This window comes from Sphingobacterium sp. lm-10 (assembly GCF_023554555.1).
Taxonomy (GTDB): Bacteria; Bacteroidota; Bacteroidia; order Sphingobacteriales; family Sphingobacteriaceae; genus Sphingobacterium.
This window is the reverse complement of sequence record NZ_JAMJWC010000001.1, coordinates 1,384,117-1,441,787: the sequence shown is the minus strand read 5'-3', so window position 1 is coordinate 1,441,787 and position 57,671 is coordinate 1,384,117. Positions and strand designations below refer to the sequence as shown.

Annotated in this window: 52 protein-coding genes, 1 tRNA gene and 1 pseudogene (1 of these 54 running past the window's edge); 35 read left to right on the top strand and 19 right to left on the bottom strand. The window is 40.1% G+C overall.

Annotated features, from left to right (window positions below; translation table 11 throughout):
* The 7 genes from M8998_RS05690 to M8998_RS05660 all read left to right on the top strand — a co-directional run.
* A protein-coding gene (locus M8998_RS05690) for a PP2C family serine/threonine-protein phosphatase (protein WP_249991219.1) crosses the window boundary here: on the top strand, positions 1 to 1,477 show its 3' portion. 8 nt of this gene lie to the left of the window's left edge; only the last 1,477 of its 1,485 coding nucleotides appear in the window; its start codon lies beyond the left edge, outside the window; its stop codon occupies positions 1,475 to 1,477.
* 3 nt (positions 1,478 to 1,480) lie between these two features.
* Positions 1,481 to 2,992, top strand: a complete 1,512-nt coding sequence (locus tag M8998_RS05685; protein ID WP_249991217.1) for a helix-hairpin-helix domain-containing protein — start codon at positions 1,481 to 1,483, stop codon at positions 2,990 to 2,992.
* Between the two features lie 11 nt (positions 2,993 to 3,003).
* Positions 3,004 to 4,041 (top strand): TerC family protein, encoded by a 1,038-nt coding sequence (locus M8998_RS05680; protein ID WP_249991215.1) that lies wholly within the window; start codon positions 3,004 to 3,006, stop codon positions 4,039 to 4,041.
* A gap of 49 nt (positions 4,042 to 4,090) precedes the next feature.
* Positions 4,091 to 4,603 carry a DUF4236 domain-containing protein gene (locus tag M8998_RS05675; RefSeq protein ID WP_249991213.1) on the top strand — a complete coding sequence of 171 codons (513 nt, stop codon included), beginning with the start codon at positions 4,091 to 4,093 and terminating at the stop codon, positions 4,601 to 4,603.
* 216 nt (positions 4,604 to 4,819) lie between these two features.
* Entirely contained in the window at positions 4,820 to 5,125 is a 306-nt protein-coding gene (locus M8998_RS05670; RefSeq protein WP_249991204.1) for a hypothetical protein, read from the top strand.
* Between the two features lie 21 nt (positions 5,126 to 5,146).
* A complete protein-coding gene (locus M8998_RS05665) occupies positions 5,147 to 5,644 on the top strand; it encodes a hypothetical protein (RefSeq protein ID WP_249991202.1) in 498 nt (165 codons plus the stop codon).
* 315 nt (positions 5,645 to 5,959) lie between these two features.
* Positions 5,960 to 8,338: an ABC transporter permease gene (locus M8998_RS05660; protein WP_249991200.1), complete on the top strand. Its 2,379-nt coding sequence runs from the start codon at positions 5,960 to 5,962 to the stop codon at positions 8,336 to 8,338.
* Between the two features lie 356 nt (positions 8,339 to 8,694).
* Here M8998_RS05660 and M8998_RS05655 read toward each other — a convergent pair whose 3' ends face one another.
* Positions 8,695 to 11,772: a caspase family protein gene (locus tag M8998_RS05655; RefSeq protein WP_249991198.1), complete on the bottom strand. Its 3,078-nt coding sequence runs from the start codon at positions 11,770 to 11,772 to the stop codon at positions 8,695 to 8,697.
* 10 nt (positions 11,773 to 11,782) lie between these two features.
* Positions 11,783 to 13,816: an ATP-binding protein gene (locus tag M8998_RS05650; RefSeq protein ID WP_249991196.1), complete on the bottom strand. Its 2,034-nt coding sequence runs from the start codon at positions 13,814 to 13,816 to the stop codon at positions 11,783 to 11,785.
* Positions 13,817 to 14,059: 243 nt separating this feature from the next.
* Between M8998_RS05650 and M8998_RS05645 the strand changes: the two genes are divergently transcribed.
* The 4 genes from M8998_RS05645 to M8998_RS05630 all read left to right on the top strand — a co-directional run bounded on the left by M8998_RS05645 (position 14,060) and on the right by M8998_RS05630 (position 19,200).
* A complete protein-coding gene (locus tag M8998_RS05645; protein WP_249991194.1) occupies positions 14,060 to 14,908 on the top strand; it encodes an RteC domain-containing protein in 849 nt (282 codons plus the stop codon).
* 264 nt (positions 14,909 to 15,172) lie between these two features.
* The gene (locus tag M8998_RS05640) at positions 15,173 to 15,481 is read left to right on the top strand and encodes a helix-turn-helix domain-containing protein (RefSeq protein WP_013632691.1); all 309 of its coding nucleotides are present in this window, start codon (positions 15,173 to 15,175) and stop codon (positions 15,479 to 15,481) included.
* A gap of 87 nt (positions 15,482 to 15,568) precedes the next feature.
* Positions 15,569 to 17,011 (top strand): DUF3945 domain-containing protein, encoded by a 1,443-nt coding sequence (locus tag M8998_RS05635; protein WP_249991192.1) that lies wholly within the window; start codon positions 15,569 to 15,571, stop codon positions 17,009 to 17,011.
* Positions 17,012 to 17,115: 104 nt separating this feature from the next.
* Complete coding sequence (locus M8998_RS05630; RefSeq protein ID WP_249991190.1) at positions 17,116 to 19,200, top strand: type IA DNA topoisomerase; 2,085 nt, start codon at positions 17,116 to 17,118, stop codon at positions 19,198 to 19,200.
* Positions 19,201 to 19,361: 161 nt separating this feature from the next.
* On the opposite strand, the gene M8998_RS05625 is transcribed toward M8998_RS05630, so the two are convergent.
* The 6 genes from M8998_RS05625 to mobA form a co-directional block, all read right to left on the bottom strand.
* On the bottom strand, positions 19,362 to 20,189 hold the full coding sequence (locus M8998_RS05625) for an RteC domain-containing protein (protein WP_249991189.1): 828 nt from the start codon (positions 20,187 to 20,189) through the stop codon (positions 19,362 to 19,364).
* A gap of 179 nt (positions 20,190 to 20,368) precedes the next feature.
* The gene (locus M8998_RS05620; protein ID WP_249991187.1) at positions 20,369 to 21,292 is read right to left on the bottom strand and encodes a PLP-dependent cysteine synthase family protein; all 924 of its coding nucleotides are present in this window, start codon (positions 21,290 to 21,292) and stop codon (positions 20,369 to 20,371) included.
* Between the two features lie 32 nt (positions 21,293 to 21,324).
* Positions 21,325 to 22,287: a bifunctional helix-turn-helix transcriptional regulator/GNAT family N-acetyltransferase gene (locus M8998_RS05615; protein WP_249991185.1), complete on the bottom strand. Its 963-nt coding sequence runs from the start codon at positions 22,285 to 22,287 to the stop codon at positions 21,325 to 21,327.
* A 111-nt stretch (positions 22,288 to 22,398) separates the two neighbouring features.
* Complete coding sequence (gene mobC, locus M8998_RS05610) at positions 22,399 to 24,399, bottom strand: conjugal transfer protein MobC (RefSeq protein ID WP_249991183.1); 2,001 nt, start codon at positions 24,397 to 24,399, stop codon at positions 22,399 to 22,401.
* A 153-nt stretch (positions 24,400 to 24,552) separates the two neighbouring features.
* Positions 24,553 to 25,857 carry a conjugal transfer protein MobB gene (gene mobB, locus M8998_RS05605; protein WP_249991181.1) on the bottom strand — a complete coding sequence of 435 codons (1,305 nt, stop codon included), beginning with the start codon at positions 25,855 to 25,857 and terminating at the stop codon, positions 24,553 to 24,555.
* A 1-nt stretch (position 25,858) separates the two neighbouring features.
* Positions 25,859 to 26,296: a conjugal transfer protein MobA gene (gene mobA / locus M8998_RS05600; protein WP_249991179.1), complete on the bottom strand. Its 438-nt coding sequence runs from the start codon at positions 26,294 to 26,296 to the stop codon at positions 25,859 to 25,861.
* A gap of 325 nt (positions 26,297 to 26,621) precedes the next feature.
* On the opposite strand from mobA, the gene M8998_RS05595 reads away from it, so the two are divergent.
* The 5 genes from M8998_RS05595 to M8998_RS05575 all read left to right on the top strand — a co-directional run bounded on the left by M8998_RS05595 (position 26,622) and on the right by M8998_RS05575 (position 29,144).
* The gene (locus M8998_RS05595) at positions 26,622 to 26,864 is read left to right on the top strand and encodes a hypothetical protein (protein WP_249991177.1); all 243 of its coding nucleotides are present in this window, start codon (positions 26,622 to 26,624) and stop codon (positions 26,862 to 26,864) included.
* A 156-nt stretch (positions 26,865 to 27,020) separates the two neighbouring features.
* Positions 27,021 to 27,788, top strand: coding sequence for a ParA family protein (locus tag M8998_RS05590; RefSeq protein WP_249991175.1), 768 nt, complete (start codon positions 27,021 to 27,023; stop codon positions 27,786 to 27,788).
* 5 nt (positions 27,789 to 27,793) lie between these two features.
* The gene (locus tag M8998_RS05585) at positions 27,794 to 28,216 is read left to right on the top strand and encodes a DUF3408 domain-containing protein (RefSeq protein ID WP_284040087.1); all 423 of its coding nucleotides are present in this window, start codon (positions 27,794 to 27,796) and stop codon (positions 28,214 to 28,216) included.
* Positions 28,217 to 28,227: 11 nt separating this feature from the next.
* On the top strand, positions 28,228 to 28,503 hold the full coding sequence (locus tag M8998_RS05580) for a DUF3408 domain-containing protein (RefSeq protein WP_249991171.1): 276 nt from the start codon (positions 28,228 to 28,230) through the stop codon (positions 28,501 to 28,503).
* Between the two features lie 2 nt (positions 28,504 to 28,505).
* Positions 28,506 to 29,144 (top strand): conjugal transfer protein TraD, encoded by a 639-nt coding sequence (locus M8998_RS05575; protein WP_249991169.1) that lies wholly within the window; start codon positions 28,506 to 28,508, stop codon positions 29,142 to 29,144.
* A 24-nt stretch (positions 29,145 to 29,168) separates the two neighbouring features.
* Here the strand turns inward: M8998_RS05575 and M8998_RS05570 are convergent, their stop codons facing one another.
* Entirely contained in the window at positions 29,169 to 31,820 is a 2,652-nt protein-coding gene (locus tag M8998_RS05570) for a TrlF family AAA-like ATPase (RefSeq protein WP_249991167.1), read from the bottom strand.
* 45 nt (positions 31,821 to 31,865) lie between these two features.
* On the bottom strand, positions 31,866 to 32,156 hold the full coding sequence (locus tag M8998_RS05565) for a helix-turn-helix domain-containing protein (protein ID WP_249991165.1): 291 nt from the start codon (positions 32,154 to 32,156) through the stop codon (positions 31,866 to 31,868).
* A gap of 206 nt (positions 32,157 to 32,362) precedes the next feature.
* Here M8998_RS05565 and M8998_RS05560 point away from each other — a divergent pair, with 206 nt between their 5' ends.
* From M8998_RS05560 to M8998_RS05490, 14 genes and pseudogenes are all read left to right on the top strand, one after another.
* On the top strand, positions 32,363 to 32,668 hold the full coding sequence (locus tag M8998_RS05560) for a DUF4134 domain-containing protein (protein ID WP_249991162.1): 306 nt from the start codon (positions 32,363 to 32,365) through the stop codon (positions 32,666 to 32,668).
* Positions 32,669 to 32,679: 11 nt separating this feature from the next.
* Positions 32,680 to 33,012, top strand: a complete 333-nt coding sequence (locus tag M8998_RS05555; protein ID WP_249991160.1) for a DUF4133 domain-containing protein — start codon at positions 32,680 to 32,682, stop codon at positions 33,010 to 33,012.
* Positions 33,009 to 35,566 (top strand): annotated as a pseudogene (locus M8998_RS05550) (TraG family conjugative transposon ATPase). Before M8998_RS05555 ends, M8998_RS05550 begins: the two are co-directional and overlap by 4 nt.
* Positions 35,567 to 35,588: 22 nt before the next feature.
* Entirely contained in the window at positions 35,589 to 36,221 is a 633-nt protein-coding gene (locus M8998_RS05545; RefSeq protein ID WP_249991158.1) for a DUF4141 domain-containing protein, read from the top strand.
* 3 nt (positions 36,222 to 36,224) lie between these two features.
* Positions 36,225 to 37,220 (top strand): conjugative transposon protein TraJ, encoded by a 996-nt coding sequence (gene traJ, locus M8998_RS05540; RefSeq protein ID WP_249991155.1) that lies wholly within the window; start codon positions 36,225 to 36,227, stop codon positions 37,218 to 37,220.
* Positions 37,221 to 37,233: 13 nt separating this feature from the next.
* The gene (gene traK, locus M8998_RS05535; protein WP_249991153.1) at positions 37,234 to 37,857 is read left to right on the top strand and encodes a conjugative transposon protein TraK; all 624 of its coding nucleotides are present in this window, start codon (positions 37,234 to 37,236) and stop codon (positions 37,855 to 37,857) included.
* A 10-nt stretch (positions 37,858 to 37,867) separates the two neighbouring features.
* Positions 37,868 to 38,287 carry a hypothetical protein gene (locus M8998_RS05530; RefSeq protein ID WP_249991151.1) on the top strand — a complete coding sequence of 140 codons (420 nt, stop codon included), beginning with the start codon at positions 37,868 to 37,870 and terminating at the stop codon, positions 38,285 to 38,287.
* Between the two features lie 13 nt (positions 38,288 to 38,300).
* Entirely contained in the window at positions 38,301 to 38,600 is a 300-nt protein-coding gene (locus tag M8998_RS05525; RefSeq protein ID WP_249991149.1) for a nitrogen regulatory IIA protein, read from the top strand.
* Between the two features lie 58 nt (positions 38,601 to 38,658).
* Entirely contained in the window at positions 38,659 to 39,984 is a 1,326-nt protein-coding gene (traM, locus tag M8998_RS05520) for a conjugative transposon protein TraM (RefSeq protein ID WP_249991147.1), read from the top strand.
* A gap of 102 nt (positions 39,985 to 40,086) precedes the next feature.
* Positions 40,087 to 40,989, top strand: coding sequence for a conjugative transposon protein TraN (gene traN / locus M8998_RS05515; protein WP_249991145.1), 903 nt, complete (start codon positions 40,087 to 40,089; stop codon positions 40,987 to 40,989).
* A gap of 17 nt (positions 40,990 to 41,006) precedes the next feature.
* The gene (locus M8998_RS05510) at positions 41,007 to 41,564 is read left to right on the top strand and encodes a conjugal transfer protein TraO (RefSeq protein WP_249991143.1); all 558 of its coding nucleotides are present in this window, start codon (positions 41,007 to 41,009) and stop codon (positions 41,562 to 41,564) included.
* Positions 41,565 to 41,618: 54 nt separating this feature from the next.
* On the top strand, positions 41,619 to 42,023 hold the full coding sequence (locus tag M8998_RS05505; RefSeq protein WP_502957362.1) for a DUF3872 domain-containing protein: 405 nt from the start codon (positions 41,619 to 41,621) through the stop codon (positions 42,021 to 42,023).
* A 437-nt stretch (positions 42,024 to 42,460) separates the two neighbouring features.
* Positions 42,461 to 43,597 (top strand): hypothetical protein, encoded by a 1,137-nt coding sequence (locus M8998_RS05495; RefSeq protein WP_249991139.1) that lies wholly within the window; start codon positions 42,461 to 42,463, stop codon positions 43,595 to 43,597.
* 344 nt (positions 43,598 to 43,941) lie between these two features.
* A complete protein-coding gene (locus M8998_RS05490) occupies positions 43,942 to 44,325 on the top strand; it encodes a DNA-binding response regulator (RefSeq protein ID WP_249991137.1) in 384 nt (127 codons plus the stop codon).
* Between the two features lie 79 nt (positions 44,326 to 44,404).
* On the opposite strand, the gene M8998_RS05485 is transcribed toward M8998_RS05490, so the two are convergent.
* From M8998_RS05485 to M8998_RS05460, 6 genes are all read right to left on the bottom strand, one after another.
* On the bottom strand, positions 44,405 to 44,974 hold the full coding sequence (locus M8998_RS05485) for a hypothetical protein (protein WP_249991135.1): 570 nt from the start codon (positions 44,972 to 44,974) through the stop codon (positions 44,405 to 44,407).
* 19 nt (positions 44,975 to 44,993) lie between these two features.
* A complete protein-coding gene (locus M8998_RS05480; RefSeq protein ID WP_249991134.1) occupies positions 44,994 to 46,205 on the bottom strand; it encodes a hypothetical protein in 1,212 nt (403 codons plus the stop codon).
* Positions 46,206 to 46,265: 60 nt separating this feature from the next.
* The gene (locus M8998_RS05475; RefSeq protein WP_249991132.1) at positions 46,266 to 47,204 is read right to left on the bottom strand and encodes a hypothetical protein; all 939 of its coding nucleotides are present in this window, start codon (positions 47,202 to 47,204) and stop codon (positions 46,266 to 46,268) included.
* A gap of 263 nt (positions 47,205 to 47,467) precedes the next feature.
* On the bottom strand, positions 47,468 to 48,460 hold the full coding sequence (locus tag M8998_RS05470) for a hypothetical protein (protein ID WP_249991130.1): 993 nt from the start codon (positions 48,458 to 48,460) through the stop codon (positions 47,468 to 47,470).
* A 26-nt stretch (positions 48,461 to 48,486) separates the two neighbouring features.
* Positions 48,487 to 49,434 carry a hypothetical protein gene (locus M8998_RS05465; RefSeq protein WP_249991128.1) on the bottom strand — a complete coding sequence of 316 codons (948 nt, stop codon included), beginning with the start codon at positions 49,432 to 49,434 and terminating at the stop codon, positions 48,487 to 48,489.
* A gap of 344 nt (positions 49,435 to 49,778) precedes the next feature.
* Positions 49,779 to 50,312: an antirestriction protein ArdA gene (locus M8998_RS05460; protein WP_249991126.1), complete on the bottom strand. Its 534-nt coding sequence runs from the start codon at positions 50,310 to 50,312 to the stop codon at positions 49,779 to 49,781.
* A 488-nt stretch (positions 50,313 to 50,800) separates the two neighbouring features.
* Between M8998_RS05460 and M8998_RS05455 the strand changes: the two genes are divergently transcribed.
* Positions 50,801 to 50,962: a hypothetical protein gene (locus tag M8998_RS05455; protein WP_170292239.1), complete on the top strand. Its 162-nt coding sequence runs from the start codon at positions 50,801 to 50,803 to the stop codon at positions 50,960 to 50,962.
* 26 nt (positions 50,963 to 50,988) lie between these two features.
* On the top strand, positions 50,989 to 52,572 hold the full coding sequence (locus M8998_RS05450) for a recombinase family protein (RefSeq protein WP_249992427.1): 1,584 nt from the start codon (positions 50,989 to 50,991) through the stop codon (positions 52,570 to 52,572).
* Here the strand turns inward: M8998_RS05450 and M8998_RS05445 are convergent.
* Positions 52,526 to 52,598 (bottom strand) — tRNA-Lys (locus tag M8998_RS05445). The genes M8998_RS05450 and M8998_RS05445 overlap by 47 nt on opposite strands.
* Positions 52,599 to 52,776: 178 nt before the next feature.
* Positions 52,777 to 53,634 carry a peptide chain release factor N(5)-glutamine methyltransferase gene (prmC, locus tag M8998_RS05440; RefSeq protein ID WP_249991124.1) on the bottom strand — a complete coding sequence of 286 codons (858 nt, stop codon included), beginning with the start codon at positions 53,632 to 53,634 and terminating at the stop codon, positions 52,777 to 52,779.
* A 63-nt stretch (positions 53,635 to 53,697) separates the two neighbouring features.
* On the opposite strand from prmC, the gene ribD reads away from it, so the two are divergent.
* Positions 53,698 to 54,750 carry a bifunctional diaminohydroxyphosphoribosylaminopyrimidine deaminase/5-amino-6-(5-phosphoribosylamino)uracil reductase RibD gene (gene ribD, locus M8998_RS05435; protein WP_284040078.1) on the top strand — a complete coding sequence of 351 codons (1,053 nt, stop codon included), beginning with the start codon at positions 53,698 to 53,700 and terminating at the stop codon, positions 54,748 to 54,750.
* Between the two features lie 36 nt (positions 54,751 to 54,786).
* On the top strand, positions 54,787 to 56,070 hold the full coding sequence (locus tag M8998_RS05430; RefSeq protein ID WP_349665648.1) for a DUF2851 family protein: 1,284 nt from the start codon (positions 54,787 to 54,789) through the stop codon (positions 56,068 to 56,070).
* A 1-nt stretch (position 56,071) separates the two neighbouring features.
* Here the strand turns inward: M8998_RS05430 and M8998_RS05425 are convergent, their stop codons facing one another.
* Entirely contained in the window at positions 56,072 to 56,722 is a 651-nt protein-coding gene (locus M8998_RS05425; RefSeq protein WP_249991118.1) for an ankyrin repeat domain-containing protein, read from the bottom strand.
* A gap of 339 nt (positions 56,723 to 57,061) precedes the next feature.
* Between M8998_RS05425 and M8998_RS05420 the strand changes: the two genes are divergently transcribed.
* Positions 57,062 to 57,616, top strand: a complete 555-nt coding sequence (locus M8998_RS05420) for a UbiX family flavin prenyltransferase (protein ID WP_249991116.1) — start codon at positions 57,062 to 57,064, stop codon at positions 57,614 to 57,616.
* Positions 57,617 to 57,671 lie beyond the last annotated feature (55 nt).

Here is a 57,671-nt window from a genome sequence, read left to right as displayed (position 1 = left end):
ATTTTTAAAGCAAGTATTGGACGAATTCCAAGTGGAGCAAAATAAGATTGTCAACAATACCATCGCCAAATTGATGCAAAACGCAAAGATACATCAACTGGCAAAGGCGATTAGCGCATCAAAACAAGAAGTAATATCCTTATTCGAAATGTATAAAGAAAAAGAAGAGTTTAAAGATAGCAGACTTACGATAACTAATGCGAATGCAAAGAAGCCTTACGAATATCAATTTGATTTCCCAGAATTTCCCTATATTCATATTAAAGAAATTAGAAATCTAGATAGGGTTAGTTTAGCATTTGATCCCGAGCAAAAGCGGATACATGGAATTCCCCAGTTGGCACTAACGGTGGATTTGCAGCTTATTTTTGTACATAAACTAGAAGAAAACCCAACGGATGATGTGAAGGTCATTTCCTTTGTCGTCAATGCGGATCCAAAAGATCTTTGGATTCATAAGCCTAGTAACCAAAACGACCTTTACTCCAAGCCAGATAGCGACAAATATGTAGGGAAGTTTCTTGATAAGCATATCGTCGTAGCGTCTCAAAGGGGGCGTTCACATGCACACGAAGGTGCTTTTCGCGACGATGATTTTTTCGTTTCAAAATTGCCTATGGATTGGGCCATTATTGCCATGGCAGATGGAGCCGGGTCGGCTAAATTTGCGCGTCAGGGTTCCAAGTTAGCTACCCAAGATGTTGTTCAAGGTTTTCAGAACAATGATATACTCCATGAACTAGATGATTTGTGTTTAAACTATTATGGGAATCCTTTTATAAAAGAGAGCCAGAATACCTTGACTATAGACCAATCTATTGTAGAAATAGATTATGCAGGGAATAACCTAGCCAATACAGATGATTCCATAACAAAATCTACAGAGGAAGAACATTTGCTCACAGTAAAGTCGTCTATTATCAATATACTCTATAAACCTGTTCGCAACGTGCATGCACGGTTATCGGAATTTGCCAAAAAGGAATCTATTCAATTGAAAGACCTTCACACCACCTTGATATTTGCATTAGTCAAAAAGTTTGAGTTTGGTTATGTAGTGTTGAGCTTTGGCGTTGGTGACTGCCCGATCAATATTGTTTTAGATGATCTCGACGAAGTCCACTTACTTAATATATTAGATATCGGTGAGTTTGGTGGTGGTACTCGATTCATCACCATGCCAGAAATATTTACTCAACCGGAGATGCCAGGACGTTTCTCACTAAATAAGTTTGACAATTTTTCAAAATTGGTACTCATGACCGATGGTATTTATGATGCTAAATTTATCACCGAAAACAAACTGAGAGACAAGCAGGCGTGGAAAGCCTTCCTGCAAGATTTAGATGGTGAGAATGAAGATGGCACTAAAGTAGATTTCGCAGATGATGAGCATGTCGACGATCAATTATTAAGTTGGTTGGACTTCTGGAGTAAAGGAAATCACGACGATAGAACGCTAGCAATAATCTATTAACCCATGAAAACGGTACACGTAAGGTCTATTATAGATTCATCTAGAAGCTATAAATACATTGATGATGGAAATCCTAAACGGGGAGGGGTAAAAGATGTCTATTTTGCTCCCGATAGACAATACGTGGTCGCGTTCTTCCGTACCCCATTGGACTTTAATCAGCGTGATCGGATAAAGCGAATTGTCACGTTATACCTAGATAATATCAAAAATGGTAATGCAGGTGATTATTTCTTGGAAGACATTTATCGTTGGCCGTACGATGCGGTAGAACGAGATGGAAAGACAGGAGTGGTCGTGCCAATTTATGACGATAAATTTTTCTTTGGTAAAGGGTACAAAGCTAATAACACCATTAAAGGTGGAGAAAAAGTAGGAAAATGGTTCACAGCTCCCTCTTTTCGAAACCAGCAATATCCACTTTCTCTAGATCAATCGGAACTGGGAGATTGGTTGAGCTATTTCCAAATAGCCATAAATATCTGCCGCGGTGTCAAGAAAATGCATCAAATGGGGCTTGCTCATTCGGACTTGTCATACAACAATGTACTGATTGATCCGGTGACGAAGTCTGCGAATATTATTGATTTGGATGGATTAGTTGTTCCGGGTTTATATCCTCCAGAAGTGATTGGTACAGCCGATTTCATTGCCCCGGAAGTGTTAAAGACCAAACACCTAAAATTAAATGACGCCGATCGGGTATTGCCCAATCAAAAGACAGATTTGCACGCATTGGCTGTCTTAATATATATGTACTTGCTGCGTCGTCATCCTTTACGTGGTAGTAAAATTTGGGATCTTGACGCGGAGAAGGACGAACTTTTGGCTATGGGAGAGAAGGCTCTTTTTGTCGAACATCCCACAGATTATATGAATATTGTCAAAGCAGGTCAGTTAAGAAAATGGGATTCTTTTTGGGGAAACCCTACGCAGATCCCTTATACTAAAACGGGACCCTATCTTGCTGAACTGTTTAAAAGAGCATTTATAGACGGTCTGCACAATCCTATGCTTCGCCCTATAGCCAATGAATGGGAAACCGCGTTGCTGAAAACGGTAGACCTTATACAACCTTGTAGTAATCCAACATGCGCTGAGAAATGGTACGTCTTTGATAACTCGGCTAAGGCTGTTTGTCCATTTTGTGGTACAGCACATCAAGGTACGCTGCCTGTAATAGACCTTTACTACAAATTTAAAGACAAAGTTTGGAAACCGGAGGGCCATAGACTCATGGTATACCACAATCAATATCTCTTCTATTGGCATGTTACGCGTAAAATTATTCGCAATGAAACGCTTACGGATACTGATAAGAAACCGGTAGGATATTTTACTTTCTATCAAAATAAATGGATGCTCGTAAATCAAAATCTTTCAGGCCTGCGGGATATCACGGAACAAAAGGATATACCTACTAATTCGATGGTAGAGCTTACGGATGGCAAGAAAATTCTACTATCCGATGAAGAAGGCGGCAGGTTACTATACATTACAATTACTAATCAATAATCAATCAAAAAATGGAAAAAAGTATTTTAGAATTACACCCTGGCCTAATTTGGGGATTTGGTATAACGGTAATCGTTATGCTAATGTTAGACTTAGGAGTTTTTAACAAGAAAAGCCACGTGGTTACCTCCAAAGAGGCCACCATTTGGACCGTAGTTTGGATTTCCCTAGCGATGATTTTTTCGGCTGTAGTTTATTATGTGTTCAGCCAGGATGCGGGGGGACGTGCTGTCGCACTGGAAAAATTTACCCAGTTTCAGGCAGCCTATTGGATCGAAAAAGCATTATCCGTGGACAATCTATTCGTCTTTATTTTGGTTTTTTCGTATTTCAAAGTGCCTCGTGAGCTGCACCACAAAGTCTTGTTTTGGGGTATTATGGGTGCATTAGTATTCCGTGCTGTTTTTATTTTTGCTGGTGTTGGCCTTATTCAAGTAACCTACTTGAATCCAATATTGACGTATTTTGGAACACCTAATTTACCTTGGGATATCAATATTGTGTTGACCGCGTTTGGTATCTTTCTAGTGTTTGCCGGGGTTAAATCTTGGGGAAGTGGAGATGATGATGAAGACGAAGATTTTAATAGAACAGCCGGCGCTCGGATGATCAAAAGATTTTGGAAGGTTGCGGATAACTACGATCAAGATAAATTCTTTACCGTCCAAAATGGGGTAAAATTGGCTACGCCGCTGTTGGTGGTCGTCGCGGTAATCGAGTTTACAGATGTGTTATTTGCGGTTGACTCTATTCCTGCCATTTTTGCTATTTCCAAAGACCCGTTTATACTGTATACCTCCAATATTTTTGCCATTCTTGGCCTTCGATCCCTTTACTTCCTACTATCTAACTTTATTCATATGTTTAGCAAGTTGCCTTACGGGCTTTCTATAATTTTAACCTTCATAGGCATCAAAATGATTATCTCTCCATGGTATCATATCTCCTCTCCAGTTTCATTAAGTATAGTGGGAGGTATATTGATCTTATCCGTTTTGGTGTCCATTTTATTTCCTGAAAGTAACACTGAGGGAAAGGTATCTGCATAACAACATTACACCTGAAATCATTCATTCAAAAGTATTAACAGAGAAATATATGGCATGGAATTTTAGAAGGCGGATAAAGATTATCCCGGGTGTCCACCTTAATTTTAGTAAGAGCGGAATTTCGACTTCCATAGGCGTAAGAGGAGCAAGTGTCACCGTCGGTAAGTCGGGCACTGATTTAAATACCAGTATACTTGGGCTTAGTATCTACCAGCGTCAGCGACTTACAGGAAGAAGCCAACCTAATCCCGCTGTTTCTGCAAGTCCATTTCCTAATGCCCATCAAATAGACGACATCTACAGTACTGAGATACCTGCAATAACAAGCAAAGGCATGCGGGGTATAAAAGAGTTAATCCTATTGGCTAGAGAGCAACGAAGGTCATTTTCGAAAAATCTGTCCAGAATTAAGTTAGCAATAACTGATACTAGAGTAAAGAAGCTCATCAGTTATCTGTTCATTTATGGATTAGCAAACGAAAATATAATTGCACGACTGAATTTAGATTTAAAATCTCAGCGAGAAGCAGTAAGGCAAACAAAGGAGTTGATTGAAGCATAATATGTAGACCTAGATATTCATTTCGATGTTGAAGTGCTGGGGAAATACGATAAGCTTGTCAGTGCATTTAGCTATAAACATCAATTCCAACACGAGGTATTTTTAAAATCAAATCAGCTTTGTAGTCACATAATCTAAAAAGCATGGTCATAGAGAGTTAAATAGTTTATATTGCAATAATATCCCTCACTATGGGAGACTAACTATATTTTGATCATGAGAAAATTGAAGCCGCTAATGCTAATTGCCATTTTGGCCAATTTGTTTACCATTATTTTGTATCTGATGTTAGACAGAGTAGTATCTGACAGAAGTTTGGCATTTGTTTATATTCAGATACCCATTATTTGGATTTTAGCATTTATTGGTATGGTAGGTGTCTTGATTGTGTATAGAAAAACGATCTTCTCTACATCAATTTTTTGGACGATTATGTTGATGCTTTGCTGTACGCCGATTCCACTTTTTTCTATCGTAACGATTGCCCTTGAGTTTGGTGTGGATCTTTATGGAATACTTTAACTGAACTTAGATAGAGAAACTATGACTGTTAATAAGGAACCACTTTCTATCGCCGAAAAAGCAGCCCTCAAAAAGTTGTATTCAATGCGAATGATCGTAGGAGCTACACTTATTTTTCCGCTTCTTCTCGGATGTCTCATAATTGCCATAAATTCTTTATGGTCTTATGTGGCTGGAAATCAAGACGCAGGTGACTTCTTTGGTGTAGTCATCGTCATCGTATGTGCGTACTTGTTTTTTAAATTTGGTCTTCCATTTTATAAACAAACGTTGTCGAACATTCGAGCAACTCATAAAATCGTTATTGATACCTATATCGTCGATCTACAGATCGCTTTCACTCCGGGAGTGGGCCATAGTTATGTCGTATTTACGGAAGCCGACAGGCCTGTGCGATCGACAAGAACGTCGTTGGTTAACCCTGAATATGAATATAAAGACATGAAAGTAGGCGACAAAATCAGGATACATTGCATGGAGAATAATCAGACCGATATACTGCATATAGAACCTCGATAGCCGGGTTAGTTTTATAGGCTTAATTTCTTATAAGACAATTTTACCGTTTATCCTTTGGATGATCAGCAACATATTATAGCCTCGAAATGCTTGACAAGTAGCTCTTACCTTAAGTTTGGAAAGACTGTCCATTACCGTACAGAAAACGTTCAAAAACGGACATTTAATAAAAAAAATAACGATCATATGTTTTGATTATCAGTTTATTATAATTTTGGCAGATAGCTTGAAGGATTTTAAAGAGGGTGACAATAAGTGAGAATAATCTATTTTAACTTGCCAAGCCTCTTAACATAACATCAAAGAAAGTCAGCCATGCTTAAACATTATTTCACGATAGCCTTACGTAATCTAAAAAAAAACAAGGCATTTACTGCCATTAACATTGTCGGGTTAGCGATCGGCATGGCGGGTTGTTTGATGATAGCATTGTGGCTGCAGAATATGCTGAGAATGGATCGCTATCATAAAAAGGGCGATCGTGTGTATATTATTAGCAACAGAGATGATTATGAAGGTTCTAAATTCGCCTGGATAAATACGCCAAAAATTTTAGGGGAAGCGATGGGAGAGGAGTTTGCAGATCTGGATTCGTACTCCCGGTATGGCGATGATAATCATTTTCTAACTACGTATCAACATAAAAAGATTAAAACCAATACCTCTTTTGTTGATCCTGGTTTTTTTGACCTGTTTGACTTGCCACTGGTATCCGGAGAAAAGCGCGGTTTACTGAAAGATCCGATGTCTATCGTATTGACGGAGTCCAAGGCGAAGGCGCTCTTCGGTGAGGAAGAACCTATAGGTAAGATCATCCGAATTGACTCCGTAAATCAGGTACAAGTGCAGGCCGTTATCCAGGATATCCCTGCAAATTCCAGCTTTGATTTTGAAGCCTTGCTATCCTGGGATTATGCTAAAAAAATTGGATATTACGATGAGAATTGGGCGAATAACTCCATTACGACGTTTATTTTGCTGAAGGAAAATGTGCAATTAGCCGATTTCAATGATAAAATAAAAACCTTTGCCCGGGATCATACTAATATCAATAACACCTACAGTAAGAATACATCGGAGATTTTTGCCACACCTTACAGCGATCATTATTTGTATGATAATGGTAAAGGGGGTGCGTATACTAGCGGACGTATTGATCTTGTCCGACTTTTTGCCTGGATAGGAGTATTTATACTATTGGTAGCTTGTATCAATTTCATGAATTTGAGTACCGCGAAATCTGAATTACGCGCAAAGGAGGTAGGTGTCAGAAAAGTAGTGGGCGCAGGAAGGAAAAGCCTAATTGTCCAGTTCCTTTCGGAAAGTATGCTTGTTAGTTTTTTAGCTATGATTCTGGCAGTAATTATTATGATTATTGTCCTTCCTTATTTTAACCAACTGGTCTCAAAGGATCTTTCCATATCATTCTTAACGCCTGTGACCTGGCTGTTTCTCGTTGCTTTTGCCCTATTGACCGGGTTATTGGCAGGTATTTACCCGGCATTTTTCCTTTCCCGATTTACACCGATCAGTACGTTGAAAGGAAAGTTTAAGGGTACCGCGAAAGGAGTTAGTATCCGTTCTTTGCTCGTCGTGTTGCAATTTACTTTAGCCATTATATTGGTCATCTCTACGGTGGTTGTGGCGAAGCAAATCCAACACACGAAGGATCGCGATAGAGGATATCAGGAAAACGGGCTGGCTTATACGTATATAGAGGGTACGATAGATAGGCATTATGAGCAGATTCGTGATGAACTATTAGCAAGCAATGCGGTTTTGTCTGTATCCAAAAATATGTCTCCCATTACCGATCGATGGAGCTCCGGCCAGGGATTTACATCAGATGCTTCAACGGAAGCGGATAAAAGAATAAACTATGTCCGCTTCAGCTCAGATGCCGATGGGGTAAAGACCTTGGGTTTTGAACTGTTGGCAGGGCGAGATATTGATATCAATACATTTCCTACAGATAGCCTAGCGGTACTACTTAATGAGTCTGCTGTGCAAGCGCTCAAATTGGACGATCCGGTAGGCAGTACGATAATGGGCGATGGAGAAAAGCGTGTCGTAGTCGGCGTTATTAAAGACTTTGTGATCGGGTCACCATTTGGGAAACAGGAGCCAGCGGTTGTTTTGGGTCCTCATGCGTGGTTTAATATTATACACTATCGACTAAATCCAGCCAAGAATACCGCGGAAAGCCTGAAAGCGATTGAAGCTGTTTTTAAAAAGTACAATCCTGATTATCCGTTCTTATACCATTTCATTGATCAGGTTTTTAAAAGTAAATTTAAAGAAACCCAAGCCGTTGGCACCATCTCCATGTTATTCGCCGGTCTGACTATTTTTATTGCATGTTTAGGTTTATTAGCCCTTGTCGCCTATATGGCTGAAACTCGCGTAAAAGAAATCGCTGTGCGCAAAGTGTTGGGAGCATCAGTCACGCAAATTACCTTGCTGCTTTCACATGATTTTATTAAGCTGGTTATTTTGGCTATTGTGATCGCTTCACCCGTCGCCTGGTGGGCGATGAATAACTGGTTAAAAGATTATGCGTACCGAATTGAGATACAATGGTATTATTTTTTGATTGCAGGCTTCATGGCGATTGGTATTTCCCTAGTGACAATCAGTTTTCAGTCTATCAAAGCATCACTTGCCAAGCCAATAGATAGTCTAAGGAATGAATAGAATTAAGGTCTCATACCCGCTGGGATTGGCTCAGTCGCACGATTCCCGCACGGTAGCCTGATCCTTCTAGAATCGAATCCTTCCCAACGCTTCTGTTCGAATCGGGTGGAAACAAGAATAGCCACTCGTTTGAGTGGCTATTCTTGTGAACCCGTTGGTACAAAACTCGAACTCTTTTTTGGAAGATTTAAGGCGACTGAATCAATTGAAAGAAAGTCCTTACCAGTATGATATGGCGTGTAATCCCCCTAAACAGTCTAAGATTTATACTAAAGTAAGACAACTGAAAAGGTGATAGATGATAATTCACCTTTTCTATGAACCTGTTGATAAGAAAGTATTAATAGACCATCATCCTATTTCTTGGTATTTATCTCATTAATTAGTTTCAGCAAAATTGAGTCAACTGTCCCATCTTTAACGAACTTCATTACCGACTCCTTTGAACCCTCGCATAATTCAAACTTATTTTTGTTTAGTTCTTTTGTAACCATTAATATTTCTTGCTTTTTCAATATCGAGATAAATTTGTTATATTCAATGTTTATCTTGTTTATTCCGTTAAATCTGGGGGAAATAACTTTATGTTCCCATTGTCTGCCTAATCTACCGCCACTGTAAAACAGCTTAAAAAATGATTGTAAAAATGTTCGTAAAGTTTTTGCAGAATCTTCTTTAGTGCTTTCGCGTAAAGCGAAGGATGAATCAAATAATGAATCGAAGGAACAGTTTATAAAGCTATCTTTGGACAATGATAGAGTAGCTGAATGAAATTCTGTGTTCAGTATTGTACAATCGACAAACATAGTCTTTTCGTTAAAAGTACATTTTGAGAAATTACCAAAGTTGTCTATGTAAGACTTTTCTATTGTTAGATTAGAAAAGTCGAATCTTGGTGGTCTTTCTGGATTTACATTGATAATACTAACGTTGCGGATATGTCCTTTTGTACCACCGAATAAGGAGCTCAATAGTTCAGTATTTTTCTCTGTACTATTATTAAAATATTTATGATTGATATTCAGGCAAAGGTTAAAAATGTTAGCGATAGCTTTTCTTTTTGCCAATATTTCCAATACCATCGAATCTATCTGTAATAATATTTCATTAACTAATAATAATTCGTCGTCAGTCCATTTCTCTAAACGGTTTGCTAAATCATGATTAAAAGCGGAACCATACCAGCAACTATCTGTTATAATCTCAATAAATTTCTTTGTTATCTTGATTTCAATATTATTGTAAGTAATAAATTTGGACACATATATTGCCTTAAATTGGTCTACCAGAAAATCATACCTAAACAATAAAGTTTTTCCGACAGTTTTCAAAAATGGATGAGACTTAAATGCCTCAACCTGTGTATTATTGATTCTCTGTCCTAGACTTTTTTCTAATTCATTGTGTAAATCATCTATTTTTAATATTCCTCGATTATTAACAGAAAAATCTATAAAGAATTTTATTTGTTTATCAACCTCAATTTGATCTACCCTAATTTGCTCTCTAGTACAAACTCTGAAAATTATGTAATCTGATTTGACTTTGCTGTTTAGATATATAGAATCCAAATCAGTATCGATTACGTCTAGATGCTCGGCATCACTCTGTATCAATGTTCTAACAATGTCCAATACATAAGGATGATAAATATATGTCTCTTGATCAGAATCCGTAGGATATCTGAAATCATCGGCAATTTTGATAGCTTTTTCACTTTTTTTTGAATCACGATCGAACGACATATTAAAGAATTCAAGAGCTAAAGTCTTGTCAAATGGTTCTAACTCTATGGTTTTAAAATTCGTGTCTACCAATTCACTTTGGTTCCAAAAAAATGATCTACACGTAATTATCACCTTACCATTACATAATTCGGAACTGAACTCTTTAATTGAGTTTAGAAACTCTGTTATATTAAAATTAGGAATTTTAGAAATTACCTCATCTAAACCATCTATTATCAATAAAATATTACCTGCGTCAAGATTAATCCTAAAAAGCTCCTCTGACAACATATTTTGAGTGTTGCCATCTGTATCAAATTGGGCTTCGTAAAAATTGAAAATATTTAAAGTGTCAGCTTTTTTACTCTTGAGTAAGCTATCTTTAATCTGAACTGAATCAATAAACAATACTTGTAAGCCGGGATTGCTTTTTGTTAGGTCATCAGCTAAATATTGGGCAAGCGTTGTCTTTCCTATACCACCACTACCTTTGATTACAAAAATTGGTTCTTCGACGGAAATAAACCAATATTTAAATATTTCATTTATTCCAGACGCATTAAATTCGTATTTGAACGGAGGTAATACAAAGTTGGAAATGCTTAAGTATTTGGAATCTTCTTCATTTCCAAATTTAGGGTTACAATAATCTTTGATAAAATCATCAAGGTAAAATGTATTTACAGGTTTAAACTTATCCTGAATGTTTTTCTTTCGAATATCCCTATTCCGTTGTGTTCGATCTGGTGTAATAAAGATAATTAGGTTTTTATCTGCAAATATTTTTGAGTGTTTCGAACGAAGTAATTCGAACGTTTTGGTTTGATTTGTACCATCATATAGATACAAATAGTATGTAGTCTTTCTTGTTAAGTCGATTTCGTTATACAGAACGTAACCTACTCGGTTGGATCTATCTTCCATAGAATCCATATGCATAAACGAAGCATTCTGCTTGTAGAACCGTAATACTTTTAAAAAGTCATTATAACCTTTGAAAGTTCGTTTGTCAATTCCTTCAATTGGATAAAAAACGAATTCTCCACCTCTATGTCCAGAAACTGCTATAGGCCCGCCTTGAGGCGTTTGAAACCGATTCGTGTAATATTTACTTTTGACATACTCAATTAATTCAGAAACACGGAATTCCCTCTCGGTACTATTAAGATACTCTAGAATATATTCACAAAATAATGTGTTAGTCTCGTTATCAGCATCTTTCGCCTCGTTAAAGGCAGATGTTAGTGCCCATCTTGAGCTTTTTTCAAAGTATACTGCTGATTTTTTGAACTTTCCTTGGGTTAATAAACTATTCGAAAAACAGCTGTCGGAAATTAAAAAAATGTGTTTGCAATTTATTCGTTCTATGCATCCAACTATGTCCCTATTCGATATAAATTGAGTAAAATTAGTTGCTTCATATGGAACCCAATACCCCATGTCTTCTTCATCATCTAATTCCCCATGTCCTGAAAAATAGATTATTAGATTATCCTCCTCATCTAATTTGCTTGCATATTTTTTTAAAGCTGTTAAAATATTTAAACTTGTTGCTCGCTCATCGTAAACACTATATGTTTTGCTTTCTTCGAAGTTATATTTCTCTATTAGTACATCCTTAAGGTCTTCGCAATCCTTAACACAACTCAAGAGATGATCGTTTTTTAAATACTTATTGATCCCGATCAAAAATAAATGGTTTGCCATACATAATTTTTTAAATCGCCACCCTTTTTAATGACGAACTAACCTTGTTGAACTCAATATCTGCGAAATCTCTCTGCGCCTTCTCCTGTACATCAATGTCCTTGGTTTGAAGTAGATTTGCCATATATTGAAGTTTTCTCTTCACATTTTCAATTAAGTCGGACCATTTCATGATCCATATCTCAATATTCTTATTCTCGTTTCTGAAATAAAAATATGGATTATCCTCACCTTTTTGCCTGCCCTGAATATCGAACGTAGCATCAGAATTAATTTCAGAGCTTAGGAGAAGTATTTTGAAAGAAACATCACGACTAATTGAATTTAGCTTCTCAATTTCTCGTGCATACTTCATCACTTGAGCAATTTCCTTCGGACTAATTTTAACCTTAGGTGCTTTCAACTCAACTATTAAAACTTCTCGCCTTTTATGATCTAATATCCGTTGGTTGTACATGAACAAATCTGTAATAGATTTGACAGACCGCTCAGCGACTTCATTGATATTTTCATCTTTTTTCGACGCTTTATATCCAAGACAGTCATCCCGCAATTGAATTAGATTTTTCTCAAGGTTTTTATCTGAAAGTAATTTTGTGGTTTCACTATATTCTTCTCCAAATATCCACAACATACGTTCAAGAAATTTATGTAATTCTTTTCGTTCCTTTACATTTTTGGCTATATCACTATATACCAGCTTTTCCAAAAACTCCACTTCTTCAATCTTATTAGCAACTTTGTCCGAAAATTCTATTATATTTTCTAAATCAGTTTTTTCTAACAAGTCAGAGAATTTGGATATAAGCTTGTTATTTAGCTTTAATATGCTAGAAAGAATTTTGTTAAGCTCTCCATTTGATATTGTTCTGTCTATTAATGGATAAATGATCTCTCTAAGTTGATTATCGTCTTTTAACAAATGGTATCTATCTTCTACCAGATAAGCTAATTTGTCGAATAGTATCACTTTGGATTGTGAACTTGTCTTTTCTTTATATGGGTAATATGTATCTTTTTTTAGATTATCTGAAAAGTTATCAAACTCCTGATTTCTCTCCTTAAAAAAGATATTTAGTTTGTTTTTGATAAATTCCCTAACTTTTCTCCAATCAGGATCCAGATCATCTAGGTCAATATTGCGATAAATATCAGAAGACAGCGTAGAAGATGACACATAAATAAACCATCCTCCAACTTTAGGACTTAACCAAGTTGCGTCGTATTCTAAACTTCCTGCAATTGTATTCAATCCTGCATTCTGAACTGTTAGAAAGACTTTTATTTTTTCAATTTTTTTTATTGGCATAAAGTCAAAGAGTACCTTATGTTCCTTCCCTTTAATATCTGTAAATGTTGAAGCAATTTTAATTGGTTCACTAGTTACAAAATCAGTTGGGTTGATTGTTTGACCGTTTATGTGGAAGACAATCTCTTTATTAAAAATTTTCAGAGGATATCTTTCAAAAATTGCATCCGCTATATTTTGCCGTAAAAATTTATCAATTATCTTTTTCTTTGGTTCTTTGTCTGTAACATACGAAGGATAGAGGTTCGTAATACTCACCTTATAATATGTATTATGGTTCTTTCCTTTTAAAATTTCCTCATCAGTAGGTATATTGATCTCGGACACATTGATATTATTACCGAAACTATCAAAAGAGAGAGGTATTACGGCCTTAGAAAAAGTCTTACTTTCAGTGCAATATCCCACCGTTTCAATTTCAATTTCTTTTCCAATCTGAAAGCTTGCAAATCTACCTATTCCTTTTCCACCGTCCTTGTTAGTCGTTCCAATATCTAATAGTTTGGCTTCAAGTTCATTTACGTGAACACCTTTTCCATCGTCTTTTATTGATATCCTTTTTATGAAGGTTGTGCTTAGTTCTTCGTCAGCGGCATAATCTATCTCGATCCAAATATTTTTACTCTTAGCCTGGATAGAATTATTCATTAACTCGCTAAATGCTACAAATGTGCTGATGTAATTCGCAAACAACTCATTAACGAGTCTGGAATTGGTGGTTAATTTTCTTGCCATTATATAACAGTGTAATTACACGCTATATATTATAGCGTTTTTTTAACGAATTTAATAAAAAAAGTCTCAAAGGCATCCATGAAATGTAAACATATATTGCTCAAAAAAAAATCTTCAAACTATCTAATAGCTATATTTTAATAAAAATCTTCCATGAGTTCGTCCTGTCTCATGGAAAAAGTTCGGTACTAATGCTAAATTTTGTGCAGGAGTAGTGGATTCATTTAATAAACCTTTAGTATTATGAGACACCTATTACACAAAATAGTCTCCGACATACAAAAACAGGAGCAGAAATTGTCGGCTGAGGCATCGAGTTTTATGGCCGAAGCTTACGGGATGACAATCTATCTGAAAAAACTTCTCGGAGACATCAAAGAAGATATTATGAACGAGGGCTTCGCAACATTAGAGGACGAAATCCTTTTCTTTAAACAGATAAAACCAACTGTTCTTGGTAAGCTCATTTATTACAACAAAGTGTTTAGAATTGAAACATCCTGTCCTGCAAGCAATGGAAATATGTATGAAAGCTATTTTGCCATGCACCTACGAGACTTAAAAGAGGAATATACGGAACATGTCTGCAATTCCGATTTTTACCGCTATTACCGTTCCGGCAGAACTGATCGGGATGAACAATATTTCACACTTGGGAAAATCAACTGTTATGATGGGCTGAACAGCTTTGTATTTGAAATTGACACTAACTTTTCGACCTACTTTGATTTCAAAGTAGCTAAAATCATCGCCAATGAATTAATCTATAACTATCTGACGACAAAGTTAAGCCCCGAACAAAATCCCGATGTACTGCTACAGAATGAGGAAACCAAAGATGTTTTCTGGACACAATCAAAAAATGCCCTTATCGAATTGATTTATGCGCTCTATGCCTGTGATGCCATTGCACATGGGAAAATAGGCATCCGCAAAATCAGCATGGTATTCCAAATCCTGTTCCGTGTCTCACTGAACGACATCCATAACAGCTTCCACCGAATGAAAACCCGTGCAGGCTCACGGACGTTGTTTTTAGACCAACTCAAATACAGCTTAGAGGAATATATGGATAGGGAAGACAACCTATAATTTTGGTCTTCTCTTTCCATCAAAAAGGACAGCATCAATCGGTGCTGTCTTTTTTTTGCCCGTTTGCCTATATGTGTCTATGGGCAAATCGATTGGATGGGATGCCGACCGACTGACCAAAAGTGCGGAAAGACCCTAAAAAAACCATTTTACATGAATTGTATAAAAATGAAAAAAGTGCCTTTTTGATAGACACTTATCGGAAGACAGCCTGCGCCAATCGCTCCAACTTTGTGGTGTTAGAAATCATTAAAAGTATTTGTTATGAACATCGACAGAATGGAATTTATCGCATGGATGGAACGTATAATGGAGCGTTTCGATATTTTGAAAGAGTACGTTCTAAATATAAAGAAAGAACGGCACAGCATAGACGGCGAGGAATTACTAGACAACCAAGACCTGCTCCTCATGCTGAAAATCAGCCACCGCTCCCTGCAACGCTACCGCTCCACAGGCAAGCTACCGTATTACACCATTAGCGGGAAACTGTACTACAAACTATCGGATGTACATCAGTTCATAAGGGAAAGTTTCAAAGCCCCCATACGGCGTACAAAAGAAAACCGATGACAAACCCCACCACGAAAAGACGGGTACGGCATAGCCGTACCTGCTTCGCTTACTTTCGGGCAATGTAAACTTTAAAAGATCAATATCATGAGCGAACAGACAAATGAAAATCAACAGCAATATCCCGAACAGCTTTCGGATGTGCTGTTGGTGATGGACAAGGAAAAAAAGAAAATCCAAGCCGTCACGGGCGTTGACGAAAACGGCAATCTGAAAACCGTTGATGCCAATAAGAAAAACCAAAGCCAATTTATGCGAGTGGACAGAGCCGGAGATTTGTTTACAAATTTCTTCTCCAACTTTTGGCGACAGCTTAAAGACCCGACCCATTTATCGTTCTTCAAAGTACCTGCAAAGGAAGCGGTAGAAACCGCCAAAGAAATGCAGAAACAGGTCAATGCCCCCACCAAAGAGGGCGAGGCTGTCATTGCAAAGCATGAGGTCAAAGAGCCAAAAGAGCAACAACAGGAAACCAACAAGGATGTGGAAGCACCACAGGCGACGCCGGAAACACAGCAAGCACCAGAAAAAAGTGAATACCGCTATAAGGCGGAAGATGTGGACTGGAATTATTTAGCGCAATTTGGGATAAACAAAGAGAGGCTTGAAAAAGACGGGCAATTGGATTTACTGTTAAAGGGCTATAAGGCCAATAAGGTATATCCCACAAGTGTCAATTTCGGTGCGGTTATCATGCGCTCGGATGCAAGGCTCGGTTTCCAAGACGGTGAAGACGGGAAACCTGTACTTATGATGTATGGTGTACGCCATGAACCCAACCTTAAAGCCCCTTTCTTTGGTCACGAGTTTACCAAAGAGGACAGGGAAAACCTGCTCAAAACCGGAAACATGGGGCGTGTAGTGGAATTGACCAACCGCAAGACAGGCGAAAAGATACCCTCCATTATCAGTATCGACCACCTAACGAACGAGGTTATCGCATTCCGGCAGGACAGGATAAAAGTACCCGATGAGATTAAGGGCGTAAAATTGACCGAAGACCAAAAACGGGATTTGAAAGATGGGAAAGCCATTTATTTAGAGGGCTTGGATTTTAAGAACAGTACCAACAAAAATGCCCATGTGCAGTTCAACGCCGACAAAAAATATACGGAGTTTCTCTTTGGTGATAAAGCCCCCAAACAGGCACAGGAAAACGACCCGAAATACTACCGTGGCAAAACATTCTCGGACGAACAGTACAAGCAACTCACCGAGGGCAAAACACTTTACATTTCGGATTTCAAAGATGGGCGAGGAAACGCCTATAAAGGTTACGTTACGCTGAACAAAGAAACAGGGGACTATAATTTCAACTTTAAGAACCCCAATGCGCTGAAAAATAAGGCACAGCCTGCCGAAGCGCACAAAACACAGGTTGCCGTAAACTCCAACGGGAAAACCAGCGAAGCAACCAAGCATGTCAACGAGCCTCTGAAACCGGAGCAACAAACGCCGAAAAACAAAACTCAACAGCAACGGCAGAATGAACCCAACCGTCCGGCTAAATCCAGAGGGGTAAGAAGATAATACCATCAAAAAACATTTTTCTTTGGAAATCCCCTTTCACAGAATACGAAGGGGTTTCTCAAAGAGAAATGTTCACCACATAATCCATTAAAAGAGATAGTATCATGAAAGCAATCATTGCAGAAAAGCCAAGTGTGGCGAGAGAAATAGCCTCCCTGTTGGGAGCGACCGAAAAACGGGATGGCTACCTCACAGGGAACGACTATGAAATTACGTGGGCATTGGGGCATTTGGTCGGATTGGCTATGCCCGAAGATTACGGGGTGTCGGGCTTCCAAAGGGAAGCCCTGCCCATATTGCCCGACCCTTTTATACTTACGGTGCGCAAGGTAAAAAAGGACAAAAGCTATGTTCCCGATAACGGGGCATTAAAACAGTTAAAGATTATCGAACAGGTCATCGGTAGATGCGATAGTATTATCGTGGCCACCGATGCCGGACGTGAGGGCGAACTCATCTTTAGGTACATCTATGAATATCTAAAGTGCCGAAAACCCTTTGAACGTCTATGGATAAGCTCGCTCACGGAAAAGGCGATTAAACAGGGTTTTGACAACCTAAAAGCCGGAAGCGATTTTGACGGGCTATACAGAGCCGGACAAGGACGGAGCCAAGCCGATTGGCTTGTGGGCATCAATGCCTCGCAGGCGTTGAGCATTTCGGCAGGGCGTGGCGTTTACTCGCTTGGTAGAGTACAAACGCCAACGCTTGCCCTTATCTGCAAGCGGTATTTGGAAAACAAAGATTTTGCCGTCAAAAAATACTTTCAAATCCAGTTGGAACACCGTAAAGAATTTGTGGACTTTAAGAGCCTTTCCAAGACCAAATGGGATGACAGAAAACTCGCTGACGATACGCTGAAATCTATTCAGCGTATCGGAACAGCAACCGTTACGGCGGTGGAAACCAAAACGGTTTCGGAGCAACCGCCTTTGCTGTTCGACCTTACGGGATTGCAGAAAGAAGCGAACAAAAGGGCTTTCTATACTGCCGAGGAAACATTGAACATTGCCCAAAGCCTGTATGAAAAGAAGTTTATCACTTACCCCCGTACAGGGAGCAAGTACATCCCCGAAGATATATGGTCGGAAATCCCTGCACTGGTAAGGAATTTGGAAGCACGGGCTTCCTGCAAAAAAGCGGTCGGAAAAGTGAAATGGGTGCGTTTCAACAAACGCATCGTGAATGACGTAAAGGTCACAGACCACCACGGTCTGCTGATTACCGAAAAAATCCCGTCCGAATTAACAGCACACGAAAATGTTATCTATGATATGATTGCGCACCGCCTACTGGAAGCCCTATCGTCTGCCTGTACCAAAGAAATAACGGACATCGGATTGCAGGCTTTTCACTATGATTTTACATTGAAAGGCTGTAAAATCCTCGAAGCCGGTTGGCGTGGCATCAAGGAAAAATTTACAGACGAGGACAGCAAACCTGTACAGGAACTGCCGGAATTAAAGGTCGGCGATGAGCTGAAAATCATAGAGGCATCCGTACTGGAAAAGAAAACCAAACCGCCTGTGCTTTACACCGAGGCAGGTCTGTTGTCCGCAATGGAAAATGCCGGAAAGGAAATTGACAACGAGGACGAACGGAAAGCCTTAAAAGACATCGGCATCGGTACACCTGCCACAAGAGCCTCCATTATAGAAACGCTCTTTAAAAAGGATTATATTCGGCGTGAAAAGAAATCCCTAATCCCTACCCATAAGGGATTGCAGGTTTACGGGGCAGTACAGGGCAAAAAGATTGCCGATGTAGCCATGACCGCCGAATGGGAAATGGCATTGCAGAAAATCGAAAACAACGAGACGGATGTAAGTGCTTTTCACCGTGAAATGGAAGCCTATGCCACTTCCATTACACGGGAACTTTTGGACACTGGCATTGCCAATGAAAAACAACCCGAACTGACCTGCCCCAAATGCAAGAGCCGTCAGCTATTGATTTGGAACAAGGTTGTAAAATGCCCCGATGAGGCTTGCAACTGGCTTCAATTCCGTACCGTGTGCGGAGTGCCGTTGAGCCTTGCCGATATAGAAAGCCTTGTGACCAAAGGAAAGACCAACCTTCTCAAAGGCATGAAAAGCAATTCGGGCAATAAATTCAATACCTATATCGTCATGAACGATAAAGCCGAAACCTCCTTTGAGTTTGAAAACAGGAAACCAAAAAGGAAATAAATGTTTTGTTTTTTGGACGGCATACAGCGTGAGGGATAGAAGCGACATCCTTTTGCGGTCCTCGCAGATCCGCAAAAGATATAGCGGATAGCCCGACCCGTCTGCATTTTTTCTTTAGCCTGGGCATGGGGGTAAAATGCAGACGGTGGCACGCCCAAACCCTACTTTTCGTCCTGCTCATCCATTCTCCGTATAAGTTCTTCCCGAAGCGCATCGAGGAATTTTGTACGGTTCATCTTCCGGTTTCTCAACTCCAAATAGGTCTGATAAAAATTGCCCAAGTCAATGCCAAAGGCACTTTCAAAATATTGGGCTACTTCTCTTATGTCGTTGTTCCCGTTGTCAAACACGCCTTGATAGTGCAGGGCATAAATCAGTTCTATCAGTGCCACTTTGCTACCTGTCCATTTCAACTTTTTGGGGACTTTCGATTGAACTTTTTGGAATTTGTTATACAATTGGTCTTCGATGTAGACCTGTATCAAATCATTGGCTATTATCTTGGCGACCTTGTAATCATGTGAAGTGGAAAAGGACTGGTCAAACTGAAAATAATAGGTGTCCAACCATAGCTTTATATCGTGGTTGCCCCGTAAAAACATTTTCTCGTCAAGGAACGAATTATTGCTACGGTAGTACTTATAAAAATCGAGGTTGTTATCAAAGAACCTTTTTAGCTTTTTCAGTTCTTTGGTAAGGTATTTCCTAATAGACTTTGCACCATAAGGCTTTTTAGTTTCTATTTTGTAAATGGCATTGTAGTAAATGAGTTTCGCTACAATGGCAGGTTTCTGATATTTAAAAAAGCGAATTTCTTCATCAGTGGCTTTAAAACCTTTTTTTAAAACGTAATCCTTTACTTCGGACAAGCATTTTACAATAAGATTTATAACCGTTTCTATCCGTTCTATGGAACAATCTACTTCAATTTCCAATTCGTTAATTGCCGTTTCTAACCTCCGCAGTGTTTCATTGTAAAATTTTTCCATTCTGTTATTTGAAATCTTTACACCCCAGTTAATGGCAAAAAAAACTCAAATTGATGACTTTTGTATTGTATAGTCTCTCACTTATAATTTGAATAAACGCTCTTAGTTAGTGAACAAAATAGTAGTCTATCAATCAAGAGTATTTCCGACTGTTCTTTTTGAACAGTCGGAAATATAATTTATAGGTCTGAATATTTATATCCTGTATCGCAAAGTATTGTTACAATGTTTTTGATACTCGGATTTTGTTTTAAATATTTTAAAGTTCCTGCTACATTTGCCCCCGAAGAATAACCGACAAACAGACCTTGCTCACTACTTAATCTTTTAGTCATTTCTCTAACTTCATCATCAGACACCGTAATTATATCATCAGCTAAACCCTCTTTCCAATGGGGTGGAATAGAGCTATAACCAGTGCCTTGTATGATGTGCTTCGTTGATTTAACACTACCCGTTTTTATTATAGCACTATTTTCGGGTTCAACAGCCACACACTTAATATTTTTGTTTTTACTTTTCAAAAATGAGGAAGTTCCAACAAACGTTCCACCACTTCCAATAGTCGCTACAAAGGCATCCACTTCGGGCAAATCATTCCAAATCTCTTGCCCCGTAGTATTGTAATGAGCTAAAACATTTGATGGGTTGTTAAACTGGTCAACATAAAAAGCGTTGTTTTTTAGGGCGTATTCCTTAGCTATTTCTCCGGCATAAGCAATATCCTTTCCTGTTACCATGCCCGCTATTCCATCCACTTGCTTAGTCAAGAGTAACTCTGCACCCAATGCTTTCAAAATCTTTCGTCTTTCGGGGCTATTACCCTCCGACATCACTGCTACAAAGGGATTTCCAAATTGTTTACATACAACGGCAAGACCTGCCCCCATATTACCACTTGTCATTTCCACAACAAGCTGTCCTTTTTTCAGCTTACCGCTTGCATAAGCATCTGTTATGATTTGGTAGGCTACACGGTCTTTTATACTTCCACCGAGTTGGGTAAATTCTGCCTTTGCATAAATAACAACCCCTGTTTCTATTTTATCCAATGCTATCAGAGGAGTGTTATTGATAAATTCTAAAGTTCCATTTTTTATCATTTCAAATTGATTTATATTATACTTTTTATATATTATCTATATTGGGTTAAGTCCAATTCCATTTGTATGTTCACACGTTTATAAGGTGATGGGTGTCCCGATATTTTTTGAAACCCCAACTTGTAATACAAATTAATAGCGGGCTTCAAAATTGTGTTACTTTCGAGATATATTTTTGATGCCCCCATTTCCTTTGCTTTTTCAATAATTGCTTTTCCTAATAACATACCTATATTTTTCCCCTGCGCATTTGGAGAAACAGCCATCTTAGCCATCTCAAAATCATATTGCGGGTCATCCATTTTCAACAATGCACATACCCCGTGTGGCTCATTATTATATAAGGCAACCAATATTTTTCCTCCCTCGCCCAAAATGTGTTTTTCGGGATTGTCCAAAACCTTGTAATCAGCTTCCTCCATTTCAAAGTATTTGGAAATCCATTCTGCATTAAGCGATTTGAAGGCTGTTTTGTATTTCGGCGTATAATCAACAATTTGCACATTTTTACTTTCACGAAGTTTCTTCTGTTCCTGTACTCTCTTCAGTAAAGACTTTTGTTCCAATAAAAACTCCCACTCCGCAACAGCTTCCCAAAGGTTAAAAGTTGCTTGGTTAATGGCGTTCTCTACTGCACTGTCAACGTCAAGATAAAGTTCTTTCAGTTTTTCGGTAAGGGCAATACCTTTCTCGGTTAATCCTACAACGTTTTTCCGTTTGTCTTTTGATTTAAGATTATTTTTAACCAAGCCTGTCATAGCCATTTCCTTAATGATTTTGGTAACAGAGGGTTGAGAGTGTCCGATTTCTAAAGCTATTTCGGTAATTGTTTTTTCGCCATCTTCTGAAAGAACAAAAAACACAGGAAACCATTTAGGCACGAACTCCATATCGTATAGCCCGTAAATACCTGCTCCATCATCGGTGAACTTTGCTGTCAGAGAACGTAATCGGCTACCCAATGCCATTTTTCCTGTTCTTTCAAATACATTCATGTCTTTATATCTGATTACATAACTAATTATGCAAATTTAGGAAAGCTATTATTCCCCTCCAAAAAAAATGAGTTTTTTTCAATCGGCAAATTATTAATACGTATAAATACGCTAATCCTCTTGCACCAAATGCTGTAAATCGGGGTCATTTTTGATACGCTCCATTTCGCTTTCCACAATATGCACAATGTCCGCTTTGACCTGTCTATAATTGGCTTCAATGACCTGCTTCATATTGTCATTGCCGTATTCATCGGTAAAGGATAATATCTGCGGTATCCTTTTATAGGCTTTGGTTTCGGCAGAAACCTTTTCGTTATCCACGCCAATTTTAGCATGAAATATTTTCTGTTCGATGCGCTCATCAAAGTTGTCCGATACTGCTCCGACAAACATTCCCTGTGTCAAGGTAGATATTTTGGAAGCCGGAATAAGGCTGTCCAATTGGGTGGATATAGAAGTGGATTTGTCATTACGGTTGATGGTCATACTCTGCCTTTTCTGCAAGACCTTGCCGAAACGCTCGCTTAGGTTCTTGGCTGTTTCGCCCACTACCTGACCGGAGAAAATATTGCCTACCGTATTTTGAATGACCTTGCTCTCCTTATCTCCGTAATCTCTTATTAACTGTGAATAGTCTTGAAAGCCCAAGCACACCGCTACCTTATTGCTACGAGCTGTTGCGATAAGGTTATCCAAACCCCGAAAATATATCGTGGGCAACTCGTCTATGATAACGGAACTCTTTAACTTATCTTTCTTATTGATGAGTTTTACAATCCTCGAATTGTACAATCCCAAAGCGGACGAATAGATATTTTGACGGTCGGGATTATTGCCCACGCACAAGATTTTTGGGTCTTGGGGGTTGTTGATGTCCAGCGAAAAATCATCCCCCGTCATCACCCAATAAAGCTGTGGCGAAATCATCCGTGACAATGGAATTTTTGCCGATGCTATCTGCCCCTGCAACTGGTCTTGCGCTCCGCCCTGCCACGCATCCATGAAAGCTGAAAGATAGTTTTCGAGTTCGGGATATGAGGTCAGTATCGTAAACACGTCTGCATATTTTTTATTCAGCAATTCAATAGCGTGTGGGAACGTGCAATACTTTCCGTCTTCATAGATTTTCAGAAACCAAATAATTGAGGCAAGCAATATAATTGGGCTTTCCACGAAAAAATCCCCTTGCTTCAAAATCCACGACCTGTTGAGGTTAAGCATGGTGGTATAAGAGGCTTCGTAAGCATCGGATATATCCGTCATAAAGGCAGGACTTAGCGGATTGCATCGGTGGCTTCGGCGTGGGTCGTCAAAATTGATAACATAAAACTTGGGCTTTACTTTATACTTATCGGAGTGTTTCAGCAAATGGTTGTAGGCAATCGTGGACAGGTCGTCAAACTTGAAATCGTAGATATACATCGCAAAGCCCTTTTCGATATGTTGTTTGATGTAGTTGTTTACGATGGCGTAGGATTTTCCGGAGCCGGGAGTACCAAGTACAATCGAAGCTCGAAAAGGATTGACGATATTAACCCATCCATTGTTCCACTTGCCTTTGTAATAAAACCTTGTGGGAAGATTGACCGAATATTCATTTTCTATCAGACGGGTTTCCTGTTGGAAACTCTCGTTTTCATTATTGAAAACATCGTCCATCAGGTTGTTGCGGAGTAGTCGGCTCATCCATACCCCTGCCATGAGCAAGGCTATATAACCCAAACTTGTTGTAAGGATGTAAAGCGATGTGGCAATCCCTGCTGACAGCTTTAACAATGGCGTGTTCAGAAAGAACAGCACAAAGCCGATAACTAAGGCGGTGTAAATCTTAGCCCATGTTATCTTTTCATTCTTTACGCCTTTAGTACCAAGACAGCTTAACGCCAACAATAGCAATGCAAAAATCTTAGTGTAAAGCGTGTGGGCAAACAGCCCTGCGGTACGGTTGAAATTGGTCAGTATCTTACCGATAATTTCCAGTGTCCACCCACGTTCGGCAAAGAACCCGTAACAGAACCAATAAAAGTGCATCAGTACCAAAAGAATACTTACGGCACGCATAAAAGCCATGATTTTGGCTAATCCTCTCAAATCGTCTTCTCCCTGCATAACAAAAAAATTTAGTGATGCAGGGAATTTAGAGGCTATTTAAAAGCACTTATACAAAGGGAGGGCGGATGGCTTTTGGTGGCTTAGTTTGACAGTAACTTTAAAAACCACAAAGACCAAGATGTTAATCCTGGTCTTTGATGGTCAAAAAAGCTATTGTTGTCTTCCCCGTTTTCGGTGTTTCTTCTTTTTCCTCATGCGGTTGGCAAATTCCTGTTCCTCGTAGTCTTCGCCCTGTGCCTCCGGCAGTAGCCCACCCAATCCGTCTATCAATAAATCATCGGTCTGCTGTTCTTTATTAAGGAAGTTAAAAAGTGCGTGGGCTTCTTCTCTCTCTACGGCGGTGCTGTTACCTGCGGTTGGCGACTGGTTTTGTGCGGTTGCTTTTTCAGCTTCTTGGCGTTGCCCGACCGCTTGCTCATTCCACCAATCATTAAAAACATTCGCCGATAGGTTTTTGCCCAAAGCTGAACCGTTCCAAACGGTACGGCTTTCGTGGTCGATAAAAGTCATACCGTAGATACGCCCCTCATCGTTGCGCCGTACCACGGCATTGATGCCCTGCTCCAACAGTTGCTTTTTAAAATCGGCTTCATTAGTGGCGGTGTGCATCGCTACTTCAATGGTGCTTTTGAGTTCGGCTCTTGTGGGGTCGGCTTTCATTTTCTCCTTAGCCTTTGCGAATTGGTTTTGCAGTTCGTCCAGTCCTGCCTGCTTACCGAAAAGGGATGCTTTAAAAGGATTGCTCGCTTTTTCTCCCTGTTCGTTCAATGCAAAATAGACAAGCCCGTTTTTAGGCTGTCCGTGCAATTCCCCTTTGACTTCCTCGGCGGTGATATTGAAAAGTGAAAGCAAGGCATTGTATGCGCCGAGGCTTGCGTACCCGTAATACTTCGGCAGGTGTCGCACTACCGATGCGATTTGGTTCTTAGCGTCTCCGGCTCTGTAATCCACCGGACGGAATACCTGCTCGTTTCCGGTGCGCTGTTTTTCCGTTGCAGGTATAAGATTGTACGTTTGTTCCAAATCCCGACAGATTGCCATCGAACGTGGATGGTCGTAACTGTCCGGTAGCTTCTTTCCGTCCAAACCCACACAGACCGTTACGATGTGGATATGGGTGCGCTCAATATCGGTATGCTTAAAAACGATATAAGGTTGGTTGCCATACCCCATGCGCTCCATATATTCCTGCGCCATTTTTACGAACTGCCCATCGCTGACCCTATCCGCAGGATCAGGGTTCAGCGATATGTGGCGCACTGGCTTTTCCGTTTTGATATTTGCGGACAGATACGGCTCAAAACACTGGTGCAGGTAAGCGGTCGAATAGGTATTATCCAACGTTTCGGGTATTCTGTTCAACAACAAAACCTGCCCGTTTTCACTATCAATCTTCTTTTGGTTATAGGAAATAGCACCGTACAAATTCTCACCCTTGCCAATCTTTGCTATCATATTACTTGTGTTTTTGCAGGTGTTCTTTTTCAAATTCCTGTGTTAGCTCAATCACTTTCCGGCACAAGTCCGCCATTTCTGCCGTCTGCTTTTCCAGTTTAAAGAGGTAAGCCGATGCCTTTTTCTCCGAGAAATTGCGGTAAAGTATCTTCACGATTTGGTTGTAATTCACGCCAACCGCTCTGAACTGACTGTAAAAATTGGTTAGCCTCGTATGAAAATCGACTGCATCCATATCAATTTTTACGGTCTTGACTGGCTTCTGAAAGATGCAGGCTGTAATAAAATGTGCCATTACTTTCATTCCCGATTGCTCGAAAAATGTAAGGAATTTGGCATTTTCTTCGTCCGTAAGACGAAATACATAACGGTGGATGCTTCGGTTTGCTTTAGGCTTGCGCCCACCTTTGTTCTGTTCCTTTTTCTCTTTTCCATTCATTATAAAATCCATTTTAATATTCAACAAAACCCCGACTTCGGAGGGTGTTTTAAAGCTCCCTGCAAGGGCAAGTGGTTTTGAGGCACGAAACGGGTTTCGAGTGCCTCAAAACATAACTTGCTCTGTTCGGGTGAACAGAAAATCCGTCCGCCTATCGGCGGATGCGGATTGGGTAAAGCGGAAAAAAACGGCTTTGCGCCGTTCCGCCCATAACTTCCATTCTCCAATGATTTATCCATTCACCCTTTGCATTTAAGCCCTTACAAAGTAAGGGTAGCTTTTTCAAAGCATTGACCTATCCGCCACGACCAAACATTGCCAAAAAATGCCGTGGATTACCGCTTTAAATCAATGGAGCGGAATAACCTGCTTCTTTGCGCTATCAGTCACGCAAGCCTGTTTGCAGGCATCCGCTCCAGATGGCAGTTGTGAAAGACGGAGCGCAGGAATGCCGGAACACATGACGGCGTTCCGCTCGGCAGGCACGAATACCGGACGGCATGAAAACTATCCGGTAGCCATTCCAACAGACAGGACGACAGGTAAGCCATCGGTCTTGCCCGTGTGAAAGCCGGAATGACGGCACGGCTGATTGAACGAACGATGGCAAGCCCGACAGACGGGATTGTATCAAGACTGCCGGACAGTATGCAGGGATGACAGCCCTGTTCCATGCAGGACGGCAGGCAGTCCACGGAAATAGAAACTTAAAAATAGAATAGAAATGGAAGCAACAAACAGGACAAAATTTATTGCTTTTTCAAGCCAAAAAGGGGGCGTTGGGAAAAGCACGTTTACAACGGTTACGGCAAGCATACTCCATTACCAAATGGGTTATAATGTAGCCGTCTTTGACTGTGATTATCCACAGCACAGCATCTGTCAGATGAGGGAACGGGATTTGAAAGCGGTCATGCAGAACGAGGTGCTGAAAAAACTGGCACACCGCCAATTTTCCACCATCAACAAGAAAGCCTATCCGGTACTGCAAAGCAAGGCTGACAATGCCCTAACGGATGCGGAAGCATTCATACAGTCCTCGACCGTTCCCGTGGATGTGGTTTTCTTTGATTTGACCGGAACGGTGAACACTTCGGGCTTGCTGAACACACTGGCAGGAATGCACCACATCTTTTCGCCCATCACGGCAGACCGTGTAGTCATGGAAAGCACATTGAGCTTTACCGATGTGCTGACCAATGTCCTTATGAAACAAGGTCAGACCTCCATCGAAACCATACGGCTGTTTTGGAACATGGTCGATGGCAGGGAAAAATCGCAACTGTACGAAATCTACGGCAACGTCATTAACGAGGTCGGACTGCAAGCAATGGAAACACGCATTGCCGATAGCAAACGCTTCCGCAAGGAAAGCGAGACAACGGCAAAAACTGTCTTCCGCTCCACGCTATTGCCCCCCGACAAAAGATTGATGAAAGCCTCCGGCTTGGACTTGTTCATCAGTGAATTTCTAAGAACCGTCAAACTGTAACCGCTATGGAAAATGAAAATAAGAAAAAGCCGAATGCTCCGATTGACGAGGCGTATCTCATGTCCATCATGGCAGGCGAAACAAAGAAGCCCCAACAGGCAGTAGCACCGCAAGAGCCAAGCGCAGAGCCGACAAATGAAACGTCAACGGAAAAGCCCGTAGCCAAAGAGCGCACCCGACAAAAGAGGGCTTCTGATACGGGCTATGGCGAGCGTTTCCTCAACAGCCATACCATGACACGCCGTGGTGATAAGAGCATCTACATCCGGCAGGAATACCACGAACGGCTTTCCCGTATCGTGCAGGTTATCGGCGAGGATAAAATACCTCTGTACGCTTATTTGGACAATATTCTCGAACATCATTTTGAACAGTTCGAGAAAGCCATTACCGATGATTTCAACAATAAGTTTAAACCCATTTTTTAAAATATTCGATTATGAAAAAGCAACAGCAAAACCAACCTAAAAAGGTACTGCGCATAGCCCGATATAAGTCGGTTTTTTTAAGACCGACCGGAGTTGTCGCAAGGTGCGGAAAGTCAGTGTACATCTGCCCCGACTTCCACAAGAAATTATCCCGCATCGTCTGTATTATCGGAGAGGGAGAAATTACGCTTACCGATTACCTGCACAGTGTATTGAAACACCACTTTGAGGATTTCGGCGAGGAAATAAATACAATCCATGCCCGAAACCAAAAGCCAATATTATAGCTATGGAAACATTGATTGTAATATGCCTTATCATCGTCATTATCCTTTTGCTGAAAGATAAGGTGGTCATCCATAAGAACGTCCGCAGGGAAATAAAGCCGGAAAAGAAAAGCCCCGACCTGCCGGATATTATGGGGCTTCCCAAGCCTGTGGAACGCCACACCTTGCCACCGGATGCCACAAAGAGACAATCGGGCGAACGTGACGGGATAGCTGATAATTTTGGTACAGAAACCTATGGGATAGGTTTTGGATTGGAAAATCCGCAGATAGAGGGAGAGCCGGATGAAGTTTTCGGGAGTATGTCCGATTTTGAAAATGAGGAAGACGAATGGGATGAGTACGGGTTTGAGGACAGCGACAATGAGTTTGCCACAGGGGTTACCTTTGATGAACTGACGACCGTGGGGGCATGGTTGGAGCAAGATACACTTGAACCTGCCCAGCAACAGAAAGCGGTGGATATAGTTCAGCGATTACAGGGAACGGAATTGTTAAGTCTGCTCGAAAACTCAATGGATGGGGCTTCACGGAAGATTGCAGAGTTGTTGGACAAGAGCCTCTCCGCCGGAACGGATTTCAGTTCTCCCGATTTGCGGAAAAGTGATTTTGAGGATTTCGACATTGGGGAGTTTGTGTAAGCAAACTCCCCAATGTATTTCATATTACAAAGCAAATCCTGAGAGTAATTTTCTGTCTCGCTTCTTAAAAGCTTCTTCTCCTCCCTCCAATTTAAGTAAACTTTTTCTATGAGCAAGGTTCTCTATGGTAGTTGATATGATTTCTGTAAAGACTTTTTCCTTTGGTATTTCCAAAATATGGATAAGCTCAGCATCTCCATTTACTACAAAATTGGCATTGTGTGTAGCAAAAATTATCTGTCTTTCATTTTTCTTTTCTTTAATCAAATCAACTAAATATTCCGCAATCAATCTATTATCTAAATGTGCTTCTGGTTCATCAATTAGTAATGGTTTAACACCTGTCATAAGCAAAGTTACAACAACTGCGGTACATCTTTGACCGAAAGAACAAGATGTTAAAGGGGATTTACCATAGAAACCTATTATTTGTACATTTTCAGAAATGTTGTAGAGGTTCAGCCTTATTAATTGCTTATAAATTGCAAAGTTTGATTTCTTCTCAAATATTTCATAAAACACTCTGCCATAAAGCGAATTTCTATCAATCTGCTTTTTATTAAGTTGTTCTATAAACTGTTCATAAGTTAGGTTTAAAAGGTCTTCATTAGGTTCTATTTGGCTTAAACACCAGTAAATATTATCCCAAGATAAACTGGCTTTGTGATATGACTGAAAATGATTTTTAAAAGCTTGGTTTAATCTATCTCTATACTTTTCATTATGAAAGTCGTATTTAAAACTAATCTTTTCTACATTGTCGTTAGTAATATCCAAGTCGTTATTTATAGCTTCAAGACGTGTATTAATGATTTCCACACATTGTTGGACTATTTCTTTTATATCCGAAGTCTGCTCGTTATGTTTTTGTAATTGCTCTTTTTTTGAGAGTATCTTTTTATTGAGTTCTGCTATTTCATTTGTTACGGTTGCGATATTTGAAGTAGCTCTATCTACATCGGCAATACTGTCCGGTGTACTCCCTATTGAAGTAAAATAATCCACGATTTGTTGCTTTAATGATGCCAACTCTGCTTTTTTATCTTCCAAAACTTTATCTGTGTTTGGAAAAGCTTTTAGGGTTGTTTTATAGCCTATTCCTTGTTCATCACTAAAACGTGTTATTTCATCAATAGCATCAATGTGGTTTATTATATCAACCAATCTTTGTCCATATTCATCAGTATTATTGTTCATGTCTATTGACAAGCACAATTCTGTTAGTTGTGAAAAGAAATCATGATACAACTCTTTATTTTGGCTTATTTTTTCAATTTCGGCAGTTACTTCATTTACTTTTTGTGATAGTTCTTTATATTTCTCATTCTCTATTGAAGAAACAATTTTTTTATCGTTTTCTAAAGATGTTTTCCTTTGTTCTAAATCCGTTCTTAATGATACAATATCTGATATTATTTTAACGCTATCATCTATCAGTTGAAGTTTTGAACTAAGTATTTTTTCTTTTTCTAAATAGTCACTTACAACTGCTTTAATACGTTCGTTGAAAATTAAATCTGTGAGTTTGTTGCCTGATGAAAGTTCTTCCACTTTGCCCTGACTAATAAATTCTATTTCATTTGTCCCCGAAATCGTAACGTATTCTTCAGTGTTGTTTTTAAGAATGTCTTTTCCGTCAACTGATATTTTATTGTTTTCGAAAAATTCTGTTTTTTCGCCCAACCGTTCTGCTATAAGATTTATGATTGTGCTTTTCCCTGCACCACGACCGCCAATAATACAAGTGAAATAGGGACTAAAAAATATTTCTTCTTTTAGTTCGGTCAAACAAAATTCTTGCTCTGTATTTGTCTGTAAATTTTTAAGTACAGTAGTTTTGGGAAGATTAAATTTGATACTGTCAATTGTTCTATAAGGTTTCCTAATTGCATCGTTATTATCAATTCTATATTTTGGCTCAAATAAAATCTGTTTCAGCCCCTCGAATATAGGTTCACTTTTTATCCAAGTTGTTTTACCCCCAATATTGCCAATAGAATGTGCATCACTACACACTACATTTGGTTTCGGCTTAAACCCAAGATTAGCTCTATCGTTATCTGTACTCAAAAAGAATGCGGTATCTTCTTTTCGACCAAACATAATATGTGAAAGTTCGTCTAACTTTTTAGCCAATTCAACACTTCTTGGCTTACTACTTGGATGAAAACCACCATAACCATTGGGTACGCCAACAACTAAATAATCCGAGCTGTTGAAGTCTTTTTTTAATTGAGATATTAAAGTGTCAATAGAAATGGTCACTTTATCGAAACCAATTGAATTTATACTATCATAGTTACAATAAACAGATGTCGAAGATGCAATATTATTTAACTCAATTCTGGCTAAAGTTTCGTTTATAGCCTTAATGGAAATAGTTTCAGGATTGAATAGTACGTGTATATTTATGTACTCCCCACTACCGTTAATATCATTTGTTCTAAACTCAATGTTTGGAATGACATATACGTCACTTCCCAATTCTGCTACAATCTCGTTATATTCATTTTCGTGAATGATAAAATAGTTGGTTAAGCCAATTACTTTTAAATCTTTGTCTTTAATAGTCTTGCAAAATACGTCAACTCCACAATTATATTGACAATTCATATTTGTGTATGGACTATGTAAATGTAAATCCCACTTACCCCAAAAAGAACCTATATTACTCATAACTTTAATTTTTTGATACAGTATTTGTTGTTGGTAGTGCTGAAGTTATAACGGTTTTCTTTTTAAATCCTTCAGCACAATTTTTAATGCTTTTATACCATTTTCTTTGTCGTCTATAATCCCTCGTATTTTGTCAGAGAGCCACAAAACCAATAATTCATTTAATGGTACTTCCAAAAATTCAGCAAGCCTTTCCAAATGTTTTTTCGGCAATAGCTTTTCTTCATTCTCAACCTTACTAATAAAAGCATTATCCAGTTCTAAGTATGCCCCAATTTCTCTTATAAATAACCCTTTTTCTTCCCGTAATTCTTTTATGTATTTACCTAAAGTCATGATTGAATTTTTAAGACTTGTCTAAATAAATCAAATTTAAGAAATATTGGCTAATAAACAAGCAGGTGAATTATTAATAAACGCCACTCACTGCCAATTAATTCCACGGATTTCCACTTTCCCATAACGCTTCGATTTCTATAAGACTTTTGTTGCGAAAGCCCGCACGAGGTGGGAAAGTAGTAACAATTTAATTCAGTTAAATCATGGAAAAACAAAGCAAAAAAGTGTTGCTGACAGGCGTTGCGCTCCTGTCGGCATTCGGCGTGTTCGCACAGGGCAACGGCTCGGCAGGTATCACCGAAGCCACGCAGATGGTAACGAGTTACTTCGACCCTGCAACCCAATTAATCTATGCGATTGGGGCTGTGGTCGGGTTAATCGGAGGCGTAAAGGTGTACAACAAATTTAGTAGCGGAGACCCCGATACAAGCAAGACTGCGGCATCGTGGTTTGGGGCTTGTATCTTCCTAATCGTAGCGGCGACCATTCTCCGCTCATTCTTCCTTTAAGCTGGCGTATTATGAGCAATTACAATATCAATAAAGGTATCGGCAGAACGGTCGAGTTCAAAGGATTGAAAGCACAGTACCTGTTCATCTTCGCAGGTGGTCTGCTCGGCGTGCTTATCCTCGTGATGGTTATGTACATGGCAGGCGTAAACTCCTACGTGTGCCTGTTCATCGGGGCAGGCGGTGCATCGCTCATCATTTGGCAAACATTCGCATTGAACGGCAAATACGGCGAATACGGATTGATGAAAGTCGGGGCAAAGAAAAGGCATCCGAAATACATCATCTGTTGCAGAGCCGTACACCGCTATTTAAAATTCACTTCTAAATCCAGTCATTTATGAGAAATACAGGAAAAGCCACAACGTTGGAAAGCAAGTTTCCATTACTGGCGGTGGAACACAACTGCATCATTTCAAAGGATGCGGACATCACGGCTTGCTTTCGTGTACACCTGCCGGAACTGTTTACGGTAGCTTCGGCGGAATATGATGCCATACACTCGGCGTGGCACAAGGCTATCAAAACCCTGCCGGACTATACCATTGTCCATAAACAGGACTGGTACATCAAGGAAAGTTATGCGCCGGATATTGCACAGGACGGATTGAGTTTCCTTGCAAAGTCCTATCAGCAACATTTCAACGAACGTCCTTTTTTAAACCATTACTGCTATCTCTTTTTGACCAAGACGACCAAAGAGCGGATGCGAGCGCAAAGCAACTTTAGTTCGCTTTGCAAAGGCGTACTTATCCCGAAAGAAATAAGGGATAAAGAAACCGTCCGAAAGTTCATGGAAACGGTGGCACAGTTTGAGCGCATCGTCAATGATAGCGGTTTTGTGCAACTGGAACGCCTGACCGAAGATGACATCATCGGCACAGGCGACCAACAGGGATTGCTCGAACAGTACCTTACCCTGTCGAGGGAAGCCGGAACGCCCATGCAGGATATATCTTTGGGAAGCGAGGACGTGCGTATCGGCAACAAAAGGCTGTGCCTGCACACCCTGTCCGATACATACGATTTGCCCAACACGGTATCGGCAAATACGAGGTATGAAAAGCTGTCCACGGACAGGAGCGATTGCCTGCTGTCCTTTGCCTCTCCGGTCGGCTTGCTCCTTAGCTGTAACCATATCTATAACCAATACCTGTTTTTGGACAACAGCGATGAGAACCTGCGCAAGTTTGAAAAGTCCGCAAGGAATATGCACTCACTGGCGAGGTACAGCCGTGCCAATCAGATTAACAAAGAGTGGATTGAAAGGTATCTGAACGAAGCGCACAGCTTCGGGCTTTCCTCCATCCGTGCGCATTTCAATGTGATGGCATGGTCGGATGACCCGAACGAACTCAAACAGCTAAAGAACGACACGGGCAGTGCGCTCGCTTTGATGGAGTGCAAACCAAGGCATAACACCGTAGATGTTGCTACGCTGTATTGGGCAGGCATGGTAGGCAATGCAGGTGACTTTCCGGCAGAGGAAAGTTTCTACACGTTCATCGAACCTGCCCTGTGTTTCTTCACCGAGGAAACCAACTACCAAAATTCGCCATCGCCTTTCGGTATCAAGATGGCAGACCGATTGACAGGAAAGCCCATCCATTTGGATATATCAGATTTGCCTATGAAGCGAGGCATTATCACAAATCGCAATCGCTTCGTGTTAGGCCCATCTGGGGGTTGGCGGGCTATTCTTAATTGAGTAGCCCGCCAACCCTCCAAACTGGAAGTGGAAAATCATTCTTCACCAATCACATGGTGAGGCAGTATTATGAGCAAGGCTCTCATGTACTATTGGTCGATACGGGCAACTCTTATCAAGGGCTGTGCGAACTGATTAAGGGAAAGACAAAGGGAAAAGACGGTGTGTATTTTACCTACACCGAAGACAGCCCGATAGCATTCAATCCCTTTTATACGGATGACGGCGTATTCGACATCGAGAAAAGGGAAAGTATCAAAACGCTCATCCTTACGCTTTGGAAGCGTGACGATGAACCGCCGACCCGTTCAGAGGAAGTGGCATTGTCCAATGCCGTGAGCGGTTATATCGACCGTATCAAGCAAAGCGATGAATATCCCTCTTTCAATGGATTTTACGAGTATGTACGGGGTGACTATAAAAAGGTACTGGAAGACAAACAGGTAAGGGAAAAAGACTTTGACCTCGCAAATTTTCTGAACGTGCTTGAACCCTATTACAAAGGCGGAGAGTACGATTACCTGCTTAATTCAGACAAGCAACTCGACCTGCTTTCCAAACGCTTTATCGTGTTTGAAATTGATGCGATTAAAGACCACAAAATCCTCTTTCCCATAGTGACCATCATCATTATGGAAGTATTCATCAATAAGATGCGCAGGCTCAAAGGTGTGCGCAAAATGATACTGATTGAGGAAGCGTGGAAAGCCATCGCCAAAGAGGGCATGGCGGAGTACATCAAGTACCTGTTTAAGACCGTACGCAAATTTTTTGGTGAGGCTATCGTGGTCACGCAGGAAGTGGACGACATCATCCAGTCACCCGTGGTCAAGGAAAGTATCATCAACAATTCCGACTGTAAAATCCTGCTTGACCAACGCAAGTACATGAACAAATTCGATGCGATACAGGAAATGTTGGGGCTTACAGAAAAGGAAAAATCCCAAATCCTTTCCATCAATCAGAACAATGACCCGTCAAGGCTTTACAAAGAGGTATGGATTGGGCTTGGCGGTACGCATTCCGCCGTGTATGCCACAGAGGTTTCGCTCGAAGAATATTTGGCGTACACCACCGAGGAAACCGAAAAAATGGAAGTCATGCAACTGGCATCCGAACTGGACGGTAATGTGGAACTGGCGATAAAACGCATTGCCCAACAGAGACGTGAGAACGCAAATAATTATTAATCATTTAAAAAAATCAGAGACAATGAAAAAAGTAATGTTACTGGTATGTACGGCATTTATGCTTGCCGTTGCACCGTCCGCAAAAGCACAATGGATTGTTGTTGACCCGTCAAATCTGGCATCGGGTATCATCAACAGTGCAAATGAAATTGTGCAGACCTCGTCCACGGTATCTAATACCATCAAAAATTTCAACGAAGTAAAAAAAGTGTACGAACAGGGCAAGGAGTATTACGACAAACTGAAAGCCGTAAGCAACTTGGTGAAAGATGCCCGAAAAGTGCAACAGACCGTGTTGCTCGTAGGGGATGTGTCCGAAATGTACGTGCAGAATTTCGGTAAGATGATGAACGACCCCAATTTCAGTCCACAGGAACTGACGGCAATCGCCAACGGTTATTCTACGCTTCTGAACGAGAGTACCGAACTGCTCAAAGAACTGAAACAGATTGTTTCCTCGACCTCGCTTTCGCTGAACGATAAAGAGCGTATGGACATCATCGACAAGGTTTACAAAGAGGTCAAGGATTATCACAGCCTTGTCCGCTATTATACCAACAAAAACATTTCCGTGAGCATATTAAGGGCTAAAAAACAGAACAACACCAAAAGGGTGCTTGAACTGTACGGAACTGCTGAACAAAAATACTGGTAAGCTATGGAATGGAACAATCTTCACGAACTCCTGCGCTCGCTTTACGATGAGATGCTCCCACTGTCCGCCGATATGGCGACAGTGGCTAAGGGCATCGCCGGATTGGGCGCACTGTTCTACGTGGCACTGAAAGTTTGGCAGGCATTGAGCCGTGCAGAACCGATAGACGTGTTTCCGCTCCTGCGACCTTTCGCCATCGGGCTTTGCATTATGTTCTTCCCGACCATCGTATTGGGAACTATCAATGCGGTAATGTCTCCGGTGGTAAAAGGAACACACGCCATGCTCGAAAACCAAGTGCTTGACCTCAACCAGTTACAGCAACAAAAAGACCTGTTGGAGAGAGAGGCGATGCTCCGCAATCCCGAAACCGCTTACCTCGTAAGCGATGAGGAATTTGATAAGAAACTGGACGAATTGGGATGGTCGCCGTCCGATTTGGCTACCATGTCGGGAATGTACCTTGACAGACAAGCCTACAAGATTGAGAAAGCCATAAAGGAATGGTTTCGCAATCTATTGGAGATACTTTTCCAAGCATCGGCACTGGTGATAGATACCATACGGACATTCTTTCTTATCGTGCTGTGCATACTCGGGCCGATAGCCTTTGCGATAAGTGTATGGGATGGTTTTCAATCCACACTTACGCAATGGCTGACCCGATACATCAGTGTGTACCTGTGGTTGCCCATCGCCGATATGTTCAGCTCCATGCTCGCCAAGATACAATCCCTTATCATCGAACGGGATATTGAAATGCTTGCCGACCCCACTTATATACCCGATACATCCAATACCGTGTATATCATCTTCATGATAATTGGGATAGTCGGCTATTTCACCATACCAACGGTGGCAGGTTGGGTTATCCAAGCCGGAGGCGCAGGGAACTTCATGCGCAATGTCAATCAGACGGCATCGAAGACCGGAAACATCGCCGGAGCAGGAACGGGTGCGGTGGCAGGCAATATCGGTGGCAGGTTAATGAACAAATAAAAATCAAGAAGCAATGGAATTTAAGACACTAAGAAATATCGAAAACAGCTTTAGGCAAATACGGCTGTACGCCATTGTATTTGCCGTACTCTGCATCGCTGTGGTAGGTTATGCCGTTTGGCAGTCCTACCAGTTTGCCGAGGCACAACGCCAAAAAGTTTATGTACTGGACAACGGCAAATCATTGATGCTGGCACTGTCACAGGATGCAAGCATTAACAGACCTGTTGAGGCACGGGAACACGTTAAGCGTTTCCATGAACTGTTCTTTACGCTCGCACCCGATAAGAACGCCATCGAAAGCAACATGAAAAGGGCTTTTAACCTTGCCGACAAATCGGCTTTTGATTATTACAAAGACCTTTCGGAAAAAGGGTACTACAACCGTATCATTTCGGGCAATGTGCAACAGCGTATCGAAGTGGACAGCGTGGTCTGCAACTTCGATACCTATCCCTATGCCGTTAGGACGTACTCGAAACAATTTATTATCCGGTCAAGCAATGTCACAAGACGAAACCTTGTGACCTCCTGCTATCTCGTGAACTCCGTCCGTTCGGACAACAATCCGCAGGGCTTCAATATCGAAAAGTTTGCCGTGTTGGGAAACAGTGATGTAGAAATCATAGACCGCTAAAACCAAGGTTATGGAAGCAATATCAGATTTGAACACGTTCGCCAAAATCCTTATCGCCAAAGGGTATGACGGCTATTTCCATACGCAGGGTGCGTATGCCGGAAAACTGAAAGCAAGCATCAGCGAATATCTCGCAGGTTGCCCCAAAGGTGTAGCTAAACAGGAGTTGTTGCTGACCTGCTTTCTGCAATGGGCAGGCGAAGACCTGCCCAGGGTAGAATGCCTTATGAGGGTGAAGTACCTAAACGGCAAATTCTTCCTTAACAGCATGGAAGTTGCGAAAAAAGACTGTTACGGGCAAGTGCTGAAACAATCGGAACTGACCGACCTGTCGGTCGTGACCGCTCCCAAAGCAAAGGAAGCAATCGCTATGGTCAGCGATGCACCTGCACAAAAGGCTACTTCCCAAAACAGGCGTTTCAAGCACTAAACATGGTCAAGGCATGAAAAATCTAAGAACAGAAATCAATAATTGGTTTGACAGGCTCTATGGACAGTGGCGAGCGATGCCTGTTAAAAAACAGCACCGCTATACGCTACTGCTCTTTTTGGGCTATGCGCTATTGTCCGTTGCCGTACTGTTGAAAGTGTGCTACGATGTAGCACAATCCGATAATACCATGACGATAGAGCATATCGAAAACCCGATTAACAGGCAAAACAAATCCTCGGTTTCTCCGCAGGACAGTATTAACAAAATCTTAAAACGTAAAATGTATGAAACCTGCATGAGTTGCCCCTAAAAGGGAAATTACATCAACTCATGCAAGCTTCATCGCCTTTAAAAAACAAATTATAGAGATGAAAAACAGTGAAAACAAAAGGGTAAGTTTTTTGGTCGAAGATGACGACCCAAAAAACGGAATGGATGCACCGCAGGACGGTGCGCAGAACAAAGCCGAAAAGTTTAAAAAGCCCATCATTTTTGCCCTTATGGGCGTGGTGTTCTTCGGCTGTATGTATTTAATCTTCAAACCATCCTCCGATAGGAAAACGGTTGAGGATATTGGTCTGAACGATGCCGTACCGCAGGCGAGCGATGCAGGGCTTCAATCCGATAAGCAAAAGGCTTATGAACAGGAAATGCTCGAACAGAAAATGGAGGAAAAGCGTAATGCGCTCCTGTCACTGTCCGACTATTGGAGCGAAGACAGTACCGCCGATCCGGAAGCGGAGCTACCGGATGAGGATTACGAAGACGGCTACGCTTACGGCGGTGGTACACGTAGGAACAGCAACCCTGCTCTGAACAGTTACCGCAGTGCGCAAAATACGTTGACCTCGTTCTACGACAACAACGATTACGAAACGCAGGAACTCCGCAGGCAGGTTGAGGAACTGAAAGAACAACTGGCAGAAAAAGACGTACCGCCTGTAACGACCGTGGAAGACCAATTGGCTTTGATGGAAAAGTCATACGAGATGGCATCCCGTCACCTGCCCTCAACTCCGGCACAGACAGGTAATACGGACACAACAGCTTCGGCAAAGAGTGCCTCGCAAAAGGAACATTTTGTGGCGTTCACCCCTGTAAGGAAAAATGCGGTTTCCGCATTGTACCGTGAGCCGACCGACAATGCTTTTTTGGCAGACTGGAACGAAACCCGAAACCGTGGCTTTTATACGGCAGGCGTTTCGGAACAGGTCATACAACCAAAAAACAGCATTAGGGCGGTGGTGCAGGAAACACAGGTCGTGACGGGTGAAAGCGGTGTCCGTTTGCGTTTGTTGGAAACGGCGCAAACTCCCGTCCGTTCCATTCCGGCAGGAACGGTATTGACGGCTAACGCCAAGTTCCAAAGTGGCAGGTTGCAGTTAAAGGTAACATCCATCGAATTTGAGGGCAACATTATTCCGGTCGATATAACCGTGTATGATGTGAACGGACAGCAAGGGCTATATGTGCCGTACTCCCCCGAAATGAATGCGCTTACCGAGATTGCCTCCAACATGAGCCAAACGGGTGGAACAAGTATCATGATGACACGCTCGGCAGGGCAACAGATGGCAGGCGACCTTTCCCGTGGCGTGGTGCAAGGGGTATCGGGGTACTTCTCCAAGAAAGTGAGGACACCGAAAGTAACCGTCAAAGCCGGTCATCAGCTATTCCTCGTTTCAAAAAATTAATGTTTAACTAAAATCAGAAAGAAAATGAAATGTTCATGTTTCCAAAAAAACAAACACACATGAACATTCCATATCTCCATTAAAAAAATAAATAATAACGATATGAACGCAATAGTTAAAAGCCTCATGGCAATGGTCTGTTTAACGGTCTTTATCACAGGTGCAAATGCACAGCAGATTGCATCCAGTACAACAAAATTGAGCATGGGCAAGGTTGACCCTTACGAAATGCAGGTGACGTACAGCAAAACCTCGCACCTCATATTCCCGTCCGCTATCCGCTACGTGGATTTGGGCAGTGAATACCTTATTGCAGGCAAAGCCGAGGATGCGGAAAACGTACTGCGCATTAAGGCAAGCGTAAGGGATTTTGACGAGGAAACCAATTTTTCGGTCATCACGGACGATGGTCGGTTTTACAATTTCAATGTCTTTTACAGCCCTTATCCTGCAACGCTGAATTATGATTTACTGACCATGCAAAAAGCATCCGACAGGGAAAACGGCAACGATGTCCTGTTTGAGGAATTGGGGGGCAATTCGCCGTCACTGGCAGGCTTGCTCATGGAAACTATTTACAAAAAGAATAAAAGGATTGTGAAGCATATCGGGGCAAAAAGTTACGGCATACAATTCCTGCTAAAAGGTATCTACGTCCATAACGGAAAATTCTATTTCCATACGGAACTGCGCAACAAAAGCAATGTGCCGTTCAACATTGATTTTGTGAATTTCAAGGTCGTGGACAAGAAAGTCGCCAAGCGTACCGTGGTACAGGAAAAGGCAATGAACCCGTTGCGTATGTACAAAACGCTCGATGAAATAACGGGCAATACCACCGACCAAAACGTGTTCCTGCTTGACCAGTTTACCATCACGGATGACAAGGTTCTGATTATCGAAATCTTTGAAAAGAACGGGGGCAGACAACAGGTATTGCAGGTGGAAAACTCCGACCTCGTACACGCCAAGCTGATAAGCGATATGTACCTAAAGATTAATTAACCCAAAAAGAACGAACAATGATGAGATACATTTTTGCCGTGGTGCTTGCCATGCTAAGCATGACAGCGGTACAGGCACAGCGAATGCTCCCCAAACAAAAGGGATTGGAAGTAAACGCAGGTATGTTGTCCAAAGAGATAAGCGACAATTACTATCTGAATCTGATGTTGACCGTGAACGGAAAGAACGGCTATTACTGGATATGGGGTGCGGAGTACACCCATCAGTTTTCCGGTTACAGGGATGTACTGATACCGCTCGAAACCTACACGGGCGAGGTGGGTTACAGTCTTCAGCTAATGGGGGATGCAAGAAAGACCATTACGCTGAATGCAGGGCTTACAGCCGTGGCAGGTTACGAAACCATCAACCGGAGCGAAGCCATGTTGCCGGATGGCTCGACCATCCTCGATAAAGACAATTTTGTTTACGGCACTGGCGGACGGCTCACGCTCGAAACGTACCTGTCCGACCGTTTTGTCCTGCTCCTGCAAGGGCGGACAAAAGTATTATGGGGTACGGATTTGAAACAGTTCCGTCCATCGGCAGGGATTGGACTAAGGTTTAACTTTTAAAACTGATTTACGATGAAAATATTAATCAGAAAGTACGGGCTACATTTGCAGGCAATGTTCATGCTCTTGGCGATGTTGGTCTGCGCCGTGGTGCTGACCTCCTGTGAGAAAGACGAACTCGACATCAGGCAGAATTACCCTTTTGAGATACAGGTGATGCCTGTACCCAAAGAGGTAGCGAACAGACAGACCGTTGAAATACGGATTACCGTTCAGCGGTCGGGCAATTTCAGCAATGCGAAATACTTTATCCGCTATTTCCAGTTTGACGGACAGGGGGCATTGCGCTATTACAGCGAACCGCCGTATATGCCCAATGACCTGTACATATTGCCAAAGACACAATTTAGGCTGTATTACACCTCGCAATCCACCGTATCACAGTCATTTGATATTTGGATTTCAGACAATTTCGGGAACGAAAAGCAATTCAGCTTTCAGTTTAACAGTATGGATTGACACTATAAATCCTGTCCGATGTGGACAGGATTTTTTCATTTTTGAAGTCTCTTATTTCCATGTTTTTTAGTAAATTCAAACAGTAGAAACAAATAGCTTATCGTTATGACTTCATCATTGGTAATAGGTATAATATTTTTGGTTTTGGGCTTGGGTCTGCGTTATTGGATTAACCGTAGGAAGTTTACAGGCGAAGCCCTATGGGAGCTGAGGGCTTTTCAAGCTATGAAAAATCAGTTGCCATTAAGTTTATGGAACGTGTCGGCAAATGGATAGCCTATGCTTTGATTATTTTTGGAGTATTGTCGTTATGGGTATATTCACGAGAGAAAAAAGAAACGACATCGCCAACGACTGAAATACAAAGCCCTCGATAGGCTTAATATATAAAATTAGATATAGTAGAATTAAATAATCGCATAACCTTTACCGTCTTTATGGAAGCACCATTAACACTAAGAAGACCTGCAAATTGGCAGGATTTTGAAACGCTTTGCAAGAAATTGTGGGGAGAAATTTGGAACTGTCCTGAAACAAAAAAGAATGGTCGTAATGGTCAGGAACAACATGGGGTAGACGTATATGGTGTTCCGTTCGGTGAAGACAGATATTATGGAGTACAGTGTAAAGGTAAAGATGAATACACCCATAAGCAATTCACGAAAGCAGAAATCATTGATGAGATTGAAAAAGTACAAAAGTTTCAACCAGCTCTTAAAAAACTCTATTTCGCAACAACTGCTGTTAAAGATGCAGGAATAGAAGAATTTATCAGGACTAAAAATCTTGAGAATATAACAAAAGGTTTGTTCGAAATCCACATTTTTGCTTGGGAAGATATCGTTGACCTTATAGATGAAAACAGACAGACCCATGATTGGTATGTGAAAAGCCAAAACTTCAAAAGCAATAAAAATGTTAAGATAACTTTCCAAGATGGGTTGACGGAATTGGTACTAAATCCAAAGTATAAGAAGACTATAACGAATTACAAACAGAAAATTGTACCTGAGTTACCTTATGGTGACCCTTTAAGTTTTTTCCATCGACAACAGCAAAATTTATATGCTACACCGCTAATTCTTTCTACTCCATCATACGCTACACAGGTCAATTTGAGTTATTGTAAACTATATTTTCAAGTTCATAATATTGGTCTTGACCCCATAGAGGAATTTAAGGTATTTTTTGATTTTGAAGGTGAAGTGATAGACCTCAAGGAAAGTAATGAAACAAAAGGGTTGAGAGAACTTACTATCATCGGGCATTACGTTTCTGACGTTATCCTTTGGACTGACCCCATGTCTGGTAAAGTAGTGCCAAAACGAACAATTTTAGTTGGTGATGATAGCTTTTCTTCAAATGATTTCTTTATAAAACCTGCCCCAAAAGAGTGTGACATATTGGTAAATTGGAAATTAGTTTCTAAAGATTTCAAAGATGAAGGAACGCTAAGGCTTATCGTTAAGCCGGACTTTGATATTGCGTACAAAGACGTTCTTGTCGAAGACCCTTTAAAAACCAACACTACAGTTGATAGTGGCTTTCAGGAAGTAATCATTGAAAAAGAATAGTCCGATACGATAACTGAAAACGCAGACTTACGAATATTTTATAGTTTGTTCGGCTTTTTAGTTTGTAAACTCCCAAAATCAAAGTTCTGATATTGTGTAGGAAAATCTACATTGTTATCTTTGCTTTCAGAAAATATAAAAATCTTAAAGTGTTTTTGCTTTAAGTCTCGATACTAAAAACTGGTAATTTTTAAACCCCGAGACAATAAGTAAGGACGCTCACGTTATGGCGTGGGCGCTCGCTTATTCGGGGTCAGGCGTACCAGTGCCTTAGTATCGGTAAGTGTAGTTGCCTGCGCTTTTTTTGTTGCAGGCACTCCATACAAAATAAAAACTACGTCAATATGGAGACTAAGGACATAAACCGAACTACCGTTGGATTTATCAATGATAAAAGCCCAATAATGGATTTAATAAATAACGACCTCATTGCTTCCGGTGTGGATGTTATATTTCGCTCTGAGAATATTATGGAGGGGAATAATCAGCTATCCTCATTAAAAACGCACCCCGATATTTGCATCATCGACCTTGATTTTTTTGATAGAAATGTCATGAAGCAACTACGGGAATTAAGAAGTCAATACCCTACAATGAAATTAATTGCCCACAGTGATATGGACGACGAAAAAGTCCTAAAACAACTTTTTGGGCTTGACTTTTCAAAATATGTATTGATTGGCGAGGATATAAAAAAAGCCATTGACGGTGTGGTCAATGGCAGGTGAGTTCTTTTAGTAGTAGAAATTAGAATAGTAAAATCAAGAGTTATTTCAGAGGCTACACAAACCTTATAACTATGTTTTTTTACATCTCTATCATGCCATCATATAAAATTGCACTAAAATAGCAGGTTAGATTTTTCGATATTTTTTCAAAAATATTCGGAATTAAATAAGAGATATTCTCTACGGTCAATTCGCTATTTCTGTTAAACCCATGATATTGATGTAGGTATAGTACTATGTCAAATTGTTCTGAGTAGTCAAGTTTTTCAAAAGGATTTTCTTCTATATAGTTGTGAAAATCAGACAAATGAATAAAAGCACAACCAAATTTATATACATATTGAATATATCCTTTTAGTTCAGTTGATTTCTCTACCATATCCCTATATGTCACGTACTTAATTTTGTTATTAGGCGTTAATATACTCCATTTCTCTCCAAGTAAGGTCTGGTTCATTAATCTTTCTCGTTCATGAAAATCAGAAATTCTTCCCAAGTACATAACTCTGATGAAAGAATCCAATTCTTGCCTTAATATCGCTATGCAATTTCCGATAAGATTTTGGTCAAACAGAAGCATGATAGCTTTTTCATTCTCTTCACTTCTTTTTTGTATTAACGCTATATATTTTTGTTTTATATCAGACATAATTATTCAAAACAGGTTATTAGGATTGTTTGTTAAAAATAACGAAATCACAACTATTTTTCCTTTGTCCAACCAACGTATTGTCGTTTAAGATATATAGTTGAAAATAATGAATTGTTCTATTTCCATTTATTTGGTTGATTAAAAAATAATCCCCATAAAGAGTAATTCCCATAGGTATTTTGTTGCGTTTTTCTCCTTCTTGTAGATAACAATTAATGTATTCTCCCTCCTTTACAAATTCAAGAATTCCACTTTGAGTATTATTGTTTAGCCCCCATTCTCCTTTCCAAACTCCTACAATGTTAATCATTCTTTGCTTTTGCTTCTGTGTCGGCAAATTATAATATCCGATTTGAGCATCTTCTATTGTTGGATAAATATCCATTCCATAAGTTACTCCGGTACAAACATCTTCAAATCGACTGTAAGCAGAAACTACAGAGATATTTTCCTTGACAGATTCGCCATAGAGTTCAAATAAAACAAAACCTATACTATCAATTATTTTAAAAGCATCTTCTTTAGCCTCTTGGCTACTTTTTTTAACATGGACATAAGAACTCCCTTTGCTCCAAACAAATTCTATATTTTCTAAAACTTTTTGGCTAAAAGTTTCAAATTCGTCAAATGGAACGGACTTGAATATTTTAAAAAATCTATTTAGATTTTCTTCTTTCTTTGTATTTGGTAACTTAAGGTGGTAGTAATTGTCATTTTTTAGTTCAAATGACGATTTAATAAAATTTGTATTCCTATCAGCAGGATTTGTATCGATAATCTTGGCAACTATTTCATTCTGAAACTTAGATTTCTCTATCCTTTTGGGTAGTATAAGAAATTGTTTAAGAGTATTAAAACTGGGACTGTGTTTGTCTTCTATTGTTAAATCGCCAAAGGGATGTGTTTGCTTTGATAATTCTTCGTAACAAATCACTTCACATATACTTCTGGAAATATTAATTGAAGCCTCGTAAAATCCATCTCTAAAAAGCATTTTTGCTTGAATGTAAAATGAGATTGGTAAAACATCCTGAAAATATTGAGCCTTAGATATATTTAACCATCTGTTAACTTTATCCTCTAAGTTTTCAGAATATTGATTTTTTAAATCATTTTTTAGTCGTTCATACGTACATTCAAATGCTTGTTGAAAAAAAACATCTTCTTTTCTTTTTTTCGCGAAATCCTTTATTTTGAAAAGCTCCTCGTAGTCTGAAATAATTTGCATAGTTGTGAGTTACGGTTTAGAGATATAAAACTAATTTACCGATTATGGAGGGAGATTGTACTATCTCGACAAGCTTAAACCTATTCTATCATTGTCGATATAGATATAATCGCTTTGCTCGTTACTTTCGAACAAAAAAGGTTTGGTATCATTCGATATTCCTGTTTCAGAATATTCTCTGATTCTATATGGAATAATTAATTTTGGTTTTAAAAAGTGAAAAAACTCCAATTCCCACATTCCTCTAAATGGGAATCCATCGAAAAAGAATTTTTCATAATTTCTTCTAGATAATCCTACTTCATAAAATCTTTCTCCTTGAATTTCAGTTTCTTCAAAATCAAAAACGTTGGAATTTAAAAATTCTGAAATGCCTTTGTAGTAATTGCGTGATAATATTCCCAAAGATGTATTATCGTACTCTATATTGTCATTAAATGGGTCATGGTAATTACAGGTAACCTTATTAAATAAATTATACGAAACGCAGGCAATCGAAAAATTGACTGGAATGGGGCCAGTCTGGGATTGGGCTTTATGAACGGTCATATTACCCGAATTAGGTTGGTGTCTGCCTTTCGCCTCAATTGCAAACATGGAATTCTGGGTATATGCAATTAGGTCAGGTCTTTGTCCTTTTAGTTTATGCCCTTGAATCCGCATTGCGGATTCATAATTAACAGTAAACAGTGAATTGTCGATTTTTTTGGAAAGAAAGTCTGCAATTGCTTTTCCTGCTAAATTAGAAAATTGAGCTTTCTCGGTAGGGTCTGAAATGGCAATTGGGGGTTCGGAAAACCTGTCAGAATTAAATGCTCTTCTTTGCATGTAATAACTATAATGTAATAACATGCCTATAGTTCTGAACAACTTCTGTGGAGAGGGAGAGTAAGCCTGTCCGGCAATCGCTAAGTGTTTTATAAAAGCTAATTTCGATATTCTAAAATTTCGAGTATGACTTTCTCCATTACTGTCAATATGATGGGTTGATATATTCATTCGGACTTTTTTGATGTTTTCTCTGACTTCAAATTTAATGAATTAAAGCCTTGTGTAGAAAGCACTCAACCAACACAATAAATGGGATGGTGAATATCCCACAAATCTGTTGCAACCTATTTGGAAAATGCACGTGTAGGAACGGGGAAGAGGATGCATTTAACAAATGGGTTGTTCTGCTTTCCACGAACAAGACTGTTCCGATCTGTGGAGGATCTGTCTTGTTTGCCCGTCCGAATTTTCAAAACCATAGTTTACCCCTATTAATATTCTTCTATGATACGAACAATCTTATAGTCTTCTAATGTAAATATTATCTGTCCATATTTTTGTGTTTGTTTTATTTCTGGGTCGTCAGAGATAGGAAAATACTTTACGCCGATTGTCACTATAGGTAAATTGAAATTCCATGATGGCCTGATTGTAAAGTCTCTGGAACATAAAGACTGTGTTGCAGAATTAATATATTCTTTCATTCCGTCAATTCCATTCGCCGAGAAAATCGTTTGCCAATTCTTACGTTTCTCAAAGACAATGTTCTCACTCATATTTTTCAAAATTTCCTTTTCATTGAAACTATTGCAAGCTTTAATGAAATTCCTAATAATTTTGCGAGGTATTTTCTGTATCTCCCGGATTTCTTTCCGTTTGTTTTCAAGATACACGCTGAAATCGGTATCTACCAATACATGCATTTTATTGTACCCCGCATGAAAGGCATCCAAAGGCGTTTGATAGAGCTTGTCTTTCAAGATTTCTGCATTGTTGTTTTCATTCTTAGCCCTAAATTCATTTAATAGCAAAAATCCCTGTTCGTTTGTTGCTTTATTGATACCGCCTGTAATGTTCACATAGTAATCCTGTTCTGTTTCTTCAAACAAGACCTTGATTATCGGGTTAAATTTTTGAGGTTTGTCCTTTGACTTCTTTACAAGATACTTTGTTTCGTTTAGAGGGTTCTCAATCGGTCTTCCCCAACCGTCAGTAGAAAACTCCGATTGATATCTGGATATTTCAATTCTAATTTCTTTTTTTCCTCTTTCAAGGTATGATGTGAATTCATATCCTGAGAAACATTCGAGGATAGCCTTGTCCAATTCCCACTCCTCATAATCACTCGAGAAACTAATTTGATAGCTCAATTCATATTCACGGATATATACCGGAAACTGAATTTTACTCTCGACAATTTTTTGCTGTATCTGTTCTATATCAGACTTCCGATTTACTGTTATTTCGATTTGAGTTTCTATCATTGGTTGAATGTTATTTGTTCAACCGCCTATAAGCAGTTTCTTATTATTTCTATTTCTTCGATTTTCAGAACTTTTGTTTTGATGTTTAGTTTTTCAAATGTCTTTTCAGCTTTATACTTGCATCTATCATCATTTGTTAGGAAGAAGTCGAAATGGGATGCGTAAAAAGTATGTAATGCATCGTCAAACATATTATTGAAATGCCCGTCACTTTTATATCCAGCAAAATCGTATTTGAAAAAAATATCAAGTACTTTGGAATACATTATATTATCACTTGTTTTGTTATTTGGGGTATAAGCATCAAAAATATCCATAAGTTCCAAATGCTTTGGAGTATCTTTTAAGTTCGTTTGAACAGATTTTATAATTTCTTTGTTGTTTTTTACTCGGTTCAAACTATTCAATAGTTTGCTTCTAAATGACTTATACAATCCGTAGTCAGATTTTAATCGAGACTGAAAATTGAAAATATCCGCTTGTAAAGCGTATTGCGTATTGTGGATTTTTGAAAGTGGAAACATTATTCCCCAAAATTGCTCCGCAGAATATCCTTTTTTAAATTCCAGTGGAAGTGGTATGAGCTTGTAAAGAGCTACTGTACTCTTTAATAAAGGTTCGTCCTCGAATAATTCTTCATATGTATTTGGTTCAAACTCCCAATCAGTTAACTTTTCATCGAAGAAATCTCGAATTTCTCTATAGTGCCAAGTGACATCATTTTGTCCCCAATATTGACATATACACAGATTATTGGTATACAATTTTATATTTTCCAAATGTCCATCAATAAAACTTGGGTTCTTCTGATAGCCTCGAAACAAATCGTTGAGATGGGCATTTGAATAGGCAGTAGTAAGCGTTTTATCCAATAGCATACTGGATAGTTCTTTATAGTGTGGTTTTTCTACCTCATCAAGTCGGTCTATTTTTTCTAATCTATCGAAAATATTTAAGTCAATGTATGCTTTCATTTAGGTCTCCTATATAATCTTTTTCAACACAACGGTTGTTTCAATACTACAAATTTAAAGAATTAGAGACTTTCTTTATCAGTAAGTAAAGCCAAGTTCATCAATTACGATAGTCGGTTTCTTTGCTACTTTCTTTTCCGTCTCAACTCACGAAAGAAAGTAGTCTAATCCGAATACAACCTGTTTGAGAAATGCAGGTAAGGAACGGCGAACCGGAAGCATTTAACAAAGGGGTTGTTCCGCTTACCGCAAAAAAGACTGTTCCGACCAGGGGAGGATCTGTCTTTTTTGCCCTTCCGAATTTAATAAAAATGGGAACGGCGCACCGTTCCCGAAAATTGTATCTACGAATTATAAAATACATGACCGCTATCGCTCCAATAGTCACCGCAAAACAGGTCACGCGCATAAGCTTCATAATCGAAGTACGTTTTTGCAAATTCGGGCAAGTCCATTTGCTCTACCTGTTCATAGGCAAAATCTTCCTCGTCCTTGTATTCCCCTATATAGTCATCGTCAAAGTCGCTTATTAGGTCGTTAATATCGCCCTCGGACAGCTTACGGTGCCCGTTGTCGCACCATATTAGAAATGCCTCTTTTCGGGTTTCGTCCATATCTTCCAAAGCCTCCAAAACATCAAATATGCTATCGCTTATCCAACATTCGCCGATTGAGCCGTTCGGGATATTCTCGTAATCTTGGAACATAAATTCGGGGTCTTCCTCGTTATCGTGTAGCTCCCTGCAAGCATCGTAAAATTCTTCCTTGTCCGCATAATCGGATAGCTTTAGCCATTTCCCGAAGATTGAACCGTCATTATATTTTCCGTATGTGCCGACATACACGCTTGCTTCCGATGTGTTTATTTGATGTGTCATTTCTTTACAGTTTTGATTTTTTTTTTTTGATTTATTCGGCAATGAGAGGTGGTGCTGTTGTTTTGTTTCAATACCATTTCCAATGCTTATATTCCTCATGCCTGACATTTTTTTTATTCGTGTAAAGAGCCGGAGTATGCTGTGTTTCGTTTCGGGAGCAGTTTAGGTTAGTGTTTAGGATGCACAAGGTTTTGGAAAACAAATACTACCCAACGGGTGGAGATTTTTTTTCAAACTTGCATGACCTTTTGCCTCCGTTAAGAACACGTCCAACCTTTGCTCCATGAAACGTGAACAACAGGCATACTGGCTTTCGGGTAAAACCAATCGTGGAAGTAATGAGGATAGCATTGCCGAAATGGTTCTAAACAGGCAGACTATGCCAAGTAATTCAACCCAAAGACACAATCCAATATCCACTCCATCAGTGCAATAAGTTTGTCTGTGCGGATTAATCCGTGTGGTTAACAGGCAAAAATCAGTTGAAGATGGAGAAAGAAAAAGCGAACGATTTAACACCCGAAAGAGTTGTGCAAATCTTGAAAAAGAAAGGAACAGAGGTCGATTTAGAGGAAGCAAAAACCATCTTGGAGTTTGTCAAAAAGATAGCTGACATTGCAGTTAACCAGTATCTACGAGGAAAACTTTAACCTAATGAACAAGGAAAACTGTTGTGATGAGAAAGGCAGATTTATACATACGTGTATCGACAGACGAGCAAGCGGACAAGGGATATTCGCAACGTGACCAAGAAGACCGATTAAGAAAATATTGTGAGATAAAAGGCATTCCGGTAAGGGATGTTTACATAGAAGACCATTCGGCAAAATCTTTCAAACGTCCAGAGTGGCAGAAATATTTATCCAACCTGCGTAAAACAAAAAACAACAAAGCGGGGTCAATAATATTATTTACCAAATGGGATAGGTTCAGTAGGAACGCAGGGGATGCATACCAAATGATTAACCAGTTACGGACACATGGCGTTGAGCCTATGGCAATAGAACAGCCCTTAGACCTTACCATTCCCGAAAATAAAATCATGCTTGCGTTCTATCTCGCTTCACCGGAAGTTGAGAACGACAGGCGTGCATTAAATGTCTTTCACGGAATGCGCAGGGCGAAAAAAGAGGGGCGGTATATGGGTACTGCTCCATTGGGATATGCCAATAAGATAACAGAGGGCAAAAAGAAGTTCATTGCACCCCATGATTTTGAAGCACCGCTTTTAAAATGGGCGTTTGAACAAATCGTTTCCAATAACTTCAATACCGAACAGATATGGAAAATGGTTCGGGATAAAGCCGATGGAAAGGGTCGGTTCAGCAAAAATAACTTTTGGGTAGCCGTCCGAAACCCCTTGTACTGTGGCAAAATATTCATTCCTCCGTACAAAGAGGAAAAGGGATATTTTGTCAAAGGACAGCATGAGCCATTAATCAGCGAAAAGACGTTTGCGGATGTACAGGATATTCTCGATGGGAGAAAGAGGGTTGTAAAGCCTAAAATCGTGGCTATGGACAATCTACCGCTTAGAGGGTTTATTAAATGCCCTAACCCTAATTGTAATAGGATGCTCACTGGGAGTGCCTCAAAGGGCAAGATGGGCAATTACTATTACTACTACCATTGCACTTCCTCCTGCGGAGTACGGTTCAAAGCCGAAACCGCCAATGAGGCTTTCTTAAAACAGTTACGGTATATGTCGCCAAAAGAGGGCATGGTCGATGTTTTTATCGAAGCCTTTATAAAAGACTTCAATAACAAAACCAAAGCCCAAAACACCGAACGTGCAAATATCATAGGTGAGATTGATGCGTTGAACAAACGCTATCAAAATGCGCTTTTAAAAAATGCCGATGGAGAAATGGCAGATGAAGATTTCCAAGAAATAAAGAAATTGACCAAAGGAAAGATTGAGGTTTTGGAAAGAAGATTAAACGACTTGGCAGTAGTCGGAACGGAGATAAAAGATTTGGTAGCCTCTACCTTAAAAAAGGTTGCAAACATTGATAGACGCTATGAAAACGGCGATATTGAAGAAAAAAGGCTTATAGTGAGTTCGATGTTCCCCGAATTTTTGGAATTTGACGGAACACAACATCGAACTCCGAGGCTAAATTCTGCGATTGCTCTTATCTATCAGAATAACAGTAAGTTACAAGGTAAAAAAAATGGGACAAGTCTTTCTTTTTTAGACTTGTCCCAAGAGGTGATCCCGCTGGGATTCGAACCCAGGACCACTACATTAAAAGTGTAATGCTCTACCAGCTGAGCTACGGAATCATTACTTCGCTTTTGAAGTTTCCTTCGTTTGTTTGAAGTGATGCAAAGGTAGAAAAATCATGTATTCACTCCAAATTATTTGGCGGAAAATTCCCTGGGTATGAAATAAATCATTGTTTATCAGTTCGAAAAAATGTGATTTATTTTTAGAATGATAGTCCGTAGAGCTGTAGACGACCTATCTTAAGCAAAACAACATTCTCTTTGCACCATTAATATCGTCCAATATGATGACTTTGCTAAAACCTTGAGCTTGCACAACATTTTTTGTTTCTTCTGCAAGGTATTGATTGATCTCAAAGTATAAGGCACCGCCCTGCGATAAATGTACGGCTGCAAAGGCAGCGATCTCCCGATAGAAAATCAGAGGATCTGTTTCCTTTACAAACAGAGCACCGTGCGGTTCATGGTCGAGTACCTGCACACTCATCTCTTTCTTTTCCGCTGGGGTGATGTATGGCGGATTGCTGACGATCACATCATAGGTCGCTTTTTTACTCTCAAAGTTTCGCCAGTCTAAAATATCGACAGTTGTAAAACAGACTTGAGCATTCAGCTTCGTGGCGTTACGCTTAGCCACTGCCAGAGCCTCCGAGGAGATATCCATTCCTTCTACCGAAGCTGTGGAGATTAATTTCGCCAGGCTAATGGCAATACACCCACTGCCGGTTCCGATGTCCAATATGTGCGGGCATTTCCTGTCTTTCTCTTGATGGATTAAGAGATGAACTAATTCCTCCGTTTCAGGACGGGGTATCAGCGTATGCTCATTTACCTCAAAGTCGAATCCGTAAAATGGTGCATGCCCCAGGATGTGTTGTATCGGAATTTGTTTTCGCAATGAATCCATTACATCATTCATTCTTCCAATGAATGAGTTGTTTACCTCTTGCTGCAAATCTACCTGTGCTTTAAGCCTCGAAATAGATAAGATTTCGTCTACCACAATGTAAAAAAGGCTATCGATCTCTTCGGCAGGATAGTATGCATGGAGTTCTTTGTGGAACTCTATGCGGAAGGTGTGTAGCGTTTGCATATGCAAAGGTACGAAAGCCGATTCTTTTATTATTTATTGGCGCGTATTTGATAGCTTTGCAGTATGATAAGGGATGAGTTATACATGCATCGATGCCTACAGCTGGCCGAAATGGGAGCTGGCACGGTGAGCCCTAATCCGATGGTTGGAGCGGTAGTCGTACACGATCAGCAGATTATTGGTGAAGGCTACACATCGCCTTATGGAGGCCCGCACGCCGAAGTCAATGCTATTCGGGAAGTAATCGCTAACTATGGCGAAATTGATGGCGAGCGTATGCTCAAAAGTAGTACTATCTATGTGAGCCTGGAGCCTTGCGCGCATCAAGGCAAAACACCTCCTTGTGCTGATATGTTGGCGCGTTATCAACTCCAAAAAGTGGTCATTGCCTGCCAGGATCCATTTGCAAAAGTCAACGGTGCAGGAATTCGAAAGTTGAAAGAGGCGGGGATAGAAGTGATCGTTGGTGTGCTGGAAGAGGAAGCACAATGGGTGAATAGGAGGTTTTTCACGCGATTAGCGCAGCATCGGCCGTACGTGATCCTGAAGTGGGCGCAGACAAAAAATGGTTTTTTTGCGCCAGCAGAAGCCGAACAACGCTGGATTTCTAATGCAGCAAGTAAACAGTTGGTGCACAAATGGCGTGCAGAAGAAGATGCAATTTTAGTTGGAACACGAACCGCCTTGGTGGATAATCCTTCTTTGACCGTGAGAGAATGGACAGGACGCGATCCGAAAAGAGTAGTCATTGATAAAAATTTGGCCATAGCGCAAGATGCCTCAGTATATAGTACGGATACTGATACCTTTGTGTTTAATGCGCTGAAAACAGACTGGACCAACCACATCAAATACATCGAGTTAGAAAACTTTGACTTGTATTTACCTCAAAATATACTGTATCAACTGCATTTAATGGATATCCAGTCAATCATCATTGAAGGAGGTGCAAAAACACTTCAGCTGTTTATTGATGCTGGCCTATGGGATGAGGCTCGGATATTTACTTCAGATGCTCAATGGCAAAGTGGGGCATTTTCACCAAAATTTCAGGGTAAAAAGAGGCAGCATCTTTCCGTAGGAAGTGATGCATTAGATATATACACTAAAGATTAAAAAAATTCTCTATAAATAATTTTATTAACTTTAAAGGTGAATTATCCTGAGGAGCTAATACAAATGATTTGGAAGTGTCGGGTTTATGCTAAGCTAGATCTCAGGTGTCTCCATGGTGAGCCCGTTCGGGTGCTAGACCCGGGCATACATAATCACAATGCAGGACCGGATTTTGTTCAGGCAAAATTGATAATCGCTGAGATAACCTGGGTTGGGCACGTAGAGATGCACTGGCATGCAAAAAGCTGGTATACACATCAACATCAGAAAAATGATCAGTACGACAATGTCATTCTTCACGTAGTTTGGGAAGGTGAGTGCGATATCAAACGAAAAGATGGCAGCGTCATCCCTACATTACAACTTAAGAATTACCTAGCCTCTACTGTACTTCCCTTATACTACAACATAATCCAAGCAAAGACTTGGGTGCCCTGTGCTAATCAACTTGAAAACGTACCGGCGCACATTAAGATTCAGGTTCTGGATCGACTGATCAAAAATCGGATGGAAGTTAGAGCAAAGGAGATATCTAATGTGTTGGGGCGTTATGCAAATGATTGGGAGAGGGTTGCAAGGTATTTGTTTGTGACCTCTTTCGGGACGAAGGTAAATAAGCAAGCATTTTCACGATTGATGGATTCTTTACCTTCTAATATATTAGATCGTTATCTGCATAAAGAAGTGGAAATGGAGTCTTTACTCTTTGGGCAGGCTGGTCTGTTGAAGCAAGATCTGGCAGATTCTTATTACACGATGCTTAAGCATACCTATTCGTATCTTCAGCAACTTCACCAATTGACACCCATGGAGTCAAGAGAATGGTTATTCTCGAGAATGCGTCCGGCTAACTTCCCGACTTTACGTATTGCCCAACTCGCAGCTGTATTTACGCAGTTTAGTCGGTTATGTCATCTAATCATATCAGCACGAGATTTTCGCGAGTTGCAGCAGTATTTGGCAACGCTTAGTACATCGGCTTATTGGTCTACTCATTATCGATTTGGCACCATCACCAAAGTGAGAGAAACAGGGCTTACACCGTCTTTCCTAGATCATATAGCGATCAATTGTTTTGCTCCGTTGCTATACGCTTATGGACAGCATCAGGGCGATGAGAATTTGCAGGAACGCGCTTTAGATTGGCTCCATCAGATACCAGCAGAACGCAATACGATTACAGCACACTTTGGGCAGTTTGGGCTGTTGGCACAACATGCAGGAGATAGCCAGGCTCAGCTTCAGTTACATCGTGAATACTGCGAGCCTAAGCAATGCCTCTCGTGTGCAATAGGAGTACACCTAATTAGGCGACCTTGATTTATAAGCTAAGAATTTCGCCTATTTCTTTAAAACCTTTATCGAAGGCGATGTCGGCAGCGGTAAGTCCTTGATCGGATCGCACGCTAATATCTACGCCATGCTCCAGAAGAATGATGATTATATCAATATTGCCATGCTGTGCGGCCAGGTGGAGCGGTGTAATGCTGCCATGTTGAATTACATTTACCTCTGCGCCCGCTTCGATTAATAGCTTCGTAATAGCCGTATCATTGGCACTAAGGGCAGCATGTATTGGAAATACATGATAACCATTTTGTGATGCGATGTTTGGATCCGCATGATGTCGCAATAGCAGTCTCACCACAGATTCATTCCCAAAATGTGCCGCGATACCCAAAGGGGAGAAACCATTGGTAGATATTTCGTTTACAATATTGGGCTTCTGGTCAACCATTAATTCCAATTGTTCCAGATAGCCTAATGCGCATACCTCATGCACGCTTATATTCTTCAAGTATTTGAGGATTATATCTACTATCTGATTTTTGCGGTAGTAACACGCAAGCAATAGTGGTGATACATCGTGACTTGTTATTTCACCCAATAACTCCGGTTGTTTGGATAATAGCATGTCAAGATCTTGAAAATTCCCCGTTTCGACATATTCCTCTAAAATAATTATGCTCATGCCAAGAAAAATTTATTTTTTACGAAAAATTCAATTTATTGTTATTAAAATATATTTATGTTAATGTTTTCGTTTTTTTGTTGAAATAATATTATCAGTGCAACGATTGTTTATTATAAAAAATGTAATTCTAGATATAATATTTTTAACTAAAATCATGCTTTTTCAATTAAAAATGCAATGTGATATCGTCATTTATGTTGTTTGTTAATAGAAAATTGTTATTTTTGTTATGCCCCTCCCAAGGGCATGTTTTTCATAGGTAGATGTAGGGTCGATTAAGTTCTTATTCGGCCCTTTTTTTATATTTTTGACCTAAGATATACAAAAATTGAATAAATGAAAATAGTAGTTGCTATTACCGGAGCTAGCGGTTCTCTATATGCCAAGATCTTACTGGAAAGTTTGATGAAGCTCAAAGAAAGTGTGAGTGCCATCGGCGTCGTGATGTCGCAAAATGCAAAAGATGTATGGAAAGTGGAATTAGGTAACGAGTCGTATAAAGACTACGATGTTACTTTCTACGATCGGAATGATTTCTTCGCACCATTTGCATCAGGCTCTGCTGGTTATGATGCGATGATCATTTGTCCTTGCTCTATGGGTACGATGGCGCGTATTGCTCAGGGTATTTCCAACGACCTCACTACACGAGCTGCTGATGTGATGCTTAAAGAACGCCGCAAACTGATTTTAGTGGCGCGAGAGACACCTTATAGTTTGATTCACTTGAATAATATGACGACCATTACCCAAGCTGGAGGGATCATCTGTCCAGGTAGCCCGTCGTTCTACAGCAATCCACAGTCTTTCGAACAATTAATCAAAACCGTTACCGATCGCGTGCTTAGTTTAGCGGGCTTGCCTACCGATGGATATCAGTGGGGCAATTGATTTTCCCTTAGCTATCGGCAATTTGATACTATTTTGTACATTTGTTCTCCAATGA

What these genes read in the sequence shown, in the direction of transcription:
- M8998_RS05685 (WP_249991217.1), top strand. Translation starts at nt 1,481, where the DNA reads ATGAAAACGGTACACGTAAGGTCTATTATAGATTCATCTAGAAGCTAT.
- M8998_RS05680 (WP_249991215.1), top strand. Translation starts at nt 3,004, where the DNA reads ATGGAAAAAAGTATTTTAGAATTACACCCTGGCCTAATTTGGGGATTT.
- M8998_RS05675 (WP_249991213.1), top strand. Translation starts at nt 4,091, where the DNA reads ATGGCATGGAATTTTAGAAGGCGGATAAAGATTATCCCGGGTGTCCAC.
- M8998_RS05670 (WP_249991204.1), top strand. Translation starts at nt 4,820, where the DNA reads ATGAGAAAATTGAAGCCGCTAATGCTAATTGCCATTTTGGCCAATTTG.
- M8998_RS05665 (WP_249991202.1), top strand. Translation starts at nt 5,147, where the DNA reads ATGACTGTTAATAAGGAACCACTTTCTATCGCCGAAAAAGCAGCCCTC.
- M8998_RS05660 (WP_249991200.1), top strand. Translation starts at nt 5,960, where the DNA reads ATGCTTAAACATTATTTCACGATAGCCTTACGTAATCTAAAAAAAAAC.
- M8998_RS05655 (WP_249991198.1), bottom strand. Translation starts at nt 11,772, where the DNA reads ATGGCAAACCATTTATTTTTGATCGGGATCAATAAGTATTTAAAAAAC.
- M8998_RS05650 (WP_249991196.1), bottom strand. Translation starts at nt 13,816, where the DNA reads ATGGCAAGAAAATTAACCACCAATTCCAGACTCGTTAATGAGTTGTTT.
- M8998_RS05645 (WP_249991194.1), top strand. Translation starts at nt 14,060, where the DNA reads ATGAGACACCTATTACACAAAATAGTCTCCGACATACAAAAACAGGAG.
- M8998_RS05640 (WP_013632691.1), top strand. Translation starts at nt 15,173, where the DNA reads ATGAACATCGACAGAATGGAATTTATCGCATGGATGGAACGTATAATG.
- M8998_RS05635 (WP_249991192.1), top strand. Translation starts at nt 15,569, where the DNA reads ATGAGCGAACAGACAAATGAAAATCAACAGCAATATCCCGAACAGCTT.
- M8998_RS05630 (WP_249991190.1), top strand. Translation starts at nt 17,116, where the DNA reads ATGAAAGCAATCATTGCAGAAAAGCCAAGTGTGGCGAGAGAAATAGCC.
- M8998_RS05625 (WP_249991189.1), bottom strand. Translation starts at nt 20,189, where the DNA reads ATGGAAAAATTTTACAATGAAACACTGCGGAGGTTAGAAACGGCAATT.
- M8998_RS05620 (WP_249991187.1), bottom strand. Translation starts at nt 21,292, where the DNA reads ATGATAAAAAATGGAACTTTAGAATTTATCAATAACACTCCTCTGATA.
- M8998_RS05615 (WP_249991185.1), bottom strand. Translation starts at nt 22,287, where the DNA reads ATGAATGTATTTGAAAGAACAGGAAAAATGGCATTGGGTAGCCGATTA.
- mobC (WP_249991183.1), bottom strand. Translation starts at nt 24,399, where the DNA reads ATGCAGGGAGAAGACGATTTGAGAGGATTAGCCAAAATCATGGCTTTT.
- mobB (WP_249991181.1), bottom strand. Translation starts at nt 25,857, where the DNA reads ATGATAGCAAAGATTGGCAAGGGTGAGAATTTGTACGGTGCTATTTCC.
- mobA (WP_249991179.1), bottom strand. Translation starts at nt 26,296, where the DNA reads ATGAATGGAAAAGAGAAAAAGGAACAGAACAAAGGTGGGCGCAAGCCT.
- M8998_RS05595 (WP_249991177.1), top strand. Translation starts at nt 26,622, where the DNA reads ATGCCGTGGATTACCGCTTTAAATCAATGGAGCGGAATAACCTGCTTC.
- M8998_RS05590 (WP_249991175.1), top strand. Translation starts at nt 27,021, where the DNA reads ATGGAAGCAACAAACAGGACAAAATTTATTGCTTTTTCAAGCCAAAAA.
- M8998_RS05585 (WP_284040087.1), top strand. Translation starts at nt 27,794, where the DNA reads ATGGAAAATGAAAATAAGAAAAAGCCGAATGCTCCGATTGACGAGGCG.
- M8998_RS05580 (WP_249991171.1), top strand. Translation starts at nt 28,228, where the DNA reads ATGAAAAAGCAACAGCAAAACCAACCTAAAAAGGTACTGCGCATAGCC.
- M8998_RS05575 (WP_249991169.1), top strand. Translation starts at nt 28,506, where the DNA reads ATGGAAACATTGATTGTAATATGCCTTATCATCGTCATTATCCTTTTG.
- M8998_RS05570 (WP_249991167.1), bottom strand. Translation starts at nt 31,820, where the DNA reads ATGAGTAATATAGGTTCTTTTTGGGGTAAGTGGGATTTACATTTACAT.
- M8998_RS05565 (WP_249991165.1), bottom strand. Translation starts at nt 32,156, where the DNA reads ATGACTTTAGGTAAATACATAAAAGAATTACGGGAAGAAAAAGGGTTA.
- M8998_RS05560 (WP_249991162.1), top strand. Translation starts at nt 32,363, where the DNA reads ATGGAAAAACAAAGCAAAAAAGTGTTGCTGACAGGCGTTGCGCTCCTG.
- M8998_RS05555 (WP_249991160.1), top strand. Translation starts at nt 32,680, where the DNA reads ATGAGCAATTACAATATCAATAAAGGTATCGGCAGAACGGTCGAGTTC.
- M8998_RS05545 (WP_249991158.1), top strand. Translation starts at nt 35,589, where the DNA reads ATGAAAAAAGTAATGTTACTGGTATGTACGGCATTTATGCTTGCCGTT.
- traJ (WP_249991155.1), top strand. Translation starts at nt 36,225, where the DNA reads ATGGAATGGAACAATCTTCACGAACTCCTGCGCTCGCTTTACGATGAG.
- traK (WP_249991153.1), top strand. Translation starts at nt 37,234, where the DNA reads ATGGAATTTAAGACACTAAGAAATATCGAAAACAGCTTTAGGCAAATA.
- M8998_RS05530 (WP_249991151.1), top strand. Translation starts at nt 37,868, where the DNA reads ATGGAAGCAATATCAGATTTGAACACGTTCGCCAAAATCCTTATCGCC.
- M8998_RS05525 (WP_249991149.1), top strand. Translation starts at nt 38,301, where the DNA reads ATGAAAAATCTAAGAACAGAAATCAATAATTGGTTTGACAGGCTCTAT.
- traM (WP_249991147.1), top strand. Translation starts at nt 38,659, where the DNA reads ATGAAAAACAGTGAAAACAAAAGGGTAAGTTTTTTGGTCGAAGATGAC.
- traN (WP_249991145.1), top strand. Translation starts at nt 40,087, where the DNA reads ATGAACGCAATAGTTAAAAGCCTCATGGCAATGGTCTGTTTAACGGTC.
- M8998_RS05510 (WP_249991143.1), top strand. Translation starts at nt 41,007, where the DNA reads ATGATGAGATACATTTTTGCCGTGGTGCTTGCCATGCTAAGCATGACA.
- M8998_RS05505 (WP_502957362.1), top strand. Translation starts at nt 41,619, where the DNA reads ATGTTCATGCTCTTGGCGATGTTGGTCTGCGCCGTGGTGCTGACCTCC.
- M8998_RS05495 (WP_249991139.1), top strand. Translation starts at nt 42,461, where the DNA reads ATGGAAGCACCATTAACACTAAGAAGACCTGCAAATTGGCAGGATTTT.
- M8998_RS05490 (WP_249991137.1), top strand. Translation starts at nt 43,942, where the DNA reads ATGGAGACTAAGGACATAAACCGAACTACCGTTGGATTTATCAATGAT.
- M8998_RS05485 (WP_249991135.1), bottom strand. Translation starts at nt 44,974, where the DNA reads ATGTCTGATATAAAACAAAAATATATAGCGTTAATACAAAAAAGAAGT.
- M8998_RS05480 (WP_249991134.1), bottom strand. Translation starts at nt 46,205, where the DNA reads ATGCAAATTATTTCAGACTACGAGGAGCTTTTCAAAATAAAGGATTTC.
- M8998_RS05475 (WP_249991132.1), bottom strand. Translation starts at nt 47,204, where the DNA reads ATGAATATATCAACCCATCATATTGACAGTAATGGAGAAAGTCATACT.
- M8998_RS05470 (WP_249991130.1), bottom strand. Translation starts at nt 48,460, where the DNA reads ATGATAGAAACTCAAATCGAAATAACAGTAAATCGGAAGTCTGATATA.
- M8998_RS05465 (WP_249991128.1), bottom strand. Translation starts at nt 49,434, where the DNA reads ATGAAAGCATACATTGACTTAAATATTTTCGATAGATTAGAAAAAATA.
- M8998_RS05460 (WP_249991126.1), bottom strand. Translation starts at nt 50,312, where the DNA reads ATGACACATCAAATAAACACATCGGAAGCAAGCGTGTATGTCGGCACA.
- M8998_RS05455 (WP_170292239.1), top strand. Translation starts at nt 50,801, where the DNA reads ATGGAGAAAGAAAAAGCGAACGATTTAACACCCGAAAGAGTTGTGCAA.
- M8998_RS05450 (WP_249992427.1), top strand. Translation starts at nt 50,989, where the DNA reads ATGAGAAAGGCAGATTTATACATACGTGTATCGACAGACGAGCAAGCG.
- prmC (WP_249991124.1), bottom strand. Translation starts at nt 53,634, where the DNA reads ATGCAAACGCTACACACCTTCCGCATAGAGTTCCACAAAGAACTCCAT.
- ribD (WP_284040078.1), top strand. Translation starts at nt 53,698, where the DNA reads ATGATAAGGGATGAGTTATACATGCATCGATGCCTACAGCTGGCCGAA.
- M8998_RS05425 (WP_249991118.1), bottom strand. Translation starts at nt 56,722, where the DNA reads ATGAGCATAATTATTTTAGAGGAATATGTCGAAACGGGGAATTTTCAA.
- M8998_RS05420 (WP_249991116.1), top strand. Translation starts at nt 57,062, where the DNA reads ATGAAAATAGTAGTTGCTATTACCGGAGCTAGCGGTTCTCTATATGCC.